Annotated in this window: 47 protein-coding genes and 3 pseudogenes (1 of these 50 running past the window's edge); 19 read left to right on the forward strand and 31 right to left on the reverse strand. The window is 71.1% G+C overall.

Annotated elements, in window-relative coordinates; translation table 11 throughout:
• Nucleotides 1-93 precede the first annotated feature (93 nt).
• Nucleotides 94-2,160, reverse strand: a complete 2,067-nt coding sequence (locus ACFYNU_RS19680; protein ID WP_356591510.1) for a neutral/alkaline ceramidase — start codon at nt 2,158-2,160, stop codon at nt 94-96.
• Nucleotides 2,161-2,321: 161 nt separating this feature from the next.
• Between ACFYNU_RS19680 and ACFYNU_RS19685 the strand changes: the two genes are divergently transcribed.
• Nucleotides 2,322-2,759: a glutaredoxin domain-containing protein gene (locus ACFYNU_RS19685; RefSeq protein WP_356591508.1), complete on the forward strand. Its 438-nt coding sequence runs from the start codon at nt 2,322-2,324 to the stop codon at nt 2,757-2,759.
• 69 nt (nt 2,760-2,828) lie between these two features.
• Here ACFYNU_RS19685 and ACFYNU_RS19690 read toward each other — a convergent pair whose 3' ends face one another.
• Entirely contained in the window at nt 2,829-3,647 is an 819-nt protein-coding gene (locus ACFYNU_RS19690) for an SAM-dependent methyltransferase (RefSeq protein ID WP_356591506.1), read from the reverse strand.
• 377 nt (nt 3,648-4,024) lie between these two features.
• Between ACFYNU_RS19690 and ACFYNU_RS19695 the strand changes: the two genes are divergently transcribed.
• Nucleotides 4,025-4,648 carry a sigma factor-like helix-turn-helix DNA-binding protein gene (locus ACFYNU_RS19695; protein ID WP_356591504.1) on the forward strand — a complete coding sequence of 208 codons (624 nt, stop codon included), beginning with the start codon at nt 4,025-4,027 and terminating at the stop codon, nt 4,646-4,648.
• A gap of 2 nt (nt 4,649-4,650) precedes the next feature.
• The gene (locus tag ACFYNU_RS19700; RefSeq protein ID WP_356591502.1) at nt 4,651-5,406 is read left to right on the forward strand and encodes a hypothetical protein; all 756 of its coding nucleotides are present in this window, start codon (nt 4,651-4,653) and stop codon (nt 5,404-5,406) included.
• Between the two features lie 50 nt (nt 5,407-5,456).
• Here the strand turns inward: ACFYNU_RS19700 and ACFYNU_RS19705 are convergent.
• From ACFYNU_RS19705 to ACFYNU_RS19715, 3 genes and pseudogenes are all read right to left on the reverse strand, one after another.
• Nucleotides 5,457-6,068, reverse strand: a pseudogene (locus ACFYNU_RS19705) (transposase); the annotation flags it as partial.
• A 41-nt stretch (nt 6,069-6,109) separates the two neighbouring features.
• Nucleotides 6,110-6,682 (reverse strand): hypothetical protein, encoded by a 573-nt coding sequence (locus tag ACFYNU_RS19710; protein ID WP_356591500.1) that lies wholly within the window; start codon nt 6,680-6,682, stop codon nt 6,110-6,112.
• Nucleotides 6,683-6,699: 17 nt separating this feature from the next.
• Nucleotides 6,700-7,320 (reverse strand): hypothetical protein, encoded by a 621-nt coding sequence (locus ACFYNU_RS19715; RefSeq protein WP_356591498.1) that lies wholly within the window; start codon nt 7,318-7,320, stop codon nt 6,700-6,702.
• A 189-nt stretch (nt 7,321-7,509) separates the two neighbouring features.
• Between ACFYNU_RS19715 and ACFYNU_RS19720 the strand changes: the two genes are divergently transcribed.
• From ACFYNU_RS19720 to ACFYNU_RS19730, 3 genes and pseudogenes are all read left to right on the forward strand, one after another.
• Nucleotides 7,510-8,127, forward strand: a complete 618-nt coding sequence (locus ACFYNU_RS19720) for a DUF6338 family protein (protein ID WP_356591496.1) — start codon at nt 7,510-7,512, stop codon at nt 8,125-8,127.
• Nucleotides 8,128-8,422: 295 nt separating this feature from the next.
• Complete coding sequence (locus ACFYNU_RS19725) at nt 8,423-9,454, forward strand: CHAT domain-containing protein (protein WP_356591494.1); 1,032 nt, start codon at nt 8,423-8,425, stop codon at nt 9,452-9,454.
• Nucleotides 9,455-9,554: 100 nt separating this feature from the next.
• A pseudogene (locus ACFYNU_RS19730) lies at nt 9,555-9,818 on the forward strand (transposase); the annotation flags it as partial.
• Between the two features lie 16 nt (nt 9,819-9,834).
• Here the strand turns inward: ACFYNU_RS19730 and ACFYNU_RS19735 are convergent.
• Complete coding sequence (locus ACFYNU_RS19735; protein ID WP_356591492.1) at nt 9,835-11,043, reverse strand: erythromycin esterase family protein; 1,209 nt, start codon at nt 11,041-11,043, stop codon at nt 9,835-9,837.
• An 89-nt stretch (nt 11,044-11,132) separates the two neighbouring features.
• Between ACFYNU_RS19735 and ACFYNU_RS19740 the strand changes: the two genes are divergently transcribed.
• Nucleotides 11,133-11,846, forward strand: coding sequence for a MerR family transcriptional regulator (locus ACFYNU_RS19740; protein WP_356591490.1), 714 nt, complete (start codon nt 11,133-11,135; stop codon nt 11,844-11,846).
• Nucleotides 11,847-11,869: 23 nt separating this feature from the next.
• On the opposite strand, the gene ACFYNU_RS19745 is transcribed toward ACFYNU_RS19740, so the two are convergent.
• The 10 genes from ACFYNU_RS19745 to ACFYNU_RS19790 form a co-directional block, all read right to left on the reverse strand.
• Entirely contained in the window at nt 11,870-12,877 is a 1,008-nt protein-coding gene (locus ACFYNU_RS19745; RefSeq protein WP_356591488.1) for an aldo/keto reductase, read from the reverse strand.
• Between the two features lie 111 nt (nt 12,878-12,988).
• Nucleotides 12,989-13,990 (reverse strand): proline racemase family protein, encoded by a 1,002-nt coding sequence (locus tag ACFYNU_RS19750; RefSeq protein ID WP_356591486.1) that lies wholly within the window; start codon nt 13,988-13,990, stop codon nt 12,989-12,991.
• The gene (locus tag ACFYNU_RS19755) at nt 13,990-14,931 is read right to left on the reverse strand and encodes a dihydrodipicolinate synthase family protein (RefSeq protein WP_356591484.1); all 942 of its coding nucleotides are present in this window, start codon (nt 14,929-14,931) and stop codon (nt 13,990-13,992) included. The genes ACFYNU_RS19750 and ACFYNU_RS19755 overlap by 1 nt, the downstream gene beginning before the upstream one ends.
• Nucleotides 14,931-16,427 (reverse strand): NAD(P)/FAD-dependent oxidoreductase, encoded by a 1,497-nt coding sequence (locus ACFYNU_RS19760; RefSeq protein ID WP_356591482.1) that lies wholly within the window; start codon nt 16,425-16,427, stop codon nt 14,931-14,933. The genes ACFYNU_RS19755 and ACFYNU_RS19760 overlap by 1 nt, the downstream gene beginning before the upstream one ends.
• Nucleotides 16,424-16,747, reverse strand: a complete 324-nt coding sequence (locus ACFYNU_RS19765) for a (2Fe-2S)-binding protein (protein WP_356591480.1) — start codon at nt 16,745-16,747, stop codon at nt 16,424-16,426. Before ACFYNU_RS19765 ends, ACFYNU_RS19760 begins: the two co-directional genes overlap by 4 nt.
• The gene (locus ACFYNU_RS19770) at nt 16,744-17,955 is read right to left on the reverse strand and encodes an FAD-binding oxidoreductase (RefSeq protein ID WP_356591478.1); all 1,212 of its coding nucleotides are present in this window, start codon (nt 17,953-17,955) and stop codon (nt 16,744-16,746) included. The genes ACFYNU_RS19765 and ACFYNU_RS19770 overlap by 4 nt, the downstream gene beginning before the upstream one ends.
• A 96-nt stretch (nt 17,956-18,051) precedes the next feature.
• Nucleotides 18,052-18,645, reverse strand: a complete 594-nt coding sequence (locus ACFYNU_RS19775) for a helix-turn-helix domain-containing protein (protein WP_356591476.1) — start codon at nt 18,643-18,645, stop codon at nt 18,052-18,054.
• Nucleotides 18,646-18,743: 98 nt separating this feature from the next.
• Entirely contained in the window at nt 18,744-19,679 is a 936-nt protein-coding gene (locus ACFYNU_RS19780) for a hypothetical protein (protein WP_356591474.1), read from the reverse strand.
• Nucleotides 19,679-19,873 (reverse strand): hypothetical protein, encoded by a 195-nt coding sequence (locus ACFYNU_RS19785; protein ID WP_356591472.1) that lies wholly within the window; start codon nt 19,871-19,873, stop codon nt 19,679-19,681. Before ACFYNU_RS19785 ends, ACFYNU_RS19780 begins: the two co-directional genes overlap by 1 nt.
• A 246-nt stretch (nt 19,874-20,119) precedes the next feature.
• The gene (locus ACFYNU_RS19790) at nt 20,120-21,373 is read right to left on the reverse strand and encodes a DUF1266 domain-containing protein (protein WP_356591470.1); all 1,254 of its coding nucleotides are present in this window, start codon (nt 21,371-21,373) and stop codon (nt 20,120-20,122) included.
• Nucleotides 21,374-21,725: 352 nt separating this feature from the next.
• Here ACFYNU_RS19790 and ACFYNU_RS19795 point away from each other — a divergent pair, with 352 nt between their 5' ends.
• Nucleotides 21,726-22,403, forward strand: a complete 678-nt coding sequence (locus ACFYNU_RS19795; protein ID WP_356591467.1) for a TMEM175 family protein — start codon at nt 21,726-21,728, stop codon at nt 22,401-22,403.
• A gap of 50 nt (nt 22,404-22,453) precedes the next feature.
• On the opposite strand, the gene ACFYNU_RS19800 is transcribed toward ACFYNU_RS19795, so the two are convergent.
• Together ACFYNU_RS19800 and ACFYNU_RS19805 are read right to left on the reverse strand one after the other, a co-directional pair.
• Nucleotides 22,454-23,434: an acetylxylan esterase gene (locus ACFYNU_RS19800; RefSeq protein WP_356591465.1), complete on the reverse strand. Its 981-nt coding sequence runs from the start codon at nt 23,432-23,434 to the stop codon at nt 22,454-22,456.
• A 43-nt stretch (nt 23,435-23,477) separates the two neighbouring features.
• Nucleotides 23,478-25,592, reverse strand: coding sequence for a glycogen debranching N-terminal domain-containing protein (locus ACFYNU_RS19805; protein ID WP_356591463.1), 2,115 nt, complete (start codon nt 25,590-25,592; stop codon nt 23,478-23,480).
• A 141-nt stretch (nt 25,593-25,733) separates the two neighbouring features.
• Here ACFYNU_RS19805 and ACFYNU_RS19810 point away from each other — a divergent pair, with 141 nt between their 5' ends.
• The 8 genes from ACFYNU_RS19810 to ACFYNU_RS19845 all read left to right on the forward strand — a co-directional run bounded on the left by ACFYNU_RS19810 (nt 25,734) and on the right by ACFYNU_RS19845 (nt 36,151).
• Nucleotides 25,734-26,783 (forward strand): LacI family DNA-binding transcriptional regulator, encoded by a 1,050-nt coding sequence (locus ACFYNU_RS19810; RefSeq protein WP_388766859.1) that lies wholly within the window; start codon nt 25,734-25,736, stop codon nt 26,781-26,783.
• Between the two features lie 104 nt (nt 26,784-26,887).
• Nucleotides 26,888-28,129 (forward strand): extracellular solute-binding protein, encoded by a 1,242-nt coding sequence (locus ACFYNU_RS19815; RefSeq protein WP_356591459.1) that lies wholly within the window; start codon nt 26,888-26,890, stop codon nt 28,127-28,129.
• Nucleotides 28,130-28,202: 73 nt separating this feature from the next.
• Nucleotides 28,203-29,348: a sugar ABC transporter permease gene (locus ACFYNU_RS19820; protein ID WP_356591457.1), complete on the forward strand. Its 1,146-nt coding sequence runs from the start codon at nt 28,203-28,205 to the stop codon at nt 29,346-29,348.
• Entirely contained in the window at nt 29,345-30,307 is a 963-nt protein-coding gene (locus tag ACFYNU_RS19825) for a carbohydrate ABC transporter permease (protein ID WP_356591455.1), read from the forward strand. Before ACFYNU_RS19820 ends, ACFYNU_RS19825 begins: the two co-directional genes overlap by 4 nt.
• Nucleotides 30,308-30,361: 54 nt before the next feature.
• Complete coding sequence (locus ACFYNU_RS19830; protein WP_356591454.1) at nt 30,362-32,989, forward strand: GTPase-associated protein 1-related protein; 2,628 nt, start codon at nt 30,362-30,364, stop codon at nt 32,987-32,989.
• A gap of 239 nt (nt 32,990-33,228) precedes the next feature.
• Nucleotides 33,229-33,885 (forward strand): tellurium resistance protein, encoded by a 657-nt coding sequence (locus tag ACFYNU_RS19835; RefSeq protein WP_031228810.1) that lies wholly within the window; start codon nt 33,229-33,231, stop codon nt 33,883-33,885.
• Nucleotides 33,882-34,784 carry a protein phosphatase 2C domain-containing protein gene (locus tag ACFYNU_RS19840; protein WP_356591453.1) on the forward strand — a complete coding sequence of 301 codons (903 nt, stop codon included), beginning with the start codon at nt 33,882-33,884 and terminating at the stop codon, nt 34,782-34,784. Before ACFYNU_RS19835 ends, ACFYNU_RS19840 begins: the two co-directional genes overlap by 4 nt.
• Before the next feature lie 17 nt (nt 34,785-34,801).
• Nucleotides 34,802-36,151, forward strand: a complete 1,350-nt coding sequence (locus ACFYNU_RS19845) for a serine/threonine-protein kinase (RefSeq protein WP_356591451.1) — start codon at nt 34,802-34,804, stop codon at nt 36,149-36,151.
• A gap of 23 nt (nt 36,152-36,174) precedes the next feature.
• Here the strand turns inward: ACFYNU_RS19845 and ACFYNU_RS19850 are convergent, their stop codons facing one another.
• The 6 genes and pseudogenes from ACFYNU_RS19850 to ACFYNU_RS19875 all read right to left on the reverse strand — a co-directional run bounded on the left by ACFYNU_RS19850 (nt 36,175) and on the right by ACFYNU_RS19875 (nt 43,230).
• The gene (locus tag ACFYNU_RS19850; protein ID WP_388766937.1) at nt 36,175-37,746 is read right to left on the reverse strand and encodes a PAS domain S-box protein; all 1,572 of its coding nucleotides are present in this window, start codon (nt 37,744-37,746) and stop codon (nt 36,175-36,177) included.
• Between the two features lie 30 nt (nt 37,747-37,776).
• A pseudogene (locus ACFYNU_RS19855) lies at nt 37,777-38,448 on the reverse strand (caspase domain-containing protein); the annotation flags it as partial.
• Entirely contained in the window at nt 38,449-38,814 is a 366-nt protein-coding gene (locus ACFYNU_RS19860) for a hypothetical protein (RefSeq protein WP_356591449.1), read from the reverse strand.
• A 101-nt stretch (nt 38,815-38,915) separates the two neighbouring features.
• Nucleotides 38,916-41,117, reverse strand: coding sequence for a hypothetical protein (locus ACFYNU_RS19865; RefSeq protein ID WP_356591447.1), 2,202 nt, complete (start codon nt 41,115-41,117; stop codon nt 38,916-38,918).
• Nucleotides 41,118-41,161: 44 nt separating this feature from the next.
• A complete protein-coding gene (locus ACFYNU_RS19870) occupies nt 41,162-41,686 on the reverse strand; it encodes a hypothetical protein (RefSeq protein ID WP_356591445.1) in 525 nt (174 codons plus the stop codon).
• Nucleotides 41,683-43,230, reverse strand: a complete 1,548-nt coding sequence (locus tag ACFYNU_RS19875) for a hypothetical protein (RefSeq protein WP_356591443.1) — start codon at nt 43,228-43,230, stop codon at nt 41,683-41,685. The genes ACFYNU_RS19870 and ACFYNU_RS19875 overlap by 4 nt, the downstream gene beginning before the upstream one ends.
• A 273-nt stretch (nt 43,231-43,503) precedes the next feature.
• On the opposite strand from ACFYNU_RS19875, the gene ACFYNU_RS19880 reads away from it, so the two are divergent.
• A complete protein-coding gene (locus tag ACFYNU_RS19880; RefSeq protein ID WP_388766869.1) occupies nt 43,504-44,265 on the forward strand; it encodes a cupin domain-containing protein in 762 nt (253 codons plus the stop codon).
• Nucleotides 44,266-44,329: 64 nt separating this feature from the next.
• Here ACFYNU_RS19880 and ACFYNU_RS19885 read toward each other — a convergent pair whose 3' ends face one another.
• The gene (locus ACFYNU_RS19885; RefSeq protein ID WP_356591441.1) at nt 44,330-46,708 is read right to left on the reverse strand and encodes a discoidin domain-containing protein; all 2,379 of its coding nucleotides are present in this window, start codon (nt 46,706-46,708) and stop codon (nt 44,330-44,332) included.
• A 396-nt stretch (nt 46,709-47,104) separates the two neighbouring features.
• Here ACFYNU_RS19885 and ACFYNU_RS19890 point away from each other — a divergent pair, with 396 nt between their 5' ends.
• Nucleotides 47,105-50,371, forward strand: a complete 3,267-nt coding sequence (locus ACFYNU_RS19890; RefSeq protein ID WP_356591439.1) for a family 78 glycoside hydrolase catalytic domain — start codon at nt 47,105-47,107, stop codon at nt 50,369-50,371.
• Between the two features lie 307 nt (nt 50,372-50,678).
• Here the strand turns inward: ACFYNU_RS19890 and ACFYNU_RS19895 are convergent, their stop codons facing one another.
• The 6 genes from ACFYNU_RS19895 to ACFYNU_RS19920 form a co-directional block, all read right to left on the reverse strand.
• Nucleotides 50,679-51,716 (reverse strand): LacI family DNA-binding transcriptional regulator, encoded by a 1,038-nt coding sequence (locus ACFYNU_RS19895; protein WP_356591437.1) that lies wholly within the window; start codon nt 51,714-51,716, stop codon nt 50,679-50,681.
• Nucleotides 51,716-51,913 (reverse strand): hypothetical protein, encoded by a 198-nt coding sequence (locus ACFYNU_RS19900; RefSeq protein ID WP_356591435.1) that lies wholly within the window; start codon nt 51,911-51,913, stop codon nt 51,716-51,718. Before ACFYNU_RS19900 ends, ACFYNU_RS19895 begins: the two co-directional genes overlap by 1 nt.
• Nucleotides 51,914-52,041: 128 nt before the next feature.
• Nucleotides 52,042-53,130: a rhamnose ABC transporter substrate-binding protein gene (gene rhaS, locus ACFYNU_RS19905; protein WP_356591433.1), complete on the reverse strand. Its 1,089-nt coding sequence runs from the start codon at nt 53,128-53,130 to the stop codon at nt 52,042-52,044.
• Nucleotides 53,131-53,166: 36 nt separating this feature from the next.
• A complete protein-coding gene (locus ACFYNU_RS19910) occupies nt 53,167-54,165 on the reverse strand; it encodes an ABC transporter permease (protein ID WP_356591524.1) in 999 nt (332 codons plus the stop codon).
• A gap of 59 nt (nt 54,166-54,224) precedes the next feature.
• Nucleotides 54,225-55,289, reverse strand: a complete 1,065-nt coding sequence (locus ACFYNU_RS19915) for an ABC transporter permease (RefSeq protein ID WP_356591431.1) — start codon at nt 55,287-55,289, stop codon at nt 54,225-54,227.
• Nucleotides 55,286-56,959, reverse strand: a complete 1,674-nt coding sequence (locus ACFYNU_RS19920) for a sugar ABC transporter ATP-binding protein (protein ID WP_356591429.1) — start codon at nt 56,957-56,959, stop codon at nt 55,286-55,288. Before ACFYNU_RS19920 ends, ACFYNU_RS19915 begins: the two co-directional genes overlap by 4 nt.
• A gap of 235 nt (nt 56,960-57,194) precedes the next feature.
• On the opposite strand from ACFYNU_RS19920, the gene rhaI reads away from it, so the two are divergent.
• Nucleotides 57,195-57,671 carry the start of an L-rhamnose isomerase gene (rhaI, locus tag ACFYNU_RS19925; protein ID WP_356591427.1) on the forward strand. It continues 696 nt past the right edge of the window, so the window shows 477 of its 1,173 coding nt (coding positions 1-477); the start codon lies at nt 57,195-57,197; its stop codon lies off the right edge, out of view.

The following is a 57,671-nucleotide window of genomic DNA, read 5'->3' on the forward strand; positions in this document are numbered from 1 at the left end:
GGGGGGGGGGGGGGGGGCGCCGGTGGGGGGCGCGCGGCCCGGGGGGCGGGGCGGGGGCCCCCCCCCCCCCCCCCCCCCGCCCGGCCGGAGTGCTCAGTTCACCGTGAACATGGGGGACGTCCCCGTGAACGGTGTGATCTTCCCGAGCAGGTTCTTCGAGTCGCCGTGGTGCACGATCCGGTAGGTGCCGGGAGCGGTGTCCGCCCCGATGTCCCACGTGACGGTGGCCTTCGACGTACCAGTCAGACCGTTGATACGCGTCCAGCGGTACTTCGTCCGCCAGTCACCGTCGTCCAGCACCCGCACCCACGCCCCGTCGACCAGCCGCTGCACCTCCAGGAAGGTGCCACCGCGGCGGAGGTTGTTCTTCGGGTGTCCGGTGGCGAACTCGACCGTCGCGGTACGGCCCCGGGCGTACGACGCATCCGGCGGGGTCAGCACATCCCCGAACGCGCTTCCCGGCGGCGGGTTGTCGTACACCACCCCGGTCTGGAAGTTGAACTGGCGGCCCGACTCGTCCGGCGGCGCCGTACCCCGGTCGAGCGCGCTCCCCTCGCGCAGAGACTTGGCGACCCGCGCGTACTCCTGCTGGTAGGCGGGCAGCGTGTACCGGCCGTAGAGCGTGGAGCCGCCCTCGTACTGCTGGGTGTCGTACTCCTCGGGTGTCGTCACGTACTGGCTGTAGGAGTTCGCGTACCCCTGGAGCAGCACCCGGTCGAGCGGGACACCGAGCTGCTCCGCGACGGTCCGGCGGACGCGGAGACCGGAGGTGATGGTGAACTCGCCCGGTCCCGCGACGAGATACAGCTCACCGATCTTCATGATCTGGAGGGGCAGGATCTTCGGGGTCACCGGATGGACGTTGCTCAGCAGGCCCGTGGGGACCAGGCTCGCCTTCGGGTACTGGCAGGTCGCCAGCCAGGCCGGGGTGTCGATCTGGAGCGCCTCGATGATGGAGGCGACCGGTGTGCGCATGCCCTCCTCGAAGCCGGGGATCGCCGGACCGTCCTCGACGCTGCCCGCGAGTGTGGACGCGCCCACCACGGCGGGACAGGTACGGTGCTCCTGCCCGTCCGGGGTGTAGGCCCCGTTCACCGTCACGTTCTCCATGTCGACGTACGCGAGCCGGGAGTCGACGCCGCCGCTGACGGGCTTCGCGCCCTCGTAGATCTCGCGGGCCTTGCCGAGCTGGCGCTCACCGAGGATGCGGGCGTTCTCGAACTCGTCCTCGGTGGGGCCCGATCCGGGTTTCAGATTGAGATTGGGGGACATGTCCCCGGCGTTGGTGTTGGGGAAGGCGGCGACGAACCCAGGGGTGTTGTCGAGATAGCGCACACCCTCCAGGTCGTGCTCCCACGCGTACGACGCGTAGCCCTTGTTGTCGGGGCTGATGAGTGTGTTCTTGTTGGTGATCGAGGTGTTGTGGGTGGCGAACCAGCTGATCGCGCCCGCGTCCTTGTCGCCCTGCCGGAACCGCAGCACGGTCATGGCCGGGTCGATGCCGCCGGGGAAGGCCGCCCGGTCGGCGGCCGGGTTGCGGTCGAAGGCGGTACGGGAGCGGTTGACACTGGCGTTGGTGAGTGTGCCGGTACCCAGGCTGATGGTGCCGGGCCGCAGATCGTCGTGGGCCTTGACGACGGACTCGACGATGCCGTCGACGATGGCCCGGTAGGTGGCGCTCTGGAAGCCGAGCACGGAGAGGTTGTACGCGACGTCGTGCGAGTAGCCGCCCGGCCCCGAGTGGGTGTGGGTGGCGGACAGCAGTACGTTCTCGTCGCCGTACAGGCTGCCGTAGCGCTCCTTGAGGCGCGCGACGACGCCCTGCTGTACGGACTGGAAGACCATCGCCAGGTCGGCGTTGACGTACACCACGCGCTTGCCGCTCGTCCGGTCGGCGACGACGAAGGCGCGTGAGCGCTGCCGTTGGTGGATGCCGGACGTCTTCTGGTCGAAGCTCGAGTAGCCCATCATCCCGGTCTCGGCGGCCTCGCCCGTGACGTCGGCGATGCCGCGCCCGACGAGGTAGCCCGCGTCGGCGGCGGCCCCGTCGGCGGAGGCGAGGGCCGGGGGAGGAGCGGTGAACGAGGCGGCCCCGAGGGCCGCGACGAGCGCCAGGACGGCGAGCCTGCTTCTGGAACGGCGAGCGGTGGGGGGTGACATGGGACCTCCTGGGCGGGGAGAGGCGCGGGACGGTGCCCCGACGGTAGAGAGGCGCACCCCGCCCCGCATAGATCTCTACCGGACAGTAAGCGGTGGATGCCGACGGGGAAGGGCTCGGCCCGGGGTCGGGCGTACGTCGGCGCGTCGGTAGCCTGCGCCTCATGACGCGCGCGTGGATTCTGCCGACGCTGTTCGTGCTCTGCGGCTCACTTGTCGCGGGCGCGCTGATCGTGGGAGGGGATCCCGGCGCGGCCGTCCTGCCCCTGCTCGCGTTCGTGGTGCTCGGGGTCCTGCACTCGCCGCTGGTCTTCCCGCGATCCATCGGGGCGCGGGAGGCGGAGCGCCGCAGCGCGCTCGACGGCCGGCCGGTCGTCTACTGGCGGCCGGGCTGCCGGTACTGTCTGCGGCTGCGCCGCCGACTGGGCCGTGGCGCCCGGCAGTTGCACTGGGTGGACATCTGGCGCGACCCGGCCGGGGCGGCGGCGGTGCGGGCCGTCAACGGCGGCGACGAGACCGTGCCGACCGTCTTCGTGGCGGGCAGGCCGTACGTCAACCCGGACCCGGGATGGGTACGCGACCAGCTTCCCCCACCCGTCTGACGCGAACGCCGCACGCCGCATGCCGCACGTTGTCCCGCCCCCCCCGTCAGCGTTCGCGTCCCGCCGGGGTCAGGGCTTGCGGGCGATCCCCGCGTAGCAGGCCGCTTCCGCGTCGGTGACGTTCTCGGCCTGGTCTTCGGGGGTGGGCCGCCACCGCTGGGTGGGGACGACGCCCGGGTCGAGCAGTTCCCAGCCGTCGAAGAGGCGGACGATGTCCGCGCGGGGGCGCGCCTGTCCGGGAGTGCCGGCGGCGCGGTACGCACCGGTGAGACGGGCGATTCCCTCGGGGTCGAAATCGGGGGTGACATGCGTGATGGTGAGGGTGCTCCCCGAGGGGAGCGCCGCTTTGAAATGTTCGACGATGCTGTGGGCGCCGCCGGCGACCCGGTCGTCGGTGATGAAGTGGAGCAGCGCGTTGAGGCTCAGCGCGATGGGCCGGGTGAAGTCGAGCGTGTCCGATATCTCCGCCGTGGCCAGGAGGTCGGCGGGGTCGGTGACATCGGCGTGCGCGTACGCGGTGCGGCCCTCCGCGTGGCTGTGGAGCAGCGCCCGCGCGTGGGCGAGGACGATCGGGTCGTTGTCGGTGTAGACGACGCGCGCCGAGGGGGTGACCTCCTGGGCGACCTCGTGGAGGTTGGGGGAGGTGGGGATCCCGGTGCCGATGTCGAAGAACTGGGTCATGCCCTGCTGTGCGAGGAACCGCGTGGAGCGTTGCAGGAAGCGGCGGTTGATACGCGCGGTGGCCAGGATGGAGGGGAAGGCGGCCAGCGCCTTGCCCGCGGCCTCCCGGTCGGCGGGGAAGTTCGTGGTGCCGCCGAGGTAGTAGTCGTACATCCGGGCCGAATGCGCCTGATCCAGCTTCAGGTCCACCGTGCCGTTGTCCGCCATGCCGCGCCCCCAGGTGCGTCGGTTCTCGATCGGGCCGGGTGTGCGCCGCGCCGACGCCCGCCTGTGCCACCGCAGTTCACTGCCCGCCGCCCACAAGGGGCAACCGCCGGAACTTGGCGCCAGGGTCACTCCCGACCACCGGAGTAGTCATACTATTGCTGGCAGTGAAGAAAGTTGGAGGATGGGCTGCGAAGAAAGCTCTTCCTCCGGTTGGCTGACGGGTAGAGACGCCAAGTTTCCGCCGATGTCCTCCGCCGTGGAGCGGCACGGTGATCAGTCACCCAAGGACACATGTGAATTTCGATCCGGAAGCCGTGGTGGTTCGGGGCACCGCCGTTCGGATCTTCGCGGGTCGACATAGGGACTTCTACGACGTGATGACTGCTCCTTCCCCCAAGGCACGCGGTGTCGATGCGAACGCTTCCCGGGACGACGCGCGGGAGGGACTGCTGGGTCTGACCTTCGATGCCTTCCACGACCACCACCGCCAACTGTGGATGCGTTACGCCCACACCCAGGTCGGCGGCCGGCCCGAGGCCGAGACCGTGGTGGACAACGCCTGCGCGCGCCTGAAAGGCGACTGGAAGCATGTACTGGCCCAGGAGTCGGTGCCCCGGTACGCGTGGTCGCTGCTGAAGGAAGAGGTCCACCACTGGCTGGACTCGCGCGGACTTCAACCGCTCCTGGTGGGCACCGCCGCCTTCCACGCGGCCGTCGGAAAGCTCCTCCGGCACGGGACACGGGACGGCACAGGGGACGGCGCCCGGGACGAGTTCGAGATCCTCGCGGGTGAACTCGGCCTCTACGGGGCCATCGCGGGGCTCCCCGAGCGGCAGTACGACGTCATCGTCCTGCGGTTCGTCCTGGGCATGGACGAGGAGCACGTCGCGGAGTATCTGGGCATCGAAGTCGCCACCGTACGATCCCATGTACGGCATGCCCGTCGACGTCTGGCGCGTGCGCTCGACGTGGACACGGACCCGACCGGGACGGAGGAGTAGACGTGCGTACCGACGACCCCGCCTCCATCAGAGACCTGCTGGACCAGGCAGAGGTACTCGCCGACACCTACGCCGACTACGACACCGAGGCCGCCCGTCGGCGCGTCAACGCCAAGGCCGGCCCGCCGAGTTCAGCCCCCGGTGCCGCCACTCCCGGCCCCGATCACGCCACTTCCGGTCCCGAGGTCCCGCGTCCCCCCGCCGCGCACGAGCAGGCCGCCCGCGATCTCGACCTCGCGGTCGCCCTCATCGTCGACACGCCCCAGGCGGCGACCGCCCTGGCACGGCTGGCCGACGACGACCGGCCGGACCCGGAGGGAGCGGTGGTCTTCGGCGCGCTGCTCCATCTGACCCGGGATTACGACGGGGCCCAGTTCTGGTGGCAGTTCGCCGCCGGCGGCGGCAACCGCACCGCCGCCTTCTGTCTCTCCCTCGCCCATGGGCGGCGTGCCGAGTTCAGCGACGCCAGACACTGGCGCGCACAGGCCCGCAGGCTGACCGGCCCGGACAGTGACGCACCGGCGGTGCCCGCCCGCCCGCTGCTGCCGGAGTGCATCCGCCACCAACTGCTCACCCAGTGCCGCTCAGGCAGCCGTCCCACGCTCCCGGCCCGGCTGGAGGCGGTCATCAACCGTCTCCCTGTCGACCCGGACCACGACTTCGGCACGATCCCCCGGCCGGTCCCCACCCTGACCCATGACCTCCCGCACAGTCACAGCCACGGCCACAGTCACGGCCACACCACCTCGCACCCGTGACACCCCCTAGGCGGTGTCTTGAAATGTCACGCCCACATCAGGAGTGATGGCTTGTAGATCTCACGGTCGAAGGCCGGCGGGCGGCCACCGCGGCTGCCTCGCCGGGCCCGGTTGCCGACCTGGTCGGCGCGCTCGGGAATCGTGTGCGGGATGCCACGGCGGCGGAGCCACGCGCGGATCGCCTTCGAGCTGTAGCCCTTGTCGCTCAGGATGCGATCGGGCCGGGTGTGGGGCCGTCCCGGCCCGGGGCACCTTGATCGCGTCCATCGCGATGGTGAACCGGGTGCGGTCGTTGGTGTTGCCGCCCGTGACGACGAAGGCGAGCGGACGGCCCCCGCCGCATGCTGGTGGGCCCGGACGATCGTGGAGTCGACGGACACCAGCCATTCGATGATGCCCGCCGCGTCCGTCTTCGCCTGAGCGGCCCGGATCGTCCGGTCGAAGTGCCGTCCGCCGCCCACCTGCGAAAACGCGTATGCAGCGTGGCCCATGGCCCGTAACGCCCGGGCACCTCCCGCCAGGCCGTCCCGGTCCGGAACTTCCACACGATCCCGTTCAGGACCCTGCGGTCATCCAGCCGCTTCCGCCCCCTCAACCGACTCGGGCAGCAACGGCCGGACGAACTCCCACTCAGCATCGGACAGTTCATGACGACGTACCACGACGCCATGATCCACCAACGATGATCATTTGAAGACACCGCCTAGTAGAGATCCTTACGGCGGATCTCGTGGAAGATCACCGGATCCGCCACCGGATGCCCGTTCCGGACCACGTAGTAGCCCTTCTCCGGGTTGTCACGGATCCAGCCGATCAGGTCCTCCAGCGCGTGCGCCCCGAACTTCTTCGCGCTCAGTCCGTACTGCACGGCCCAGGCCCCGTCCCATATCTGGTCGACCGTCTGATACGTGTGGTCGTCCATCTCCCCGGTGCCCAAGTCGCCCATGGCCATGCCCGACTGAACGTGCTTCTGCCGGATTGCCTTGACCATTTTCCCGAACCGGAGCGTGTACCGGAGCGTCTGCGCGAGATTCTCGATCCCGTGCACGGCGTGTCCGGCTCTGCCGGGATTCCAGACGAACTCCATCCGTCCGCCGTCGCTCAGGGCGAAGAAGTGACGGGCCACCGGATTGTGGAAATGGAGAAACGTGTCATGCGGCACGGCGAGGAACTGGATGTCCTCGACGACCAGTTTCCCTCTCCTGCCGCTCGCGAATTCCACGTCCGCCTGGTGGGGCAGGTGAGCTGTCAGTACCCCAGGGTGTTCGCCGGCCATACGTGATCCCCGATCTTTCAGGCCGCGTTGCGCTCGAATGAGACCGCCGCGACTTTCGAACCAACCGATTTCAGAGCGACGTGGTAAGTGACACCGAACATGTTCATGAAGTCGATCCTCCACGCGGACAGGGAAACGTCGTACTCGTCGCGGACGACGGTCAGACTCTCCGGATCGGCGATGCCGTAGTGCCGTGCGGCGCCTTTCCGCGCTACGGCGACCACGACTTTCAGCGGCGGAGCCTTCTCGCCCGGATCGGCGGAGTCGCCACGCCCGGGATCCGTCTCATCCACGGGAGAGACCGTGCCGGACCGGATCGAATTCCCCGGCGCCGCCGCGGGTGCGTTCTTCTTCTGCATGCGTTCCCACCGCTTCCGCCCTCCTTTCCACAGCGCGCGCCCCATGAGCACCGCCGACAGGCCACCTGCTCCGGCGGTGGCGAGGTCCAGCGCGTCATACTCGTCCCCGCCGGAGTCGTCTCCGCCGTCCGCGTCCGCCTGGGCGGCGGCCTCCAGCGCGGCCAGCACGGCGGGGTCTGCGTTGCGGAGCATGTCCTTCAAGAGTTCCGAGGCCAAACCGGTCTCCTTCAGACGAATCCACTGTCCGAGCCGGAACTTCCCCAGCCTCGCCGCTCCCACTCCTCCCGGAACGCCCCGATCGCTCCGCCGAAAGCGAAGTCGTCCCCTCCACCCGCCGTTGCATGCGCGCGCGCTCCGGCAACTGGCGTATGCCGGTCGGATCACCGCCGTCTCCTTCGGAATCTTCCTGTCCGGCGGGGGCATCTCTGTGACAATCGCTGGACTCTCGCTGTCGTTCCGGAGGTTCGTATGGGAGGGGCGCCGTCCACGGTCGCGCAGTTGGCGCTGCTGGTGATCGCGGTACTGCCGGGGGTCAGTTATCAGTTCGTACGGGAACGGCAGTTGGGCGCGGATCCCGGCGAACAGGATCTGACGGAACGGGTGCTGCGCGCCCTCACCTCCTCGGTGGCCCTGGATTCCCTGTACGCGGTGATCTTCGCGCCGTGGATCGTTCGCTGGGCAGACAACGGCCTGCGCGTTCCGAAGGATTCGGGCCAGTTGCGCTGGGCGGGCGCGGCGTGCCTGGTGTTCGTGTTTCTCGTGCCCGGGGCCTCCGCGTGGCTGGTCTGCGCGCTGCGTAAACGACGGCGGCAGAGCAGATATGTGGGAACGCCCAGCGCGTGGGACGAGGTGTTCCGGGACCTTCCGGCGTCGTTCGTCCGGGTGCGGATGAAGGACGGTACGTGGGCTGGGGGTTGGTACGGCCCGAGGTCGTTCGCCACGGCCTTCCCGCGCCCTCCGGAAATCTATCTGGAGCTGACGTGGGAGATGGGCGAGGACGGCGCGTTCGTCAGACAGGTCGAGCGGACGGACGGGATGCTGATCTCCGGCGCGGAGTTCGACCTGCTGGAAATTCTCAAGAACTAGACGGGGAAGAGGCCGGGGACCGTGACGAAGAAGCCCAGGAAGACGGAGAAGCCGGAGACGGGTACGGGTACGGCGGCGGGAGGGAAGAAGAGCTTCAAGGTGGACAAGTCCGTCGGCACCGACCAGCCGCGCGGGGGATACAAGCCGGCCAAGAGCGCCCGCCCGGGGACCGCGCCCTCCGGACGCGGAGGAGCGTCGTCGGGGGGCAACGGCGGCGCCGGGAACGGAAACACCGGAACCGGCACGACCGGCACCAACGGCGGTGCCGGAAGCCGGAGTTGAGGAGCGAGTCTCGATGTCCGTCGCCTCCCTCCGCGCCAGGCTGACCGGCCTCAAGGCAGAGGAAGCACGCATCCGCAAGGACCAGAGCCGGTACGAGGCAGCCGCCGCGCGGAGCAGGAAGCGGTCCGCGATCAACGGTGGAGCGGAAGCGGCCGACTTCGGAAGGAGAGCCGCGGACGCGGCCGCCCGCCTCGCCACCAACTTCCGCCGGCAGCAGCAGACCGCGGCGGAGCTCGGGCGGGCCGAGGAGAAGCTGCTGTCGGCCCGGGACAAGGCGGACCGCCGGAGACGTGAACTGGAGAAACGGCACGCGCGCGAGATCGCGACGATCTCGAAACCGGTGGTGCGGTACGTCCACGAGATCCGCCATGTCCCGGCCCCCGAGCCGGAGATGCTCCGGGTGCTCTATCTGACGGCCAATCCCACGGTCCTGGAGGAGATGGAGGACACCGACACGTACCGCGTCACCCGCATCCGGGTGGACAAGGAGGTACGGGACGTACGGGTCGAGATCGCCAGCGCGCTGCACCGGGACCGCATCGACATCGATCACTGGCCCGCCGCGACGCCGACGGACCTCCTGAACGGGCTGAACGAGCGAAGACCGCACGTCGTCCACTTCTCGGGCCACGGCGGCGACGGGGAGATCCAGTTCGACGACGGCACGCTGGCCGACCCCCAGAGCGTGCCCGTCTCCTACGACGCACTGGCCCGCGCCCTCGGCGCCACGACCACACCCCCGCTGGTCGTGGTGCTCAACGCCTGCGACACGCTGGACGGCGCCGAGGTGCTCCTCGCCACCGTGCCCGTCGTCATCGCGACGACGGGCGAGATCAGCGGGCTGGCGTCCCACCTGTTCGCCACCTGCTTCTACCGCGCAGTCGCCTCGGGCCAGAGCGTCCGCGCCGCGATCGACCAGGCGGTGTTCGCGATCGACACGCTGGCGGGCGGCAAGGGAGAGGTGATCGCCTCGCTCACGCGCGAGGGGGTGGACCTGGAGACGCTGATCCTCGTGGAACTCACGGAGAACGAGGACACGCCGTAGGCCCGCAGCACGGCCGCCCGCACCCCCGCCACCCGCTGCGCGGGGCTTCCCCCCCCACCCCGCCCCTTCCCGAAACCGGGGCTCCGCCCCCGAGCCCCCGCGCCTCAGACGCCGGCGGGGCTGGGGGTGGGGCATCCCGTACACGATTCCCGAGCGCGCCGACCAGGTCGGCAACCGGGCCCGGCGAGGCAGCCGCGGTGGCCGCCCGCCGGCCTTCGACCGTGAGATCTACAAGCACCGCGACGTCGTGGAACGGTGCTTCAACTGCCTCAAGCAGTGGCGCGGCATCGCTACCCACTACGACAAGACCGCCCAGTCCTACGAAGCGGCCGTCACTCTCGCATCACTCCTGATGTGGGCGTGACATCTGAAGACACCGCCTAGGGCACGTGGGGCAGGAACAGGACCGCGTCGAAGTCGCTGAGCGTGGCCGGGTCGAGCGGGAAGTAGCCGCGGTTGCCGGTGGTACGCCGGGTCAAGTCAGGCGCCGCCGCGACCAGTTGGGCCAGTTCGGCGAGAGGGACCAGCCGGGGCGTCGATGTCGTCGCGGCCAGCAGGCCCTCCACGGTGTTCGCCGGCGGTTCGCCGATGTCCCGGTGCGGCGCCGAACCGATCGCGGTGGCGACGGCGACATAGTCCGGGCCGAGCACACGCGACAGATGCGCACCGGCCGGGCTCCAGCCGGCACCGCGTGACGCATTGCGCCGCAGATGCTCGTTGTGGGCGAACGTCAGAACGGGACCGTGGCCCTGATCGTGCGCGCGGGTGGCGAGAGCGAGGAGATTGGCGGCCATCATCGCGTCGCGGATCCCCATGCAACTCTCCATCCGCTCCTGGGGATCGGTCCGGGCCAGCACCGCGTGGTAGGCGAGCAGACCGGTGGCGGTACGGGCCGCGAGTTCGGCGTCCCGCAGCGCCTCCGCCGAGTCGTCCTCCGCGAACCGGGGCGCCCGGGAGGCGAGCAGCCGGCCGAGATCGTCCGCGATCAGGCGCAGTTCGCGTACCTCGGCCGTGGCGCCGATGGACTGCGCGGGGTCCATCGTGGCGGCGGGGTTGGTCCACCGGGCCTCGTCACCGAGCAGATCCTCGATGCGGCCCCAGGTGTGCGGCAACGTGTGCGGTTCGGTCGCGCTGTTGGCCGTGAGGAAGGTGTGCAGCATGTCGAGGGCCGCACGCGGGCTGTGCGCCCCGCTCTCCGCGCTGTTCTCCATCGGCGCGTCGAACCCGGCGAAACGCACCTGGTCCGCCGGCGGCCGAGTCCGGTTGTGCTCGGCGAGCCAGGTCACCAGCGCGCGGTTGGCCGGCGAGGCCCCGAACCCGTGGCTGATGCCGTCGGCCATCACCTGGTCGAGGTGCCAGGAGCCGCCGCGTACATGGTCGTCGACCAGGCGACCGGCGAGACAGTCCGACTCCAGCGCCACACAGCGGCACCGGTCGCGGTCCACCAGTACCCGCAGCAGTTCGTTGCGCAGCCGGGGGAAGGTCTCCTCGCCGTGGAACGGCTCGCCCAGGGCCAGCAGACGGGAGTGCCGGGCGCGTTCGTTGAGGGACCACTCGATGGTTGTGTGCATCGATTCGTCAATTGCCATGGATTCGATGGTATCTTTGATGTTGCGGTTTAAACTTTACGGCGTTCAATGCCGGTCTCAGGGGCGACAACCTTAAAACGGAGTGGAACATGAGGCCGGTGGATCTCGCCCGCCCCCACGGGCTGTCCGGTCAGGCCGTACGCAACTACGAAGCCGCCGGCATCCTGCCCGCCGCCGGGCGCACCGACTCCGGATACCGGCACTACACGAGCGTGCACGTCGCCGCTCTGCGGACGTTTCTCGCCCTGGTCCCCGCCCACGGCCACGCCGCAGCCCGCTCGGTCATGACGCTGCTCAACACCGGCCGGACCGAGGAGGCACTCACCGTCATCGACCGCGGCCACGCCCAACTGCTCGCCGACCGGGGGACCCTCGACGCGGTCGAGCGCGCGCTGACGGAGCTGACCCACGCGCCCGAGGAGCGCCCCTCGCAGCGCGGCAACACCATCGGCGCCCTCGCCCACCGGCTCGGCCTCCGCCCGGCCACCCTGCGAAGCTGGGAGCGGGCCGGCCTGCTGCACCCGCACCGGGATCCCGCCACCGGGTACCGGACCTACACGCCCGGCGACGTACGCGACGCCGACATCGTCCACCAACTGCGCCGCGGCGGATATGTGCTCGCCCAGATCGCACCGCTTCTCGGCGAACTGCGCGACGTCACGTCCCCCGCGTCGGCCGCGTCCGCGATCGCCGAGCGCCGCCACCGTCTGCACACCCGCGCCCTCGCGATGCTCCGCGCGTCCGCCGAGACCGGTGAGTATCTCCACGAGCGGGACCGGCACCCGGACCACGGCCCGCACTGACGCCGGGTCTCCCCGGCCGCGCGTCAGCCGTGCCAGCCGGCGATCCGATCGATCATCTGGTAGGGGTAGTTCGGCGTCGGCGGCGCGCTGATCCCGGTAAGCCGGACGGTCGCCTTCTCGTCGAGACGCAGGGCCGCCGCGCCCAGCGACTCGCGCAACTGCGCGACCGTACGCGCACCGACGATCGGCGCGGTGACGCCCGGACGGTCGGCGACCCATGCCAGTGCCGCCTGACCGGGCGTCACTCCGTGCGCTTCCGCGACTTCGCGGACCGCGTCCACAACCGACCAGACCTCGTCGGTGTTCCGCCGGTGCCACGCCTCACTCGTCTGCTCCCCGGCCTGGGCGACCCGGGTGCCGGCCGGCGGAAGCCGGTCGCGCCGGTACTTCCCGGTGAGCCACCCCTGGGCCAGCGGCCCGTACAGCAGTGTGCCGACCCCGGCGTCCGCCCCGGCCGGCAGGACCTCCCACTCGACCGCCCGCGCGAGCAGGTTGTACTGGATCTGCTGGGAGACCAGCGGCGGCCCGCCCCGCTCGGCCAGCAGCCGCGCGAGTTTGGCGACCTGCCACCCGGCGAAGTTGCTGACGCCGACATGACGGGCCCTGCCCGAGGCGACGGTCTCGGCGAGGAACTCGACGATCTCGTCCACCCGGTGCTCGTCGTCCGGTCCGTGCAACTGGTAGAGATCGACCTGCTCCACGCCGAGCCGGGCGAGGCTGGCCTCGATCGCGCCGCGCAGATACGCCGGTGTCAGACTGGCGCCCGGATAGCCGAAGCGGCCCTTGGTCGCGACCAGGACCCGCTCGCGTACCCCCGGCCGGGCCTTCAGCCACCGGCCGACGATCCGTTCCGAGGTACCGCTTCCGTAGTTGTCGGCCGTGTCGATCAGGGTGCCGCCCGCCTCGGCGTACACATCCAGCATCTCGTGGGCCGTCGCCTCGTCCGTGTCACCGCCGAATGTCATCGCTCCGAACGCGAACCGGGACACGATCGGCCCCGAACTGCCCAACTGGCGTGACTCCACAGGCACTTCCCTCCGTCGACGCCCGATACTGGCAGTTGGAGCGCGCTCGAAGTCAAGAGGGGCCGGTCCTCGCGCACTCCGCCGGGGGAGCACCTCCGGAGAACGAAGCCGGTCCCCCTAGAGGACGAAGCCGTGCGGGAACGGATCAGCCGGATCCAGCAGGTAGTTGGCCGTCCCCGTGATCCACGCGCGGCCCGAGAACTCCGGCACCACCGCCGGTACGCCCGCCACCTCGCTCGTGCCCACCAGCCGCCCCGTGAACCGCGTGCCGATGAACGACTCGTTGACGAACTCCGTGTCCAGGGGCAGCTCTCCCCGGGCGTGGAGCTGCGCCATCCGGGCGCACGTACCCGTGCCGCACGGGGACCGGTCGAACCAGCCCGGCTGAATCGCCATGGCGTTACGGGAGTGCCGGGCGTCCGAGCCCGGCGCGAGGAACTGGACATGCTTGCAGCCGCGGATCAGCGGGTCCGCCGGATGCACCGGAGGGTTGTCCGCGTCGATGGCCGCCGAGATCGCGAGCCCCGCCGCGAGGATGTCGTCCTTGCGCGCACGGTCGAAGGGCAGCCCGAGGGACGCCAGATCCACGACCGCGTAGAAGTTGCCCCCGTACGCCATGTCGTACCGGACCTCACCGAGCCCCGGCACCCGCACCGTCGCGTCGAGTTCCAGCGCGAACGCGTCGACATTGCGCAGCGTGACCTTCTCCGCGACCCCGTCGCGAACCGTCACCCGGGCCTCGACCAGGCCGGCCGGGGTGTCCAGACGTACCAGCGTCTCGGGCTCGGTGACCGGCACCATCCCCGTCTCCACCAGGACCGTCGCCACCCCGATCGTCCCGTGCCCGCACATCGGCAGGAAGCCGCTGACCTCGATGTAGAGCACTCCCCAGTCCGCGTCCTGACGGGTCGGCGGCTGGAGGATCGCGCCGCTCATCGCCGGATGGCCGCGCGGCTCGTCGACCAGGAAACGGCGCAGCGGATCCAGGTGCTCCATGGCGTGACGGCGCCGCTCGGCCATCGTGGCGCCGGGGACGGGGCCCACACCGCCGGTGACCACACGTGTCGGCATGCCCTCCGTGTGGGAGTCGACCGCGCTGATCGTCCGTACGCTGCGCATCAGACCCGCCCGCCGGACTCCGTGGCGAGGAAGTCGATCGCCTGCCGCATCTCGGCGGTGATCTGCTCCCGGTGCGCGGGGATCAGCGGGCCGCGCGGCGGGCGGCAGGGGCCGCCGTAGCGGCCGACCAGTTCCATGCCGAGCTTGATCGCCTGCACGAACTCGGTACGCGAGTCCCACCGGAAGGCGGCGACCAACGGCCGGTACAGCGCCCGCGCCTCCTCCAGCCGCCCCTGCGTGGCGAGTCGGAACAGCCGCGCGGACTCGGCGGGAAAGACGTTGGGGAAGCCGGCGAACCACCCGGTGGCGCCCATCAGCAGACTCTCCAGCGCCACGTCGTCGGCGCCGCTGATCACATCGAGGTCCGGCGCCCGCTCCTTGATCTCCAGCACGCGCCGCACATCGCCGGAGAACTCCTTGACCGCGAGCACGTTGTCGATCCCGGCTATCTCCGCGAGGAGTCCGGGCGTCAGGTCGACCTTCGTGTCCACCGGGTTGTTGTAGACCATGACCGGCAGCCCGACGGCGGCCACGGCCTCGAAGTGCGCCACGACCTCCGACGGGTTCGCCCGGTACATCGTCGGGGGCAGACAGAGCACCCCGTCGGCACCGTCCTCCGCCGCGGCCTCCGCCCAGCGCACGGCCTGGTGCGAACCGGGCCCGTGCACACCGACGACGACCTTGCCCCGGCCGCGTACCGCCTCGACGGCCGTACGGGCGACGGCGCGCCGTTCCTCGTCGGTGAGCGACGAGTACTCGCCCAGCGACCCGTTGGGGCCCACTCCGTCGCAGCCGTTGTCGACGAGCCAGCGGCAGTGCTCCGCGTACGCGTCGAGGTCGACGGCCAGACCGGCCGGGGCCGCGGGGTCCGGCCGGTACGGCAGCGCGGTCGCGACGACGACGCCGGTCAGCGGATTGGGCTCGTTGCCGGTGGTGTTCATCAAGTGCCCTCCTGTGCGGGGGAGTTGGGGAACGCGAGAGGTGTCTCGGGCGGGCGGGCGAGTTCGCCGAGCCTGATCGGCTCGGCGACGGGACGGTGGTGGGGGCCGGGGCCGCTGTCCGTACCACGGCCGCCGGGGCCGGTGTCCGTACCGCGGCGCAGCTCGGCGACGGTCGGCCCGCAGATCCGGGCCTGGCACGGCCCCAGGCCGGCCCGCGTCGCCAGCTTCGCCACCTGGGGCTCCGTCCGCGTCGGATCGGCGGCGGACCGGCACACCTGCGCGTACGTCGTCTCCTCGCAGCGGCAGATCACGGTGTCCGGGCGCAGCCAGCCCGGCCACGCCCGGCCGACGGGGTGGGCGAGCGCCAGCCGGGCGGCGAACGCCCTGCCCTGGTCACGGCTGCGCCGAAGGGCGGCCAGAGCCCGCGAGGCGGGGTCGCCGCCCGCCGCGATCCAGCCCGCCACGGCGCCCTCGGCATCGGCGGCGGGGGCACCGGCGATTCCGGTGATCTCGCCCGCCGCGTACACGCCTGGCCGGCTCGTACGCTGCTCGTCGTCCACAAGTACTTCCGCGGGGGACCCGTTCGGCGCCGGACGCAGCGCGCACCCGGCCGCGACCGGCAGCTCCAACCTGGGCGAGAAACCGTGCCCCACACATACGGCGTCCACGGCGACGACACGTTCGCTGCCGGGCACCACCGACCAGTCCGCCCGGACCCGGGCGCTGACGATCTCCTCCACCCGGCCGTCCCCACGCGCCTCGACGACCGCTCTGCCCCACTGGTAGGGGACCCGGTGACGCCCCAACGCCGCGCCGTACGCCAGGAGTTCACCGGACTTCCCGAGCTGCGCCGCGAGTTCCCACGGGCGGCGCAGCCAGCCACGCGCCACGGCCCCCGGCCGGCCCGCCTCCAGGACCGCGAGCACCCGCGACCCGGCCTCCAGCAGCGACGTCGCCACCGGCAGCAGGAACGGCCCCGTGCCGGCGACCACCACCCGGTCCCCGACGACCACGCGCTCACCCTTGGCCAGCGCCTGGGCCGCGCCCGCCGTGTAGACACCGGGCAGATCCCAGCCGGGGAAGGGAAGCACCCGGTCATGGGCGCCTGGGGCGAGCACCAGGGCGTCGGGCGCCAGCACATGGCGGCGCCGGGGCGTACCGCTCAGGACATGTACGAGCGGCGGCCGGTCCGCGTGGACGCCGGGGCCGGGGCCGGGGTCCTGGCGCTCCAGTGCCCAGACGGAACTCTCGGCCCACCAAGAGCAGCGCGGATGCCCGAGCACGCGTCGGCTGCGCCGGTCGAACGAGCCGTAGCCGTGCTGGAGCGCCCCCGGGTCGGCCGCCTCGTAGGCGGCGGGCAGCATGCGGTGGTACTGGCCGCCGGGCTGTTCGGCACTGTCGATCAGCGTCACGTCCGCGCCCGCCGCCAGGGCGGCGTCGGCGGCGGCGAGACCGGCGGGTCCGGCACCCACGACGACGACATGACGGCCCGTCACCGGGACCGCCGCCCGTCCTCGGTGGCCCGTGACCGCGTGATGACCGCGTCACCGTCCCGGGCGCGGCGGCGGCACGCCCGTACGTCGCTCTCGTCGTTCACCGTCACCAGACAGTCGAAGCAGACACCGATCCCGCAGAACACGCCGCGCGGCGCACCCGAGGGCGCCTGCCGCCAGGCCGTCCGGCCGGCGGCCAGCAGCACTCCGGCGAGCGTCTGGCCCGCGACGCCGGTGAGCGGTTCGCCGTCCACCGTGATGGTGAGCGGCCGGTCGCGGCGTCCGGCCGGATCGGACCCGGCGGGTACGAGCCGTGGGCTCATGAGTCCTCCTCGCTCACGTCCGGGGCGCCGGTGCCGAGCACCGCCGGCCGGTCCACCCGGAACGGGCCTGCGTCCACTGATGTTTGACGGCCCGTCAGCAACTCGTGTACGAGCCGCGCGGTACCGACCGACAGCCCGATCCCCGCGCCCTCGTGGCCGGTCGCGTGCCAGAGACCGGGCAGCCGGGGGTCGGCGCCGATGACCGGCAGATGATCGGGGACGTACGGGCGGAAGCCCCCGTAAGCCCGCATCACATGAACGCCCGCGAGTGACGGGAAGAGTCTGAGCGCCTTGGCGGCGATCGCCGACAGCACCTCGGGCCGCAGCCGGTCGTCGAAGCCCACGCGCCGCCGCGACGACCCCAGCAGGACGCTGCCCGCCCGGGTCGACTCGACCACGGCCGATGTCTGGAGATCACCCGCCGCGCTGCCGACCGCGCCCACGTAGTCGGCGTCGTACACCTTGTGGAACACCGTCGGCGGCAGGGGAGTGGTCACCAGGACCTCACCCCGGCGCGGGCGGATGTCCAGCGGGACGCCGAGCCGCCGGGCGACCTCGCCGGACCACGGCCCGGCGGCGTTGACGAAGACATCGGCCTCGACCGGGCCGTCCGCCGTACGTACCGCCGTGAGCCGTCCGCCGCGCACGACGGCGCCGCGCACCTCGCGTCCGGTACGCAGCCGGGCGCCGGCCCGGAGCGCGTCGGCGAGCAGGGCCGTGGCCGCGCCGGCCGGCTGCACCTGCGCGTCGTCGGGGTAGTGCACGGCGGCGGTACGCCGCTCGGTGAGGAAGGGTTCGGCGGCGGTCAGGGCGCCCGCGTCCATGGCCTCGGCCCGTACCCCGGCGGCGCGCTGGGTCTCGGCGAACCGCCGCAGCCCTTCGGCGCCCTCGGGGGTGGTGGCCACCACGATGCCGCCCTTGGGGTCCCACTCGACCCCGGCCACGTCGTCCGCCGGCTCGGCAGAGGTCCGCCCGGCGATGTCCGCCAGTATCTCGGGCCACAACTGCCGTGACAGCTGGGCGAGTCGCAGCTCCGGGCCGGGGCCCTTGTCGGAGACCAGGACGTTTCCCTCGCCGTGCGAGGTGGTCGCGGCGGCGGCGCCGGCGCGGTCCAGTACGAGCACGTCGAATCCGGCGACGGCGAGTTCGCGGGCGCAGGCGGCGCCGATGATCCCGGCGCCGATGACGACGACTCGTGTTCGGTTCACCAGTCCTCCGCGTTCTGTTTAACGAACGAAAGTGAGGCTATGGCCGCACTCCGGAGGTGTCAACGGCACCCGCTCGCGCGCCCTGCGGCGCCGCCGTCAGTGCGGCGTGCCCGGCGCCTCGGGCGGAGCGCCGCCGCCCGACCGGTAGTGCAGCAGCAGCACCGAACGCACCGGCCCGTCGTTCGCCGCGTACCGGTGCGGCAGCGCGGCGTCGAACGACACGTAGTCGCCGGGCCCCAGCTCCACCTGATGGCCGTCGACCTCGACCGACAGCGTGCCGCTCTGCACCACGGTGTGCTCGGTGCCGGCGTGCCCGAGCGACGGCTGCTGCGAATCGGCGCGTACCCGCTGGTCGTACACCTCCATGATGACGCCGTCCGCCTCGATCCGCCGGAGCGGGCGCAGGTCCACGCCCTCGCCGCTCAGCACCTCGACCTCGGCGGCCCGCACCACGGTCACGGCCTCCCGGTGTCCGGTGTCCAGCAGGTCCGAGATGGGCACCCCGAGGGCGCGGGAGAGGCTGAAGACCGTCTCGATGGTCGGGTTCCCGGTGGCCGACTCCAGCTGCGACAGGGTCGCCTTGCCGATCTTGGACAGCCGCGACAGCTCGGAGAGCGACAGCCCACGACGGCCGCGCTCCCGCCGGAGGTTGGCGGCCAGAGTGCTGCGGACCGGACTGCTGGGGGACATCGGGCGATCTCCTTCGACCGTCAGGTCTGTTCGCTTCGGTGAGCGGGAAAGGGGCGGGTGCGTTCGGTATCACGAACGGACGGTCGATGGTATCGCCGTCAGCGGGTCGTGGGTTCCAGACCGGCGATGATTCTGTCCAGCTCCGGCCCGGCGTGGTAGCGGTACTCGCCCGACCAGCGCTCCCAGGGATCCTCCTCGGGCGACTTGGGTACGGCGACTCCGAAGACGGGGTCCGCCAGTCTGACCGCCAGACCGACCGGCACCAGATCGGGCAGCCACTCGGCGTAGGTGAGCGGCGCCGGCCCGTGCCGCCCCGTCCAGGTGGTGATCCACCGGAGCGCGTCGCCGCCGGCGAAGAGCGCCGCGCGCCGCAGCAACTGGCTTCCCACCGGCGCGGCTTCGGGATACTCCATCTGGAAGTCGCGGCACGCCCAACGCGGGTTGAGCGCCAGCGAGAACACCCCGCTCGGATGGATCGCCCGTTCCTCGATCGTATGACGACGACTACGAGCGCGACTGCGAGTGCGACCGTGACTGCCGCGGCTGCCACTGTGACCGCGACCGGAGTCCTGGGGCGACCGCACCCGTACGACCACGCGCGCGACCGACCGCGTCGGATCGTCGGCCCGGTCGTCCCGGTCGCCACGGTTGACCCGCTCGTACCGGTCGACCAGCTCGTAGCTGTCGCCGGTCGGCAGGTCCCCCTTGATGAAACCCGCCTCGGCGAGGCGGGTGGTGAACCTTGGTGAGACGACCAGTTCGAGCCCGGTCGCGGTGGGACGCGCCTTCTCGACACCGAGAGGCGGCGGGCGGTCGTACGGATGGCTGGACGGCATCCAGGTCCTCGGCGGCGCCGTGCCGTACGTGCTGGTCAGGGTGATCATGATCTGTGACTCCAGCCCCCGCTGGCGGTCGTCCGCCGCCTCGGGCAGCGGGACCGGGCACGCGCGCAGAGCCTCGTACGCCTCCTGATAGCTCTCGCCCGTGTACGCCGTACGCTGCCGGGCCAGATGCTTGCGGGCCGTGTGCGGCATCAGGAGGCCGCCTCGCCAGAGCCGCGGCGGATCTCCCGGCTCCAGCCGCGCACCTCACCCAGCAGGGTGTGGAAGTGCCCGTACCGCGAGGGGCGGCACACCGCGGTCACGCCGAAGAGAAGCAGCAGGAGGGACGCGCCCAGCAGCGGCAGATGGACGAGCACCGAGTTCAGCGCTCGCGAGCTCCGAGGCACCGGAAGGAGTGGCCACATGACTCAACCTGTTCTCACCAACCCGGCTTGGCGATCACTGGTCAGGAGTCGGGAACCGACCGTGCGCCGTCATGGAATCCAGGGGGCCCGAGACCCTTCGGCCGTCTCCTCGGGAAGATCCGGGCTCCCGAACGGCCTGGCTTCTGTGTCGCCAGGATTCGGACGCTAGCACGAACACCGTTGGCACGGCACGGAGTTCGGGCGGACACGCCCCCGTGGTGGCCGATGTCACGCGCCGAACGGCACCGTCCGCCACGGGCTGTCCGGCGCCGTCGCCAGCGCCCGGTGGGCGTCGAGCACCGTCGTGTACCAGGGGCCGAACTCCTCCTCGTCGAAGTGAAGACACCGCCCCAGCACATAGCCCGCGGAGAACTCCTCCCACGAGTCGTACGCCGACCGCGCGGCGGCCGAGGCGCGTTCGAGCGCGGCCAGCATCTCCGCCTCGGTGGCGTACCGGGCGCCCCGGCCCCACCGCGCCATCTTGGAGCCGCGGCCGATGTCCCACGCGGCGACCGTCCGGACGTAACCGTCGGGCGGCAGCAGACCGTCGGCGCGGAAGCGGGACTCGTACCGCAGCAACTTGCCCACCAGCGCCCGCAGATGGGCCACGAACTCCTCGAAATCGGCGTCGTCGGCGGACGCCCCCGCCCGGAGGGCGGCCTGGTCGCGCAGCGTCGCCTCCACACAGTCGCGCCACTGCTCGGCGTCGACCCGACCACCCCGCGCCGCGCTCAGCGCCGTACGGGCCCCAAGGACGAAGTCCCAGTACCACGGGCTGACTTCGCGCTCCAGCAGCCGTTCCTCCATCGCGAGCCAGTCCTCACGGCCATGGACGCTCCACGACTCCGCGACACGCTCCCGCTCGCCCCGGTAACCCATGCCGTGCCAGTGCGCCGTGTTCCACGCGTCGCCGTTGGTGAAGCACAGATGCGCCCCGCAGGCCAGACCGTGCAGCAGGGCTCCCGTCGGCAGGACGCCGGTGCGCCGTGTCACCAGACGGTCCATCAACTCGTCGGAGGAGAACAGCTCGTGATGCAGATCCAGCCAGGCGTCACGCTCATCGTCGTCCGTGTGGAAGTACTGCTCGCAGGGCGTGGCGGGATTGACCGCGAGCATCCGCACATCGTCGGGGAGTATCCGCGAGAGCGCGCCCAACGTCGCGTACTCGAAGACGAGATGGGGGTGCGGGCGGGGCAGCAGCCCGGCCGTGTAGACGTGCGCCACCCTGCGGCCGTCGGGCGTCTCGATGGTCAGCATCGGGTACGAGCCGTCCTCGGCCGCCTGTATCCGGTCGAGCGCGACCGGGTAATACACGCCTTCGATCGCCAGCGCCCGCAGATAGCCGTACGCGCTGTCGGCGCGGGCCAGCTTGTACAGATACTGCTCCAGATCGGCGGGCGCCGACCAGTGGCCGCCGTCCTCCGGGGCGGGGACGAGCGGAAAGTACTCGTCGTGGATCTCGTCCTCGGCCACCGTGTGCATGAGTGCCTCCCCCGTACCGGTTCAACCTCGCTCGGCTGCAAGATCGTCTCTACGTTACCGGTGGCCACGAGTGCTCCCGTACATCTTCCGTACCGTCAACTAGGCCTGAGAAGTGGCGAGATGACCACCTCCGCCGCCGTGCCGGGTGACGGGCCGGCTTCTCCCGGACCGCGCTGCGGTCGGGCGGCGGCGTCCCGGCGAGCTGGGCCATCCGGCCGGGCTCCGCCGACCGGGCGCACCGGACGTCCGTGATTCTCCGTGTGTCTGGATATGCTCGGCCCAAAAGCGCACAAATGGCACCCTGACCTCCATCGGGAGACGGATGCACCTCCCACGACACCCACGACGCCCGGTGCCGACCGTTACGCCGGAGCGGCTCCTGGCCTTCGGCGACGCCGTGTTCGCCATCGCCATCACGCTGCTGGCGCTGGACATCGACGTGCCGAACGGTCTGCCCGAGGGACGGCTCAGCGACGCTCTGCGGGACGTGATGCCCGACGTGGGCGCGTACCTGCTGAGTTTCAGTGTCATCGGGCTGCTGTGGCTCGCCCATCACCGTATGTTCGCGCTGGTCGGCCGTATCGACCGGTTGCTGCTGTACCTGTACTTCGCGCTCCTGGCGGTCGTCGCCGCGCTGCCGTTCCCCACCCGGCTCGTCAGCGAGTACGGGCAGACGGCCCTCGCCACCGGCGTGTACGGCTGTGTGATCGGCCTCGCGTCGCTGCTGACGACGGCCATGGCGTACCGCCTGCTGCGCCGCCCGGACCTGCGGAAACCGGGCATCGCGCCGGCGCGTGTGCGCCGGACGGTGCATCAAGGGGCGGTCGTCGTACTCGTGTTCGTGACGTCGGTGCCGATGACGCTGGTGTCCCCGGACGCGGCGAAGTACTGGTGGGCGCTCATCATTCCGCTACGCCTCCTGCTCGGCTGGGGTACGGACCCGGAACAGGACGGCGGCCGGGGCCACAAGGGTGGCGAAGGTGGCGACAGGGGCTCCGCCGGGGCCACGGGCGCGGCCCCACCCGCGTGAACCGCGCCGCCGCGCGGCCCGGTCAGCCGCCCGGCCCCGGGAGCCCGGGCTCAGCCGGTGGCGAGACCCGGCAGTTCCCGCAGGAAGCGCAGCTGCTCCAGGTCCTGGAAGTAGCCGCCGCCCTCGTGGCGGTTCCACGGCCAGACCCGGATGTCCTTCGGACCCGACCAGTGGTTGTACGCCGCGAACACCGTGGACGGCGGGCAGATGTCGTCCATCAGCGCCGCCGAGAACAGCGCCGGGGCGTGTGCGCGGGCCGCGAAGTTGACCCCGTCGAAGTAGGACAGCGTCCTGAACACCCGTTCCGCCGACTCCCGGTGGGTGCGCAGATACGTCCAGATCTCGCGGTACGCGTTGCCCTCCACCACCTGGAGCGCACGCCGGTAGTGGCACAGCGACGGCTGGTTGACCAGGGCGGCGGTCACATCGTCGCTCAGCGCCGACGCGGCCAGGGCGATACCTCCGCCCTGGCTGCCGCCGGCGATGACGATACGCGTCGGGTCGACCGACGGATGGGTCCGGGCGGCGTCCACCGCCCGGACCGCGTCCGTGAAGACCCGGCGGTAGTAGTAGTCCGCCGGGTCCTCGATGCCCCGGGTGACCATCCCCGGCGACGACGAACCGCCGCTGCCGTGCGGGTCGCCCGTCGCGCCCGGCTGGAGCGAGCCGCCCTGGCCGCGCGTGTCCATCAGCAGATGCGCGTATCCGGCCGAGGGCCAGGTCAGCCACTCGTAAGGGAAGCCGCGCCCGCCGCCGTACCCGAGAAAGCCCACCACGCACGGCACCGGTCCGGTCGCCGAGGCCGGCACCAGCAGCCAGCCGGCCACCGGGTCACCGCCGAAGCCCGGGAAACTCACGTCGTACACGTCCACCTCGGTCAGACAGGCGTCGTACGGCGTGAACACGGGCGCGCGGTCATGGCCCCGCGCCTCTTCGAGCGTGTCCGCCCAGAAGGCGTCGAAGTCCGACGGCTCCTCCCGGTCGGGGAGGTAGCCACGCAGCTCCTCCAGGGGCAGATCCATCAACGGCATGGCGGCGGTTCCTTCTCGGCGGCGGCAGGTACGACGGGCTGTTTCAGGCGCGGTCGGCGCCGTGCACGGTGAGCGTGTCCGGGGCGGTCACCCGCACCTGGCCCGTCGCGTCGAGAGTGATGTCCAGGGGCGCGCCCGCCACCCGCAGACCGGTCAGCCGCAGCGGGCCGACGGAGTCGGCGGCGCGCGGCGAGAAGCGCAGCGTGCCTCCCGGCACATCGGCCTCCAGACCCAGCGCGGCCGTGAGCAGCGCGACGGCGGACGCCGCCGACCAGGCCTGCGGGCGGCACGAGGCCGGATACGGGGCGGGCACACTGTCGACGGCCGAGCCATGACCGGCGAACAGCTCCGGCAGCCGGCCATCGAACGCCGCCGCCGCGGCGACCAGGCCATCGGCCAGCGACGCGGCCTCCGCCGGGAAGCCCGCCCGGACCAGTCCGTGCACGGCGATGGCGGTGTCATGCGGCCAGATCGACCCGATGTGGTACCCGAACGGGTTGAAACCGGTTGATTCTGTGCTCAACGTGCGCAGTCCGAAGCCCGAGTTCAGCTCCGGACCGGCCAGCCGGGCGGCGAGCAGCGCGCTCTCCTCCTCGTCCAGCAGACCCGTGCCCAGCAGATGCCCGAACCCCGAAGTGACCGAGTCCACCGGGCGTTTGGCGGCGTCGAGCGCCACGGCCGGATAGCGGCCCGTCTCGTCCTCGACCCAGAAGCTCTCCCGGAACCGGCGCTTGAGCCGGTCCGCCCACTTCTCCCAGCGCTCCGCGCCGGGCCGGCCGAAGGCACGCAGCAGCGCCGCGCCGCCCATGGCCGCCTCGTACCCGTACGCCTGGACCTCGCACAGCGCGATGGGCGCCTCCGCGTGTGTGCCGTCGCGCCAGCGGATGGCGTCGCCGGAGTCCTTCCAGCCCTGGTTGGCCAGCCCGAGACCCGAGACGTCGATGTATTCGAGGAGGCCGTCGCCGTCCGCGTCGCCGTACGTGGCCAGCCACTCCAGGGCTGCCTCGGCGTGCGGCAGCAGGTCACGTACCTGCTCGGGGTCCATGCCCCAGCGCCACGCGTCGTGCAGCAGGATCACCCAGAGCGGGGTGGCGTCCACCGTGCCGTAGTAGACCGGCGGCAGGGAAGCCCCTTCGTTGAGCTGCCGCGCCTCGCGGCGTACCTCGTGCAGGATCTTGCCGGGCTGCTCATCGGTGCGCGCGTCGGTGGTGGTGCCCTGGCGGCGGGCAAGCGTGCGGAGGGTGCCCGCCGCCAGGTCGCTGCCGAGCGGCAGCAGCATGCGCGCCGCCCACAGCGAGTCTCGGCCGAACAAGGTGAGGAACCAGGGCGATCCGGCCGCCAGGAACTGGTCCTCGGGGTGCTCGGCATCGGACAGCAGCAGCCGCTCCAGGTCGCCGACCGACCGGGCGAAGTACTGGTCCATGCGGTGATCGGCGCTGCGCAGCCCGGTCGTCGACCACGGCACCGCGTCGCGCGCCACCGGCGCGAAGCGCAGCGGCTCGTCGCCGGTGACGGTGCATTCCAGGGTCGTACGCCATGACGTACGCGCCGCCAGCGCCACCTCGAACCGCAACTCGCCCGCGCCGGCGTCGATCCGGGGGGAACCGGCGGAGGCGCTCAGCCGCACACCGATCTCGTCCCTGCGCCAGACCAGCGCGCCGTCCTCCACCTCGGCGGTCAGCGCGGCGGCCGGGCGGCCGGACTTGACGTCGTTCATGCTCGCCAGGTCGCTGCCCGCGCCGACGACGACCTCCACCCGTATGTCCCGCACGCCCGCGTTGGCGATCTCCAACTCCTCGCGCAGCACGCCCGGCTCCAGCGTGCGCACGCGGTGGAGCGTGACGGCGGGGTCGGCGGTGTGCTCGCCGACCCCGCGCAGCACGGCGCGGAACGCCGTCCGGTCGGCGGCGGCGAGGGTGTGACTCACAGGGAGGACGGGCACGCCCTCGACCCGGACCGAGAGCGTGGAGAGCAGCCGGCGATCACCGTGGAAGAACCCGTCGGCCCCGCCGGCGATGTCGCCGGCCGGCCGGGACAGCACCAGACTGGGCGCGTAGAGCGTGGTGCAGACGTCGTGCAGAAAGGGCTGAAGGCCCTCGGTGACGACGTCCGCGGGCGGCTGGTGACCGGTGGGGTTTCCGTGGACGACCGTGTTCACTGTGTGGCGCCTCTCATCATTTGGATCGATCAAAATTCACCTTAACCCTTGCCAACCTGCCATGGGGAAGAGTTTTATCGATCCATTGCAGATGCGGCGCCGCATTTCGAGCGGCAGCCGTGCGTGGATCGGAGGCCGTTGGTGGCACGTACGACGTCGGCAGGCGGGCGCAGGTCAGGGCCGGTGACCCTGGCTCTCGTGGCGCAACGGGCCGGGGTGTCCACACAGACGGTGTCCAACGCGCTCAACTCGCCCGAACTCCTCGCGCCCGCCACCCTGAAGCGGGTACGCGCGGCGCTCGACGAGCTGGACTACCGTCCCCACCAGGCCGCCCGCTCGCTGCGCACCCGCTCCAGCAGACTGATCGGATACGGCGTACAGCCCACGCCGCCCGGACTTTCGACGCCCGTGTCCGACCACTTCCTGCACGCGCTGTCGGACTCGGCGGACCAGGCCGGTTACCGGATACTGCTCTTCGCCGCGCTCCTCGGCGCCGACGACGAGGCCGAACGCTACGACGAGTTGCTGCGCGAGCACTCGGTCGACGGGTTCGTCCTCAACAACACCTACCGCGGTGACAAGCGGCCGGCCTGGCTGCACAAGAAAGGGGTGCCGTTCGTCGCGTTCGGCCGGTGGTCGGCCAAGGACACCGGCGACTGGGTGGACGTCGACGGTGCGCACGGCACCGCCGCCGCCGTCGACCAGTTGGTGGCGGCCGGGCACCGGAAGATCGCCTTCCTGGGCTGGCCGCGCGGCTCGGGCGTCGGTGACGACCGGGCCGGCGGCTGGCGCGAGGCGATGCGCCGGCACGACCTGCCCGTCCGTGACCTGCGGGTGTCCTCGGTGGACGAGGTGGACGCCGCCCGCACCGCGGTCGCCCGCGTCGTCGGCCGCGCCACCGCCGTGGTGGCGGCCAGCGACACCCTGGCGCTCGGCTGTTACCGCGCGCTGCGGGACGCCGGGCTCAGCCCGGGGCGTGACGTGGCGGTCGTCGGTTTCGACGACTCGCCCGCCGCGAGCCTTCTCTCACCGAGTCTCAGCAGCGTCCGGCAGCCCCTCGACGAGGTCGGCCGGGCCTGCACCCGGATCCTCATGTCCCGCATCAAGGACCCCGACGCCGCGCCCGAGCGCGTGCTGCTGGCGCCCGAACTGATCATCAGGGAGAGCTCGTCGCCCGAGCCCCACCCCTGATCCCCCTCGTACCTCCGCCGCGACCCCGGCCGTCCCCCGGCCTCCCCGGCCACCGAGTCCCCCGACAGCAAGTCCCCTACAGCGACAGCTGGAGAGAGAAGCAGATGAAAAAGAACAGAGCCGCGACCGCTGCCGCGATATGCGGCGCGCTCCTGATAACCGGGTGTTCGTCCGACTTCGGCAGCGACAGCAGCGCCGAGCAGAAGAGCTCCGGCAAGCAGAAGCTGACCGTGATGATCGGCTCGTCCGGCGACGCCGAGACGAACGCCGTCAAGGCCGCGGCCGACGCCTGGGCGAAGAAGACCGGCAACACCGTCACGGTCACACCCGCCCAGAACCTGGACCAGCAACTCGGCCAGGCGCTGGCGGGAGGCAAGCCGCCGGACGTCTTCTACGTCGGCTCGTCCGTCTTCGCCAACTACGCCAAGGGCAACTCCCTGTACGCGTACGGCGACAAGCTCAAGGACAAGGACGACTTCTCCGCCACGCTGCGCAGCTCCTTCAGCTACGAGGACAAGTTCGTCTGCGCCCCGAAGGACAGCTCCACCCTCTCTCTCGCGATCAACACCAAGATGTGGGAGGCGGCCGGGCTGACCGAGGCCGACTACCCCAAGACCTGGGACGATCTGACGAAGATCGCCAAGAAGCTGACCACCGGCAAGGTCCACGGCCTGGTCGCCAACGCCAGCTACAACCAGCTCGGTCCCTTCATGAAGCAGGCCGGCGGCTGGATCACCAACGCCGACCAGACCGAGATCACGGCCGACAGCCCCGAGAACGTCGAGGCGCTGACGTATGTGAAGAAGCTGCTGAACGACAAGGTGTTCGCCTTCCCCCAGCAGGTCGACGCGGGCTGGGGCGGTGAGGCGTTCGGTACGCAGAAGGCGGCCATGACCATCGAGGGCAACTGGCTCACCGGTGCCATGACCAACGACTACCCGGACGTCGACTACAAGACCGTCCCGCTGCCCGAGGGCCCCAAGGGCCAGGGCACGCTCTCCTTCAGCACCTGCTGGGGCATCGCCAACAAGAGCGCGCACCACGATGCCGCGGTCTCGCTCGTCGAGGCGTTCACCACCGCCGAGCAGCAGACGAAGTTCGCCGACGCGTACGGCGTGATGCCCTCGCGCACCAGCGCACTGGCGACGTACGAGAAGCAGCACCCGCAGGACAAGGCGTTCGTGGACGGTTCCGCCTACGCGCAGGGTCCGGTCACACTCCCCGGCTTCACCAAGGTCCTCCAGCAGTTCGACACGGACCTGGCCGAGTTGGCGACCGCCGACCCCAAGAAGATCCTCGGTGATCTTCAGACCAACGGTGAGCAGATCCTGAAGAGCAACGGCTGACGGCCTGCCCCACCGTGTACGACACCCGCCGGGGCGCACGGCCCCGGCGGGTGCGGGAGAAGAGAGAAAGACAATGAGTCAGTACGGCAGCGGCACTGTCGCGCCGCCCGCCGCGACCGGCGGCGAGAAGCGGCCCCGCCGCGGGTCGTCGTCCGGCATCAAGGGGCGGCAGGGGATGTGGGGTTGGCTCTTCGTCAGCCCGATGGTGCTGGTCCTCGGGCTGTTCCTGCTGCTGCCCATCGGGATGGCCCTGTGGGTCAGCCTGCTGAACTGGGACGGGCAGTCCAACCCCTTCACCGGCGCCGCCGACTTCGTCGGGCTCGACAACTACTCCGGAGTCCTGAGCGAGGACGGCCTCGACCGCACGCTGTTCATGACCTCGGTACGCAACAACCTCTACTTCGTCCTGCTGGTCGTACCGCTCCAGACGATCCTCGCCCTCGCGCTCGCCGTGGCCGTCAACAGCCGCCGCATCAAGGGCAAGAGCCTCTTCCGGACGATCTTCTACTTCCCCTCGGTGACCAGCTCCATCGCCATCTCCACCGTCTTCCTCTTCCTCTTCCAGGGCAGCGGCGCCGTCAACGCGCTGCTGAAGTGGGTCGGCATCACCGGGCCGAAGTGGTTCACCGACGCCGACGGACTGGTCTGGACGGTCCTCGGCGGCCTCGGCATCGTCGACCCCGACAAGCCGGCGGCGGCGCTCGCGTCCAACGGCTTTCTCGGACTGTCCTGGTGGGACTGGCTGTCCGGCCCCTCCATCGCGATGTGCACCATCATCGCGCTGATCGTATGGACGTCGTCCGGCACCTACATGCTGATCTTCCTCGCCGCGCTCCAGGACGTGCCCGCCGAATTGGAGGAGGCCGCGCTCCTGGACGGCGCCAACCGCTGGCAGTCGTTCCGCAACGTCACCATCCCCGCGCTCCGCCCGGTGATCTTCCTGGTGGTCACGCTCGGACTGATCGGCAGCTGGCAGATCTTCGACGCCGTGTACGTGATGAGCCAGGGCGCCCCCGGCAACACCACCCTCACCCCCGCCTTCCTCTCCTACACCGCGGGATTCCAGGACTCCGAATACGGCCGCGCCGCGGCCATCGCCTTCATCCTGCTGGCGATCATCATGGTGATGACCCTGATCCAGCGCGTACTGCTGCGCGACCGCGACAAGCCGGTCCGTACGGGCAGGCGCTTCGGGGCCATTCGCCGGAGGGCTTCATGAGTACGGCACCCACGACCCCACCGGCGCGGAAGACCTCGGCGGCCTGGCAGCCACGCACCCCCGCGCACACCCCCAAGAGCACTCCCGCGGGTCCGCGCGCCCCGGGCGGCGCCGGCCGACGGGTCCTGCTCGTCGTCCTGTATCTGCTGCTCACGGCGATCGGGCTGGTGTATCTGCTGCCGTTCGCCATCCAGATCGTGACGTCGTTCAAGACCGATCCCGACGCGGCGGCGAACCCGCTGTCCCTGATCCCGGACCCGTTCTCGCTGGACTCCTACCGGCGGCTCTTCGGACTCGGCGGCGCCGGGGACGCGGTGCCGTTCAGCACCTGGCTGGGCAACTCCGTCCTCGTCACCCTGTTCATCACCGCCGGACGGGTCTTCTTCGACTCGCTGGCCGGCTACGCGCTGGCCCGGCTCGACTTCCGCGGGCGCAACCTGCTCTTCAGCGGGCTGCTGACCGTGATGTCGGTGCCCGGTGTGGTGCTGCTGATCCCGAAGTTCCTCGTCCTCAACCAACTGGGCATCTTCGACACGTACGCCGCCATGATCGTCCCCCTGCTGGTCGACGCGGCCGGCGTGTTCATCATGCGGCAGTTCTTCCTCTCCGTCCCCAAGGAGGTGGAAGAGGCGGCCAGGATCGACGGCGCCAGTGTCTTCCGCACCTTCTGGTCGGTGGTGCTGCCGATGGCCAAGCCCGCCCTGATCACCCTCACCATCCTGTCCTTCCAGGGATCGTGGAACGAGTTCACGCACTTCCTGGTCGCGACCCAGTCGCCGCAGTACCAGACCCTGACGACGGGCCTCGCGTCCTTCGTCTCCGGAAGCCTGAGCAGCGGGACGCAGTATCCGCTCAAGCTGACGGCGGCCCTGCTGGCGACCCTCCCCGTGGCGGTGCTCTTCTTCGTCTTCCAGCGCCACTTCGTACGGAGCGCGAACTCCGGCGCGGTCAAGGAATAGGTCAAACTTCCACGACCGCCTGCGGCCGGGTGAGACGGCTGGTCAGAATGTGGCATGGTCATCCGCCGTCTCAGCTACCTGCTCGACCGGGAGCCGGACACCGACAGCGTCCGCCTTCAGCCGCTCCGGCCGCCGGGGCGGACACCGTCGGAGAGTTCACACGGTGCGGGCGAGGTCTCGTACGACCTGCTCGCCCAGGTCGAGCAGGTCATCGCCCTCACCCACCGGTGGACACCGCACGGCGTTCTCAGTTGCAGCCGCCTCCCGGCCGGCGGCAGCCTCCTCTGCAACGGCCGCGCCGACCATGAACACCCCGACGCGCCACGGCAGTTCATCGACGTCGTCCATCTCCCCGCGGGCGCGGGCGGGTTCGACCGGGTGTGGCCCATCGACACCTGGCGCTCCCGGTCCTGGGGCGCCCCCGCTCCGGCCGACGGAGACGAACTGCCCGCACCGGAAGGGCATTTCGACCGCCCGCTGCTCGTACGGTTCGCCCGGGAGCAGGCCACGCGGGTCGCGCCGTTCCTCGCCGACGTACGCCGGCTGTGGGCCGACCCCGCCGGCCGGCAGATCGTCATCGCCGAACAGGACCCGGAGACGGTCGCCCACTGGATCGCCCTCGCCTGCGCGTCGCTCCCCGAACACCTCGCCAGGCAGCTGACGTTCGTCACCCGCGCCGACGAACCGCACGAGGCGCCGCAGCAGATCATCGGGATCGGCCCCGACTCCGCCTTCGACCGGCGCGATCCGCTGCTCGTCCAGCATCTGTACCGCGTCCACGACGCGCTCGGCGGGCCGGGCAGCCCCGCCCTCCCCGATCCCTGGGCCGAGTTGACCGCCGCGCTGTGGCAGGCGGGCACCCCACCGGTCCCTCTCGCCTCCGCCGTCCCCTCGTCCGGTACGACGGAGGCCGCCGACCCGTTCGACCTCGCCGCGCTCGTCCCCCCGCTCCTGCGGCTGGGAACGGAGCCGGGGGAGCGGCTGACCACACTCCACAGCGACTCCCTGCGCACCGTCGTCGCCACGCTCGCGTCGGCAGCCCAGGACCAGACCCAGGGCGCCCCGGCCATCGAGGAGTTGACCCGCGTCTGCCAGGAGCTGGCCAAGCACTGCTCGGAGCACGTCACCGACCCGCTGGCACTGGTCCTCGCCAGACGGCGGCTCGCCGCCGCGCTCGACCACGACACCAAGCTCAAGCAGGACCCCCTCGTCGGCCTGCCTCTCGGCGAGGCGGCCCAGCGCTCACTGCGCGCCGAGTTCGGCTCCCGCTTCGACGAGGGGCTCGGGCGCCGGCTGCGCGGCCCCGTCGCCAACTGGGCCGGACCCCTGCATCTCGCACTCGTCCTGCACGGCCACCAGGGCGCCGGAGTCCAGGACGCGGTCGACAAGCTGGTCCGGGCCCTGCTCCACCCGTACGGCTCCGAGTGCGCCGACGCCGTCGCCGTGCTGAACGGCGTCGGCCACCAAGGGCTGAACCGGCTCGTCCTGGAGAAGCTCGCCGCCAGGACCGCGGGCCGGCGGAGCGATCTCCTGAAGGACCTGCTGATGTCGCCCCAGGGCGACTGGGTACGGTCCCACCTCAAGGCCGCTCCGCCCTCCGTGGCACTGGTCGACCTGGCCGTACGGTGGGGCGGACCGCCCCACCATCTGCGCGGAATCGACCTGTTCACGAAACTCGCCGAACCGGCCCCCGGCGCGGCCTCCTCGGGCGTCGGCGACCCGCCGACACTGGAGACCCTGTGGTGGCTCGTCTGGGGGTCCGGCCAGCCGGAGCGGGCGCACTTTCCCCGTATCGTCCGCCTCTGCGGCGCTGAGGCGATTCTCGCCGCCGGTCTCGGCACCCGGTTCCTGCCCTGGCTCACCTCGCCCGGACGGTTCGACCGTGAGCTGGTCGACTTCGCCCACGCGGTCCACCGCCGGGCGGGGCTGGTCGGACGGGAGCGCGCCACGGCCCAACTCCTCGTCCTGGCCGACGACTTCGCACGGACGAGCGGCGCGCCCAGGGATGTCGTGGACCGCGTCGGCGAGCTGCGCCGCGCGGCGAGGCCCGCGGACGAGGTGTGGGACCGCGTCCAGTACATGCTCGCCCGCGGCTTCGCCGGCCTCACACCGCTCGACCTCTACCAGTCGGGCGCGCTGTCGTATCTCGCCAACGCCGAACCGGCGTTGCAGCGGCACTACCGCGCCGCCGTCCAGGCCGAGTACGCCGACGACGCCCACGTCGGCCGGATGGCCGCCCGGCCGGACACCGTCGCCGACCTCTTCTTCGTCTGGCGCAGGGAACTGACCACGTCGTCCCGCGAATGGCACGCCACCGTCGAGGAGTTGCTGCGCGGGACGCTGGGTGTGGTGCTGCGCCGGATGAACGGCGAACAGCGTGAGGCCGTCGCCAACCGACTGCTGGGACGGTCGCAGAGCTGGCTCCAGACCTGGCTGCGCTGGGCGAACGACACGGCGGCCGGCAGCGGCGGCCGGGACACTCAGATCCCCGGCGCCCCCGCCACGTACCCCGCGGGACACGGGCAGCCGGCCCCCGCCCCACACGCGCCCGGTCAGCCGGCCCCCGCCCCGCACGTGCCCGGTCAGCCACCGCCGCCGAAACCCGGCGAGTTGCCCGCGATCCCCGAGCGCTACCCGCCCGGATACTCGCCGTCGCACCCGCCGCCGCATTCGAAGCACTGACCGAAGCACTGACCGAAGCACTGACCGGGGCACTGAAGGACACCGCGTGAGGCGCTGACCGAACGGATGGATATATCCCTGCCCGACCCACTTGACCGACGGGTACCAACTAGGCTTCCGACCACCGCTTTTCAGCAGCACCGCACCGCATCACACAGGCAGAACCAGGCGTGCGCGAACGGGACGCCTCGGGGGAGAGGACCAGCGTGACCATCATTCTCGACGTGCCCGGCGGCAGTATGGCCAGCCGCCCGGCCCACTTCATCTGGATGCTCGACTGCTCGGGCTCCATGGGAGTGAACGGCAAGATCGGCGAGTTGAACTTCGCCATCCGCGAGGCCATTCCGGAGATGCAGCAGGCCGCCCAGTCCAACCCGGCCGCCTCCCTGCTCGTCCGCGCCATCTCCTTCGCGAGCGGCGCGAGTTGGCACATCCAGGAGCCCACCCCGGTGGACCGCTTCACCTGGGACGACGTACACACCTACGGCGCCACCGACATGGGCGCCGCCTTCCGGATGGCCGCCGCCGCGCTCCAGACCCCGCCGATGCCGCAGCGCGCCCTGCCGCCCGTCCTGGCCCTGGTCTCCGACGGCCAGCCGACCGACGACTGGCGCTCCGGACTGCGCGCCATCGACGACACGCCGTGGGGCAAGCGCGCGGTGCGGGTCGCCGTCGCGATCGGCGACGACGCGGACAAGAGCATGCTCAAGGAGTTCCTCGGCAACCCCGAACTCGAACCGCTGCTCGCCAAGAACCCCCGCCAACTGGCCGCCGCGATCCGCTGGATGTCCACCGCAGTGGTGAAGGAGGCGTCGGCGCCGAAGATCGAGGACGCCACACCCGCGAACGTCTCGCCCGTCGTGCCGCTGACCAAGGACGAGACCGACATCTGGTGAACGCCACCGGGACATCCACCGTGGCGTGGGAACTCCTCGACGGAGGAGTCAAAGGGGTCGCCAAGAAGTACAGCCAGGACCGGGGCAAGGCGCTCACCACGGCGGACGGACGCGCCGTCGTGCTGGCCGTCGCCGACGGGCACGGGTCGCGCGCCCACTTCCGCAGCGACCTCGGTGCGCGCTGGGCCGTGGAGGCGTTCACCTCCTGCGCCCGGGGATACGCGCACGAGGTCGTACGACGCGGGGACGACGCGGCGAACTGGCCCCGGCTGCTCGCCGAGGCCCGCACACTGCCGCAACAGGTCGTGCACGCCTGGCGCCGCCGCGTCCTGATGCAGGAGGCCAACTCCCCGGCGCACGGCACGAACCCCGCCCCGACCGGCACGACCGGCCCCGCCGGCACTCCCGCGCTCGCGCCCGAGGCCGACCTCGCCGTCTACGGCAGCACACTGATCGGCGCCGTCCTCACCGAACGACTGCTGATCTGCTGGCAGTTGGGAGACGGCGACCTCGTCCTCGTCGACGCGGACGGCACGACCCGCATGCCGTTCTACACCGGCCCCGACATGGGCGACGAGACGGAATCGCTCTGCGAGCCCGAGGCCTGGCGCAAGGCACGGCTGCACTGGCAGCCACTCACCGGCGGCCCGCCACCGGGCGTGCTCCTGTCCACCGACGGACTCTCCAAGAGCTTCGCCGACCATGAAGGGTTCCTGGCCTTCGCCACCGGGGTGCGCTCACGCGCCGTGTCGCACGGCGTCGCGGCCGTCCAGGCTCAGCTCCCCGACTGGCTGGGACACGCGGCCAAATACTCCGGGGACGACGCGACGCTGGCGGGCGCCTTCCCGGCGCTCGGCCCCGGCGCCGCCCACCCCCACCCCCACACCGACACGCACTGAGGCAAGAGAGGTACGGCATGGCGAACGGCATGCTTCTGGCCGGACAGACCCTGCTCACCGAGTCAGGCGACCGGGTCACGGTCGCCGAGCTGTTCGGCTCGGGCGGCCAGGGCGAGGTCTACCGGGTGCGGACACCGCACGGCGACCGGGCCGTGAAGTGGTACTACCCCCAACTGGCCGACGCCCGGCAGCGGCAGATCCTCGAAGGGCTCATTCACCACAACTGGGGCGACGACCGGTTCCTGTGGCCGCAGACGGTCGTGATGGACCCGGACGCCTCGTATCCGGGCTTCGGCTATCTGATGGACGTACGGCCCCAGCGCTTCCACGACCTGCCGGCGCTGTTCCGCCGTGACCCGTCGGTGGCGGCCACCACGCTCCGTACGCTCGTCGCCGCCGCGCTGCACACCGTCGAGGCGTACTTCACCCTGCACTCCAAGGGCATCGCCTACCGCGACATCAACTGGGGCAACATCTTCTTCGACCCGGCCACCGGCGATGTGCTGGTGTGCGACAACGACAACGCCGTGGTGGAGGGCGAGGCCGCCGCCGTCGCCGGGACGATGGACTTCATGGCCCCCGAGCTGGTGCGCGGCGACAAGGGCGCGAAGCCCGGCATCCAGACCGACCTGCATTCCCTCGCCGTCCTGCTCTTCCTGCTCCTGATGAACCATCACCCGCTCGACGGGGCGCAGGCGTTGCAGATCCGCTGCATGGACGAGGCGGCCAAGCGCAAGATGTACGGCACCCACCCGCTGTTCATCTACGACCCCGCCGACCCCGCCAACAGGCCGGTGCCCGGCGAGCACCCGACCGTCATCGCGACCTGGGGCGCGCTGCCGAAGATCCTGCGGGACCTCTTCGTCAAGACCTTCACCCAGGGACTCGACACACCGTCGGCGCGGGTCCGCGAGTCGCAGTGGCGGGACGCCCTGAGCCGGGTGCTCGACGCGATCACGGTCTGCGCATCCTGCGGCCGGCAGAACATGACCCAGCCCGACGGCCCCGCGCCCGACTGCTGGAAATGCGGCACCACCGTACAACTGCCCCCGAAGCTCGAAGTCGTCACGGGCCGGGGCGCCCTGCGCACCCGCCGCGGCATCCGACTCGACCCGAAGGCCCGCGTGTACGCGCACCACCTGGTCGACGACCCGGAGCGGCACGACTTCACCGCCGTGGTGGGCGAGATGACCGAACACCCGCAGCAGCGCGGCCGGTTCGGCCTCACCAACCGCACGTCCCTCGACTGGACGGTCCGCCGCGACGACGGCACGGTCCAGGAGGTCGGCCCCGGCCGCACCGTGGCGCTACGCCCCGGACTGCTGCTGGAGTTCGGCGGCGGCACGGAGGCGGAGGTGCACGCGTAGGCACGGCGGGCGGAGCCGCGACGTCAGAGCGACAGTCCCTCCCGGACGGATCGCAGCAGCTCCGCCCCCTCCGTGCCGCATTCGACCCATCCCACTCCCCACCGAGCGGTGACGGGACGGTGCCACAGCGCATCGGGCGGTGGGTCACCGACGGCCGCTCTTATCTGATCCACCAGCATCTTCAGTCCCTCGGGGTCGATGTCCGGGGCAAGGATCAGGAACTCGTCGATATCGGACCGGTAGACGGCTCCGGCGGGACCCAACGACGCCGCCCCGGCCGCCGCCGACAGTCGACGTGTGGTCTCGATCAGGACGGTGTCCGCGTCGTCACGTGACCGGCGGCGGATGTTGTTCCAGTCCGTCAGCTGGCAGATCAGTATCGCGTGACCCCGCTTCGGCCAGGTGGAGGACGCCGGTGGGCGCCTGAGGTGCTGGTGGTCGTAGTCGGCGTACGACGGCTGGTAGGTATTGCCCGGCGCCCACATGTCCTCCTGAGCGTCCGGATCGGTGTCCTCGCACACCAACGACGCCAGGTGGGCGAGGAGTTCGGCGCTGTTGGGCAGGCCGGTCAGGGTGTCGTGCGAGGCGCGGTGGGCGAGCTGGAGTTCGTTGCGCTTGCGCTCCTCGATGTCCTCGACATGGGTGAGGAGGAAGCGGGGGCCGTCGGTGGCGTCGGCGACGACGGAGTTGCGCAGCGACACCCACACGTAGCTGTTGTCCCGTCGCGCCAGGCGCAGTTCGGCGCGTCCGCCCTCGGCGGAGGTACGCAGCAGGGTGCCGATGTCCTCGGGGTGCACGAGGTCGGAGAAGGAGTAGCGGCGGATCGCGGAGGCGGACCGGTCGAGCAGCCGGCACAGCGCGTCGTTCGTCCGTACCAGCCTGCCGTGCTGGTCCCCGCCCATCTCGGCGATGGCCATCCCGCTGGGCGCGTACTCGAACGCCTGCCGGAAGGACTCCTCGCTCGCCCGCAGCGCCTGCTGCTCACGCTCCAGCCGGACCAGCGCGCGCCGACTGTTCGCCCATAGACGGGCGTTGGCGATGGCGACCGCCGCGTGAGCGGCGTAGGCCGCGAGATTGCCGCGCTGCTCCGGGTCCGGCCGGCGCCCGTCGCGGGGCCAGTCGACGGAGATGACCCCGAGTAGGTCACGGTCCCCGCCGGGGCTGTACATGGGCGCGTAGAGGCGGTCCCGCGGGTGCCACTCGTCCTCGAAGCGTGGCTCGGGCCCCTCGGTGTGCCACTGCGGGACGTCGTCCTCCAGCAGGACCACACCCTCGTGGTGGGGGATGAAGCGCAGCTCACCCCACCGCTCGCCCATGCTGAGCCGGCGTTCCCAGGAGGCGCGCCCGCCGATGCGGCCGGTGATCAGCGCCTCGGCGGCGGGGTTGCCCGAGAAGGCGGCGACGACGAGGTCGCCGTCGGGCTGTACGAGATTGACGCAGGCCAGCTTGTAGCCCAGTCCCGTGACGACTCCGTCGGCGGCGGTCTGGAGTGTGTCGGCCAGGCTGCCGGCCGCGTGCAGATTCTGAATGGTCGACTGGAGATCGGCCTGTGCGCCGTGCGTATGCGCGTACGACGGATTTCGGGTGAACGGCAGGTTGCCCACCTGGTTGCGGCACGAACTCTGCGGATCCGGCCGTCTCGCCTGCGTGAGGACGGACCGTACGCTCCGGAAGACGTCGTTGAGACTCAGTAACTGTTTCTCGTCCGCCACCCCGTCCGTGAGAACCCGGACCAGCGCGCCGCTGAAGGCTGTATAGGTCTCACCCGGCGGGGCCACCGCGACGGCGGTCTCGGCCGCCGCGGCCAGCAGATAGGTGCCGTCCACGTCCGCCAGGTCCACCATCCTCTCGGACTGCGAACCCATGGCGCGGGCGCTGTAGCAGCAGTCCAGAACGACTATTCGCCGTTTCGCGCGACTCGACTCCATCGCGCGGCGAATCCACTGGTAGGGCAGCGCCGTGTCGTAGACGGAGTCCGGATCGCTGTCCGGCATCGCGAGATGCAGGTATCCCTTGTCGTCGAGCAGGCCGTGGCCGGCGTAGTAGATCAGCAGTGCGTCCGTCGCCGTGGCGCACACGTTCCGTACGGCCTCCGACACCTGCCGCGTCGAGGTGGGATTCAGCAGCTCCGTGCAGCCGGCGCTCGGCAGATTCCATACCTCGCCGCGGAAGAGGTCACGCAGCGTCATGAGGTTGTTGGCCACGGCGGGAAGGTCGTCCAGACGTTCGAACGTGCCCGAACCCACGAACAGCGCACGGGAGTTGTGGGGAACCGGCAGGCCCCGGGCGATCTCCACCTACTCGTCCGCCTCTTCCTCACCGAGCAGCGGACGGAGCATTTCCCTTGCCTCGTCCGCCGACGCGCCGGAGATCGTGATCCGTCTGCCGTCCGGGCTCTCCACCGTGACCGACGGGGCCTGGGGGCGGGCCGCCCGCCAGGCGGCGATGGCGATGCCGAGGGATCCGGCGCTCAACCCCGCCTGTACGACGAGCGAGACGACATCGATGACGGTCCCCTGCGCCCCCGGGACCGGGGGCCGCGACGAGGTCAGTCCGACCGTCGCGTTCTGCCGGACATTCCGGTCCATCAGCAGCCAGTCGTGCAGCGAGCGCACGGACCCTTCGGTGTCCGGCCCGTCGGCGAGCTGAATCATCAGCCGCATGGTCGTACTCCCCCTCGTATGACGATCCGTCGAGCCGCCAGCATAGGAGCCGCGTGGCGGGCCGGTGCGGGTTCCACGCGGACCGCGTGTCCCGCTGTTTCCTAGCCGCCGGAACGGGGACGCAGACGGCGCCACCACGGGCGCCCGCGCGGCGCGTTGCCGCTGCCCCAGGGTGTCCACGGGAGCGACAACAGCGCCAGCGCGCGACTGCCGCGCGGTGGCTGGGGCGGCGGTTCGGGGACATGGGGGAGGGATGTCGTCGCCGGGAACGCGGGGATCGACACCGCGTCCGGACGGGGTACCGCGGTCACCTCTATCCGGCACGGGCGGCCGGACAGTGGGATCTCGACGCGCCCCTCGGCCAGATAGCGGCTGCGCGCCACCCGGCGCTCCCACCGCCGGCCCTCCTGCTCCCACACCACCAGCACCAGGACCGCGGGCTCGGGCCAGCGGAACCGTACCTCCGCCGTGCCGGGGCCGGTGCGCTGCGCCGTCAAGTCCTCGACCGTGCCCGGCCGTTCGACCAGCACGCTCGCCCCGGCCACCGCCCGGTCGCCGAGCACGCTGACCGCCGTCATCCGGACCCGCGACCGCACCTCGGGCGCCACGCTCACCGGACTCCCGCCCGTCGCCGACCGCGCCGCCGGCGTATCCGACACATCGTCACCCGCCCTCATGGGCAGGCCGGGCCACTCCACCAGACGGCCGTTCCCGCGCACCGGCGGACGCCAGTCGATCGCCACCGTGCCGTCGTCGAGCCGCCGCACACTCACGTCCTCCACCGGCGACGGCCACTCGACGGACGTCGCCGCGACCCGCAGACCCGGCGACCACACCAACTCCCCGCCGTCGCCCGGCAGATCAGGCACCGCCGGATAGCCGCAGGACACCTCGTACAGATACGTTCCCGGCCGCAGCGGGCGGTCCACGAACCCCTTCCGCCCGGCGGGCACCAGAAGCCCGTCCACCGGCACACCGTCCGTCGGCGGCTCCGCCACCACCCGGCGCGCCGTCGAGCGCACCGCCCGGAAACCCGTGGCCGCCGGGTGCGCCCGCCACTCCAGCCGTACGCCGTCGGGCACCGGCACGGCGCGGACCTCCTCCACGTCCGGCACCAGCAGCACCGCGCCCGTGACACGCGGCACGCCCGCCAACTGCCCCCGGCGCAGCGGCAGTACGGCGTACCGCACCCGCCTGCCGATCGGGGCGCCCAGGTCGAGCAGCGACAGCGAGCCGTCCGGGTGCGGCACCTCCACGGCCCGCTCCGGCGCGCCGTCCACGAAGCGCAGCACCCGGTACGTCACCGGGCCCCCGAGCCTCGACGTGTCACGCGGCAGCCGGGCCGCCGTCCACGCCAGGGTGACGGCCCGCTGCTCGACGCCCACCCGCACCGTCGAGTCCGTCGGCGACGGCGCGCCGGGGGAGTGCGCCGCGTCGGCGAGCAGCGTGGCGGCGCCCAGCAGGCCCGCCATCGCCTCCTCGTCGTCGGCCGCCCGCCGTACGGCCGCCAGCCAGGAGACGGACGCGGCACGCAGCTCACCGAGCGTCCCGAGCCGCCGTGCCTCGGCCATCAGCCGGTCCACGGCCGCCGCCCGGTCGTGCAGCCGGGCCAGGAAATTGGCGAGGACATGGTCGGTGGGGCGCGACGGCAGGGCATCGGCGATCCGCAGCGCCTCGCGCAGCCGCTCACCGGGCCAGATCTCGTTCACCGACTCGGCCGCGTCACGGGCCGGGCCCCTGCCGGGAAAGCCCGCCGCGACGGCGGACGCCAGCGGCGCGGCGTCCGCGCTGTGCACACCGAGGGCCTCCGCCGCCTCGGCGGTCGGTCCCCCGGCCCGGTCCTTGAGCGCACGGCACACCTGCCACAGCACGATGCGGCGCGGACCCATCGGATCGTCGCGCACGACGGTCTCCATGGTGTCCATCAGCGCCGCCGCCGTACCGGCACGCGGATCGGTGGAGGTGCGCCACCGCTCGGCGGTCTCCCGGATGTGGCGCAGGTCCACCCGTGTCCACGCCCGCCCCCGGGCGGGGAACCACAGCCCGTCCAGGATCCGGAACCCGTCGTCCGTCGTCGCCTTCGGCAGCGTCGCGAACACACTCGTCCCGGCCTCGACGGCCGGCCCCCGCAGCAGATCGGCGGCATGCCGGAACCCCAACCGGCCGATCACCGCGTCCAGTTCGGCGAAGCCGCGCATCCCCGGGAACTGCGGCAGCACGGGCAGCGGCAGCCCCTGCCGCGGCCCGTTGGTGCCGTCGTCGTCCGCGCCTTCCGCCCGTACGCCGGGCCGCCACCGCTCCACGCCGTGGGTCCTCTCGTTCGTCGCCCGATCGCGGGCGGCCCGGTTCAGCGGGGCGAGGTGTAGAAGTAGATCCGGATGATCGCCGAGTTCGCCGGCTCACCGAGATCGTGGAAGTCGTCCGTCGCCGTCTTCTTGGAGAACATCCCCGGACGGGCCTCGTTGAGCAGCGAGTTGACGCGGTGCGCGTACTCCGTACCACCCTGGCTGCCGCCGAAGGTCAGGACCAGCGCTGCCGTGCGGCCCGGCCACTTCTTCGTGCCCTTGTTGATCTGGGCGACGATGTCCTTGGTGTCGCCGCCCTTCACCTTGATCTGCTGCGGCTTCAGCTCCACCGACCTCGGCCCCGCGGGGGACGGCGTCGGCGAGGGCGACGGGGAAGGCGAGCTGGACGGTGACGGCTTGGCGGCGGGGCGGGCGGCCAGTGGATCCGGCCGGTCCGCCATCGACACCAGGGCGAGCACCAGCACCAGGTCGGCGAAGAGCCAGCCGGCCAGCATCACGACGCCCGGCCGCCCGCCGCGCCGTTCCCGCCCTGCCAGTTGGCCCACCCGGCGTACGGGACGGCTCACGGGCCCACCTCGTCCTGCGGCGGGTACGGCGGACGTGCCGGCCCCTGCTCGGGAACGCCCGGCGAGGACGGCGCACCCGGCGAGGACGGCGCGTCAGCTCCGCCGCGCGCCCCGCCGTTCACCCGGGCCGGAGACAGCCGCTCGGTGGGGGTGTCGTACCCGAAACCCGCCCCCGTCGCCCGCCCGCCCGCGAGCGTCGGAGCGGACGACGTGTCGAGCGCCGGGGCCGGGTCGGGGTTCTGGGCCGGGTGCGGAACCGAGCCGAACACCGGATCCGGCAACGCGCCCAATCCGTTCCGGGACGCCGTCAGCCCGCTGAGCCCCGTCTCCAGCCGGGCCGCCGCGTCCTGCCAGTGCGCCGCCGCCGCGTCCCAGCGCTCCGTGGCCTCCCGCATCCCGTCGACGGCGTCGTTCGTCCGCCCGGTGCTGTCCACCAGCGCCTTCGACGCGCGCTCCGTGGCCTGCGCCACCGTCTCCGACTTCGTCGCCAGCGTCTGCTGCGCGGCGGCGAGCGCCTTCAGCGACGCCTCCACCGTGTCGCCCGCCGACTTCACACGATCGGCGATCCGGCCCGCCGCGGCCTGGTTCTCGGTGCCCGCCTTCGCCATCGCCGTCTGCCCGTCGCGTACGGCGGCCTCGATCCGGTCCGCCGCCGTTCCGAGCTTCGGCAGCTCACCGGTCAGCGCGAGTGCGGCCCTCTCCAGCGAGGTCGTCGCGTCCTCCAGCGCCTTCGCCGAGTTGACCAGCGAGTTGTGGCTGCGGTCGGCGCGGGACGCCAACGACTCCATCCGGGTGGCGGCCTTGCTCAGACCGGCCGTGAACTGCTGCGGGGACGCGGCGCGATGAGGTACGAGCGACAGCTGGACCCGGGTCAGCAGGGACGCCAGCCGGCCGAGCAGATACTCCTGCTCCCCGTTCAGCTTGGCCTCCGTACGGTCGGACCGTGAGCGGGCGCGCGCGTGCCACACCGAGAGCACCACCAGCAGGCTGATCAGCACGACCGCCATCAGCGCCACGTTCTCGAACCGGCCCGATGACGAGAGATGACCGCCGAATCCCGTCTGCCACAGCTGGAGGAACGGCCGGGTCGCCTCCTTGGGATTCTCCTGGCTCAACTCCCCGTACGCGCGCACCGCTTCCCGCAGTCCGAACCAGGTGATGAGCAGCGGCACGAACACCAGCACACCCAGCGCGGCCTCCAGGAAGCCCTCCCGGACGGGCCGTTGGCGCAGCTCGTCACGGACCGTGCGGACGAGCGCCCCGGCACCCGCCTTGGCCGCCACCGCCACCCGCAACTGCCGGTGGAGCGGCGCGCGCCGGGCCGGTGGCGGCTGGGCCAGACTCTCCGGGCGTACGAACGCCTGCACCAGATCCACGTCGGCCCATCGGTCGAGACGTGTCCGCTGCTCCAGATCATGGGCGAGGTCGATGAATTCCGCACTGCGCAGTTCGAAGGCGGGCTCGGCGGCGAGAATCCTCAACTCCGCCGCCAGCTTCTTCTGTTGCAGGTCCGCCTGTGCCGTGCCGGATGCTGCCTGTGCCAACCCTGTTTCCCCCTGAATCGGGTGTTCCCCGTGACCGTGCGCCGCGCGGCGGCCGTGGTCGTGGTCGCCTGCCGCACCGCAACCGCACTGGGGGGACGCCCCCGGGATCGCTGTGGTTCCAGGCCGAGTTGAGGATCCCACAGACGGCGCCTTCGTCCTGCCCGGATTCCGGATACCGGCCGTTGACAGGGGCGCGGAGGCGGATCTACGTTCTGACAGAAAGCGCTTACTCGACTGGTAACCGGCAATTGGCAACTCGCTCGAAGGGGAGTGTTGACGACGTCCCGCACCGGAACCACCGCCCTGGACGCCACCGGCCCGGCCACCGGCTTCGCCGGTCTCCCCGGCGCCGTCGCCGTCTCGCATCTGACCGTCTACGACTGGGAGGCCGCCGACGGCCTGCGCGGCGGTACCCCGCATCTGCATCTGACCTGCGCCGAGGGGTACGTCGTGACCGCCGGGCGCGGCGCCGTACAGACCCTCACCGCCGACGGATTCGCGAGCACCGCGCTGACCCCCGGCGCCCTGGTGTGGTTCACCCCCGGCACCATCCACCGCCTCGTCAACGAGGACGGTCTGCGGATCGTCGTACTGATGCAGAACAACGGCCTGCCCGAGGCCGGTGACGCCGTACTCACCCTGCCGCCGGAACATCTGACCGACCCCGAGACATACGGCCGTGTCGTACGCGTCCCCGAGGGCACCGAGGCCGAGCAGGCGGCATTCGCCCGGCAGCGGCGCGATCTGGCGGTCGAGGGGTTCGCGGCACTGCGCGCGGCGTGGGACGCCGGGGACGAGAAGCCCCTGCTGGACTTCCACCGGGCGGCGGGGGCGCTGGTCCGGCCGAGACTGGCGGACTGGCGGGCCCGCTGGGAGGCCGGCGCGGCCCGCGCCGCGCGGGAGACCGGAGTTCAGCTCGACCGCCTCACCGAGGGGGACACGACGCATCTCGCCGACCCGCGGGTGCACGCCCGACTGCCGGAGACCCACGGGAAGTTCGGAATGTGCGGCCGACTCGACACCTACGCGGTGTGAGCCGGGCCGGTCGAGCACGGGGGAGCGGTACGCCGGCCGGACCGGCGCACCGCCCCGCGTCGGATCAGTCGGCGTAGACCTCCAGTTCGGAGAGCTGCGCGGCCGGCCAGCCGGTGTTGGCCGTGACGGTCACCCGTACGTAACGGGTCGCCGTCCCCGGCAGGGTGACCGTGGCGGTGTTGGCGCTCGACGGGTTGAAGGTGACACCCGCCGAGGCCTTCAGCGAGGTGTACGTCGAGTTGTCGGTGCTGCCCGAGACGGCGAGGGTCTGCGTACGGGTCTGCCACGCCGCGGCCGGCGGAAGATTCAGCACCAGCCGGTCGACGTTCTTCGCCGCGCCGAGATCCACGGTGATGGACTGCGGGAAGGCGTTGTTGGTGCTTTCCCAGTACGTGCCGGCGTTGCCGTCGACGGCGTTGCCCGGCCCGTACGACTGCGCCTGGCCGCTCGCGGTGACCGGACGGCCCTGGGCGAGGTTGCCCTCGTCCGGCGGATCGGTCGGATCGGTCGGATCCGTCGGGTCGGTCGGGTCGGTGGGGTCGATCGGACCGCCGGGCACACCGCCGTTGGTCCACTGCGGCGCGGGCCACACCCCGGTGCAGGCGGGCGGGTTGGAGTACCAGCCGGAGTTTCCGCTGCCGACCTGGGTGATCTGGAATCCGGCGCCCACACAGTTGTGGATCTTGTTGGACTGGGCGATGTTGGTGGCCTTGACGTTCTCGAAGGTGGCCTTGCCCGGTGCCTGGATCTGGAGCGCGTAGGTACCCGCGCCGTCGATCTTGATGTTCTTGAAGTTCAGCCCGTTCGTCGCGCCCTCGATGAGATGGATCGCCGCGTAGGAGCTGTCGAGGATCTCGGTGTCGGTGATGTTGATCGTGGCGTTGTTGATGGGTTCGTTGAGCCCGCTGAACCACACCGCGCCGACACCGAACTGCCAGTTGAAGTCGTTGTTCCCGGCCCGGATCAGGGTGTTGCGCGCGGCGGTGTGGGTGCCCGAGACGGCCGTGCCCTGGCCGGAGTTGACGCCCGGATAGCGGTTGGCGATATGCAGGCCGCCGCCGTTGGTGATGGTGTCCGACATGACGTTGTCGGAGATGGTGATGTCCTTGCCGCCGTACGTGACGATGTTGTTCGCCAGGATCGGCAGGATCACCGTGTTGAAGGTGAACTTGTTGTTGACGTTCGGGATGTTCTCCGCCCACATGGCCAGACCGTCGTCACCGGTGTTGCGGACGAAGGTGTTGGTCACGGTGGAGTTGGTGACGCCGTAGTGGAAGTTCACCCCGTCGGCCGTCTGGTCCAGGATGCGGCTGTTCTTGATGGTGAGGTTGTTCATCGGACCGTCCACCCAGACACCGCACTTGGTGTGCTGCATCCAGATGTTGTCGATGACGGAGTTCGACAGGGCGCCACCGATCGCGTTGACCTGGTCGTTGTCGACCCGCTCACGGATGTCGCCGATGATCGCGAAGTCCTTGAGGGTGACATTGCTGCTGCCGCCCTGGTTGGCGTACTTGCCGTAGACGCCGACCGCCTTGCTGCGGTCGGTGGGGTGGCGGCCCTTCAGGACGCTGTACCAGGGTCCGGCCCCGGCGAGTGTCACTTTGTCGACCACGATGTGGTCGCGGATCTCGAAGTTGCCCTGCGGGATGTAGACGGTTCTGTTCTGCGCCTGCCCGGCCGCCACCGCCGCCTGGAACTTGGCGGTCGAGTCGGCGGCGCCCGTCGGGTCGGCGCCGAAGTCGGCCACGACGTCGAGCGCGCCCGAGGGCTTGCCGATCGGCGCGGCCACCTGTTCGAAGTCGGCCAGGTCGATGGTGAAGGTGGGTGACTGCGCGGTCGACGAGACCTGGAGACGGACCTTGGTACCGGTCGCCAGGGTCGAGCCGAACATGGTGCGCGTCTCGTCGTAGAAGTGATGGGGGTTGGTGTCGCCGGGGTTGTTGTTGAACGGGTAACCGCCGTAGTACCAGCCGTACTTGGAGGTCACCGGCACGTTCTTGAGCTGACTGCCGTTGACCCGCACGTCGATCCCGGCGTCCCGGCCGGTCCCCGCGGAGTTGTCGGGCAGCGAGTAGCGGAAGGTCATGGCGTTGGCCGGCTTGGTGAGGGTGAACTCCACGTACTCACCGACCGCGTCGAGTGTCACGGCCTGCCGTCCGGAGGCTTCCGAGGGAAGCGATCCGTACAGCCGGTTGGGGCCGATCAGGGTGCCGTTGGTGGCGGCGTACTCGGCCTCGTGCTCCACGAAGGGCACTGTGGCGCCACGGCCGGGGATGCCGACGGGTGAGGGGGCGGGGACTCCGGCGGCCATGGCCGCCGGGGCGGCGGACATGACGACGACGGCGGCCGTCCCGGCCACCACCGTCGCGAGAGCCAGAGAGGCGGAGAGGGATGCGGACACGCCACGGCGGAACAGGCGGCGTCTTGGGGGAGGTGTCACAGACTTACGTCCTTGCGGCTCGTAGGGACTCTGCGGACGCGAAAAGGCTAGAAGTGGTTCCGCAGGAAGTCTATGAATCTGCGCAAGAAATGAATGCTCAGTCAGAACTGGTAGGCGTCGCGCACCGTCGTATTTCCCCCAATGGTGGGCAAGTTGGTCGCGCCGATGATCGCGCGTCGGCCCAACTCCGTTGATCGCGCCGGGACTTCGCCGGACGGCCCGGCGTCATCCGGCCGCAAATCTCTTCCTGATCAAAGCAAGAAGTGATGTTGCGTAAGGCGTCCATCGGGGCGTCGGCGGCAGCCCCGTGCGCACCTCTTGTGAGCCCTCCGGGATCGCCTCTACGATTCTTGACACGGGACATGAAACGATTCAATCAAAGGGGCGGGCATGGGCATGGGCTGGACACGCAGAGGTCTCCTGGGCACTTCCGTGGGCGCGGGCGCCGGAATCGTCTCGCTCGCCGCGGGCCCGGCGGCCTCGGCCGCCACACCCGGAAAGGGGGACGGGCCCGGCCGGGCAAGCGGCGCGCTGCGTGTCGTCGCCGCGAAGGTGGAGTACGCCGAACACGTCCTCGGCACCGACAACCCCACGCCTCTCCTCTCCTGGGAACTCACGGCCGACGGCCACGGCGCCGCGCAGCGCGCGTACCAGATCAGGGCCGCCACCGACCCGCGCGACCTCACCAAGGGTCGGAAACTCCTCTGGGACACCGGCAAGGTGACCTCCTCCCGCACCGTCGCCGTCCCCTACGCCGGCCCCGCGCTGCCGCCCCGCACCCGCTGTCACTGGCAGGTCCGCGTCTGGGACGGTGACGGCGACGTCTCGGGCTGGAGCGCGGCCGGCTGGTGGGAGACCGCGCTCGGCGACGAGAAGTGGGGCGCCGACTGGATCGGCGCTGACGCCGGCCCCGCACCCCTCGGCCTCGAAGGCGCCTCCTGGATCTGGACCGAGGGCGCGACCACCGGCGACGCCCCCGCCGGACCACGGTGGTTCCGCGCCGCCCTCGACCTCCCCGCGGGCGCCGGCATCGACAGCGCCACCTTCGTCGCCACCGCCGACGACGATTTCACCCTGCACCTCGACGGCGCCCAGGTCGCACACGCGCCCGAGCAGCAGGACGGCTGGCGCACCGGCAGGACCGCCGATGTCACCGAGGCCGTCCGGGCGGCGGGGCGGCGTGTCGTCCTCGCCGCCGTCGCCACCAACCGGGGCGGCGCCTCCGTCAATCCGGGCGGATTCATCGCCCGCCTCGTCGTGAGGACCACCGACGGGCAGACCCGGGAACTCGTCACCGCCGACAACTGGCTGACCCACGAGACCGAACAACAGGGCTGGCAGCGGCCGGACTTCGACGACAGCGGCTGGACCGCAGCCACCGTCCTCGCCCCCTACGGCGAAGGCCCCTGGGGCGACGACGTGTCCGTCGCCGTCCCCGAGGCGCCCGCACCGCTGCTGCGCCGCGAGTTCACCGTACGGAAGCCGGTCACCCGCGCCCGCCTCTACATCAGCGGACTCGCCTACTACGTCGCCGAGTTGAACGGCAGGCCCGTCGGCGAGCAGGTGCTCGACCCCGGCTTCACCGACTACGACGAGACCGTCCTGTACGCCGTGCACGACGTGACAGCCCTCCTGCGCCGGGGCGACAACGCCATCGGCGTCACCCTCGGCCGCGGCTTCTACGGCATGACCACCCCCAACGTCTGGAACTGGCACCAACCGCCGTGGCACGGCGAGCCCCGGCTGCTGTGCCGACTGGAGGCCGAACACCCGGACGGCACCCGCACCACCGTCGTCTCGGACACCGACTGGCGTATGACCGAGGGACCCACCCTCACCAACTCCCTCTACGCCGGGGAGACTTACGACGCCCGCCTGCTGCCCGAGGCCTGGACCCGCCCCGGCTTCGACGACAGCGGCTGGCGCGCCCCGGGCGCCCAGCAGGCACCGAAGGGCGCCCTGCGCGCCCAGCCGCACGACCCCATCGAGATCATCGACACCGTCACACCCACGGGGATCAGCGAACTGCGCCCCGGTGTGTACGTCGTCGACATGGGCCGGACCACCGCCGGCTGGACCCGGCTGACCGTCAAGGCGCCCGCCGGCACGCTCATCTCACTCACCCACGGCGAGAAGCTGAAGCCCGACGGCAGCGTCCACGCCGAGACCGGCCACGTCCCCGGCCGCTTCCAGCGCGACGAGTACATCTGCGCGGGCGGCGGGAAGCCCGAGGTGTGGGAGCCGTCGTTCTCGTACAAGGGCTTCCGCTACGTACAGATCGAGGGCCTGCCCGCCCGCCCCGAGCCGTCCGACGTGCTCGGCCGCACCGTCCACACCAAGGTCGACGAGGTCAGCGCGTTCTCCTGCTCCGAGCCGTTCTACGAGACGCTCGACAAGGCGATGCGCCGCACCCTCCTGAACAATCTGCACGGCATCCCGACCGACACCCCCATGTACGAGAAGAACGGCTGGACCGGCGACGCCCAACTCGGCGCCCCCACCCTCGCGTACGCCTTCGGTGTCCACCGCTTCCTCGGCAAGTGGCTGGACGACCTGACGGACAGTCAGAACGCCGACGGACAGCTGCCGGTGATCGTCCCGAGCGGCGGCTGGGGTTACGGAGACCTCGGCCCGTCACCCGAGTGGACCACCGTCTATCCGTTCCTGGTGCGCGAGATGTACCGGGTGTACGGGGACGACCGGATCGCCCGGCAGCACTGGCCCGTCCTCACCCGCTATCTGGACTGGGAGCTGGACCGCCTCGTGGACGGTCTCGCCGTCACCGCCCTCGGCGACTATCTGCCGCCCGGCTACGGCGGCAACCCGCCCGAGGACACCCGGCTCACGGCCACCGCCTATCTGCACCGGGCGCTGACACACACCGCCGAGATGGGCGAACTGCTGGGCCACGACGACGTGGCGAAGCGCTACCGCACGGCGGCGGCCGGGCTCAAGGACGCCCTGAACGCCGAATTCCTGAACGACACCGGGCACTACAGCACCGCGAAGGACCCCGACTACCGGCAGACGTCCAACGCGATCCCCCTCGCCTTCGGCCTGGTACCCGCCGGCGCCCGTGCCTCCGTCGTGGACAGCCTCGTCGCCGACATCACCGAGCGCGGCAACCACCTCAACACCGGCGCGCTCGGCACCAGCGTGCTGCTGCGCGTCCTGTGCGCGCACGGCCACCCGGACGTCGCCCACGCCATCGCCACCCAGCGGAGCTACCCGAGTTGGGGCTACTGGTTCGACAACGGCGCCGACACCATGTGGGAGATGTGGCACCTCGACTCCCGCTCCCGCGACCACTACTTCCAGGGCACCGTCACCCAATGGCTGTACGAGAACGTGGCCGGCCTGCGCCCCGGCGACGACGGCTACCGCACCTTCACCGTCCGCCCGGACGCCCGCACCGGGGTCAGCTGGGCGCGTACCTCGATCCGTACGGTACGCGGACCGGCCTCCGTCGCCTGGTCCAAGGTCGGCCGTGACCTGCGGCTGACGGTCAGGGTGCCGGTCGGGTCGACCGCGGAGGTCCAGGTGCCGGCCGAGCGGCGGGACAAGGTGACGGCACCGAAGGGCGCGACGTTCGTACGCACGGAGCCGGGCTTCCAGATCTACCGCGCCCCCCACGGCTCATGGGACTTCGTGGCCCGCGGCTGACCACGGCACAAGCCGCCGCCCCCGTCGCCGGCCGGGCCGTCGAGCCCGCCCGGCGACGAGGGCGGCACGCGCGGCCTGCCCGGTGACGGGGCGGAACAGCCGGCCGTCGGCGACGAGGGCGGTACGCGCGGCCGTCGGCGACGAGAGCCGTACACGCGGCCGTCAGCGACGGAGGGGGGAACTCGCGACCCGTCGGCGAGAGCGCGCGGAGTGCCCTGCCCGCCCGGTGGCGGCAGGCGCCGGCCCAACGCCCCCGTCCGCGCGGCCTGGGAGACCGCCCCCGCAGATCAGGGTTGGTGACGGAGCCTCAGTTCCGGTGCCCGCCGCCGGCGCGCGGCATCGAGGACTCCCGTACCACCAACTCCGGTTGCAGCACGATCCGTTGGTGCCGGTGCTCGGCCGCCGACTCGCCCGTCTCCTCGATCAGCAGCTCCGCCGCGAGCCGCCCCATCTGCGAGGCGGGCTGCCGCACCGATGTGAGCGGTACGGCCGCGGCCGACGCGAACTCGATGTCGTCGTAGCCCACGAGCGCCATCTCGTCGGGGACCGCCACCCCCGCCCCGTACATCGACTGAAGCACCCCCAGGGCCAGCAGGTCGTTCGCGCAGAACACCGCGCTCGGCCTGTTGTGCAGCCCCAGCAGCCGCGCCCCGGAGTCACGCCCCGCGGACACGTCCAGCCGCTCCGCCTCCACCACCCGCAGCCGGTCGGCCGGCAGCCCGGCCTCCTCCAGCGCCAGCAGCGCGCCCGCCCGCCGGTCACGGCACTGCGCGAGATGCAGCGGCCCCGACACGTACGCGATGTCCGTGTGCCCCTGGGCGAGGAGGTGCCGCATCGCCAGTGCCCCGCCGGTGACATCGTCCACGGACACCGAACAGCCCTCGGTGCTCGGCACCACCCGGTCCACGAACACGTACGGGATGTCCTGCCGCCGGAAGCTCTCCAGATTCCGGCCCGTCTCGTCCGTCGGTGTGATCAGCACGCCGCGCACCCGCTGCTCGCTGAACAGCCCCAGATACTCGGCCTCCTCGCTGCTGCTCTGCGCGCTGTTGCAGAGCATCACGCCGAGTCCGGACTGGCGGGCCGCCCGCTCCGCGCCGGTGGCCACATCCACGAAGAACGGGTTCGCCATGTCGAGGACCAGCAGCGCGATGATGCGGCTGCGGCCCGCGCGCAGATGGCGGGCCGACTCGCTGCGTACGTAGCCAAGACGCTCGATGGTGGACAGCACCCTCGCCCGGGTCTCCTCGGCCACGGAGTCCGGCCGGTTGATCACGTTCGACACCGTGCCGACGGAGACGCCCGCCACCCGGGCGACGTCCTTGATACCCACCGATTGCGCCATCAGTCAGTGACCTCCACCCGCTCCAGACCGCTCAGACCGGCCGACGCGCGCGGCTCCGGAATGATGTCGCCGGGGGCGAGCGCCCACTGGTGTCCCACTCCGCTCGTACTCCACGCGTCGGTGCGCCCACCCGGGTCGCGGGCGAGGTCGACACGCGAGGTGGTGTTGTCGATCTCCAGCAGCGGGCCTTCGCCCACTTTACCCACCGTGGCGACCGATCCGTGGCGACTGTCCCCGCACCGGCCCGGTGCCGCGAGGGTCACCGGCCCCCGCCGTGCGCGGTACCCGGCACGGCGGGGGGTGGCTGCCGCGTTCATCGGGCCGCTCAGAAGTCGAAGTCGCCGATGTTCTTGGCGTCGAAGACCGTCGGCGGGCCGAGGATGATCTCACCGTCCTTGCCGATCGTGTACTCGCCCAGGTCGCCCGCCTTGAACTTCTCGCCCTCGGCCCCGGTGATCTGCCCGGACGCGAGTGCCGCCGCCGCGTACGTACCGAGGTAGCCGAGCTTCTTCGGGTCCCACAGGGAGAACTGTTCGAGCGTGCCGTTCTCGATGTACTTGCGCATCTGGTTGGGCGTGCCGAGGCCGTTCAGGACGACTTTCCCCTTGTACGAGGAGTCGCCGATGTAGCGGGCCGCCGCCGCGATGCCCACCGTCGTCGGCGAGATGATCCCCTTGAGGTTCGGATACGCCTTGAGCAGCCCCTGGGTCTCCTGGAAGGACTTCTGGTCCTGGTCGTCCCCGTACGCGACCTTCACCAGCTTCATGTCCTTGTACTCGGGCTTCGTCAGCTCGTCCTTCATGAACTCGATCCAGGTGTTCTGGTTCGTCGCGTTCTGCGTCGCCGACAGGATCGCGATCTCGCCCTTGTTGCCGAGCTGCTTCGCGATGTTGCGGACCTGGCTGCGGCCGATCTCTTCGGAGCTGGCCTGGTTGATGAAGAGCTGGCGGCAGTCCTTGGCGGTGTCGGAGTCGTACGCCACCACCTTGATGTCCTGCTTCATCGCCTGCTTGAGCGGGCCGCAGACCGCGTTCGGGTCGTTCGCCGCGATGAGGATCGCGTCCTGCCTCTGCTGGATGAGGGTGTTGATGTACGACACCTGCGACGACGCCTTCGCGTTGGAGGGCCCGACCTCCTTGCCGGTGGCGCCGATCTCCCCGGCCGCCGCGATCCCCGCGTCGTCGACGATCTTCTCGTACGGGTTGTTGATCTGTTTGGGCAGGAAGGCGATCTTCAGCCCCTTCTTCAGCGGGGCGTCCGGATTCGCCTCGGTGTCGCCCGCCTTCGCCGGGGCGTCGTCCTTGACGGAGTCCTTCGTCGTGCCCGAGCAGCCGGACACGGCGAGTGTCAGGGCACAGAGCGCGGCGGATGCGGTGACGACGGCGCGGCGTCGTGAGCGGGCCTGCGACAGCATGGTGGGTGCCTTTCGGGAGGGTGGGGAACGGAGAAGTCAGGGCGCGGCGGAGACCGGAACGGATTCCTCGGCCGCCGTACGCCGATGCCGGCGCTCGGCGAGCACGGCGACGACCCGGGGAGTCAGCACGGAGGCGACGAGCAGCAGTCCGGTGACGATCACCTGGATCTCGTTGGAGATGTCGTTCAGGGTCAGCAGATTCGTCAGGAGCCCGATCAGCAGCACTCCCGCGACGGCGCCGCCGAGCGTGCCCTTGCCGCCGTCGAAGTCGACGCCGCCGAGCAACACCGAGGCGATGACGACCAGTTCGAGACCGAGCCCGTTGTCGGCGCGGGCGCTGCCGTAGCGCAGGGTGTAGACGATCCCGGCGAACGACGCGACGAGACCGGACACCACGAACAGCACCAGCTTGAGCCGCTTGACCCGGATGCCCGCGAACCACGCGGCGTCCTCCTGCGCGCCGATCGCGAACAGCGAACGGCCGAATCCCGTGCAGTGCAGGGCGATAGCCGTAATCACCGCGAGCACCGCGAACAGCGCCACCGGATACGGGACGAAGGTGCCGGGCACCGTCTGGGTGTACGCCGCGTACTGGGCGTACGTCTCGGGGAAGTCCGCCACCGCCTCGTCGCCGAGGATGACCGACGCCAGCCCCCGGTAGAGCGTGAGCGTGCCGATGGTGACGGCCAGCGAGGGCAGCCCGACGCGGGTGACCAGCCAGCCGTTCAGCAGCCCGCCGACCGCGCCCGCCAACAGGCAGAGCGGCACGATCAGTTCGAAGGCGAAACCCGCCTGCCAGAGCGAACCGGCGAGCGCGCTGGAGAGCCCCAGCATCGACGCGACGGAGAGATCCACCTGTCCGGCGACCACCAGCAGTGTCATCGGCAGCGCGATGAGCGCGATCTCGGAGACGTCGCCGAGCGCGGCCGAGAGATTGTCGGTGTTGGCGAAGCCGTCCGTGGTGCCGGTCCCGGCGAGGAACACCGCGATCAGCAGGATGCCGACGGCCGTGTCCCAGCGCAGATACCTCGCCATCGCCGTCTTCGCCGTCCTGGTCGTCTTCGTTGTTCGCGCCGTCGTCGCTGTTTTCGCCGTCATCGTCGGCTCCTCTTCCTGAGCGCGCTGGTCGTACGCACCTGCACCACGCGGTCGGTGGTGATGGCCGCGAGCAACAGCACGCCGGTGATGGCCTGTTGCCAGAAGGAATCGACCTTGAGGACGACCAGTGCGCTGCCGATGGTGGTGAGCAGCAGCGCGCCGAGCGCCGCGCCCCAGACACTCCCCGTACCGCCCGTGATGGCGACCCCGCCGACGACGACGGCGCTGACGACGGTCAGCTCCCAGCCGTTGGCGGCGTCCGCGACGACCGTGCCGAAGCGGGCGAGCCACAGCGCGCCGGCGAAGCCCGCGATGGCGCCGGAGAAGGCGTACGCGGCGAGGATCCGGCGCCGGACGGGAATCCCCGCCAGCCGCGCGGCCTCGGGGCTGGATCCGATCGCGTACAGCTCACGTCCACTGCGGTACGTGCGCAGGAAGTAGCCGGTCGCGGCGAGTACGGCGGCGGAGATCAGCGGCAGATACGGAATGCCCAGGACGCTGCCCGAGCCGAGGGAGAGCACCCCGTCGGGCACGTTGACGGCGTTGATCTGCTCGCCGTGCGCCCAGGCGTGGTCGATGCCCTGGATGATGTAGAGCATCCCGAGCGTCACCACGAGCGCGGGCACCCGGCCGAAGCTGACGAGCGCGCCGCTGACCAGCCCGCAGACGGTGCCGAGGGCGATCCCGAGCAGGACGACGGTGAGCGCGCTGTGGTCGGTGCCGGAGACGAAGTGGCCGCAGGCGAACGCCGTGAGACCCACGACCGAGCCGACCGACAGGTCGATGTTGCGCGTCATCACGACGACGGACTGACCGACGGCGAGCAGGACGAGGATCGAGGAGTTGAGGAGCAGATCCTTGACGCCCTGGTCGTCGAGGAAGCCGGGGTTGGCGAGCCAGGTACCGAGGATCAGCAGTGCGAGGGCGCCGCCGATCGCGATCTCACGGGCCCGGAAGACGGCGTCGACCAGCGACCGGGCCGACCGGCCCTCATCGGCGGGCGCCCGCGGGGTGGGCTCGGGGCCGGAATCGGGGGTGGGCTTGTCGAGAGTGGTGGTCATGACGTCGGCTCCTTCTCCGCCGTACGCCCGGTGCCGGTGCCGGTGCCGGTTCCGCCGGTGTCGACTGTGCCCGTGCCTGTGCCGTCTTCGCCGGTGCCGGACGCGCCCGCGTCCGTCCCGCCGGCGGAACCGTCCCCGGCACCGTTCCCGGAACCGTCCCCAGGCGTACGCCCGGTGGCCGCGGCCATCACCGCCTCCTCCGTCGCCCGCTCGCGCGGTATCTCGGCGGCGAGCCGCCCCTCGTGCATCACCAGGATCCGGTCCGCCATCCGCAGCACCTCGGGAAGATCGGACGACACCATCAGCACGGCGAGTCCGTCGGCGGCCAGTGCCGAGAGCAGCCGGTGGACCTCGGCCTTAGTACCGACGTCGATGCCGCGCGTCGGCTCGTCCACGATCAGCACGGCCGGGTCGGTGGCCAGCCACTTCGCGAGGACGACCTTCTGCTGATTGCCCCCGGACAGGACGGACACCGGATCGGCGAGCTTGTTGTACTTGAGCTGGAGCCTCACCGCCCAGTCGGCGGCGCGCCCGTGTTCCAACGTCCGGCTGACCAGTCCACGCCTGCGTACGCCGCGCAGTCCCGTCAGCCCGATGTTCCGCTCGATGGACATCTCCATCACCAGACCGCGCTGCCGCCGGTCCTCCGGAACGAGCGCGAGCCCCGCGTCCATCGCCGCCGTGGGCGAACCGGCGGGCAGCACCCGGCCGTCGACCCGCACCTCGCCCGCGTCGGCGCGATCCACCCCGAAGACGGCCTGCGCGACCTCGCTGCGCCCCGCGCCCACCAGCCCGGCCAGCGCGACGATCTCACCTCGCCGCACCTCGAACGACACGTCCCCGAAGACCCCTTCACGGGTCAGCCGGCGCACGGAGAGCACCGTCGAGCCCGGCTCGGCCGCCGCCTTGGGATACAGGTCGTCCAGATCGCGGCCGACCATCCGGCGTACCAGATCGTCCTCGGTGAGCCCGTCGAGCGACTCGGAGGCGATGTGCCGGCCGTCGCGCAGGGTGGTGACGTGCGAGCAGAGCCCGAAGATCTCCTCCAGCCGGTGCGAGATGAACAGAACCGCCGCGCCTTCCGCGCGCAGCGTCCGTACCACCGCGAACAGCCGGGCGGTCTCACTGCCGGTGAGCGCGGCCGTCGGCTCGTCCATGATCAGGACGCGCGCGTCGAAGGAGAGCGCCTTGGCGATCTCCACGATCTGCTGGTCGGCGATGGACAGTCCGCGCGCGGGCCGCTGCGGATCGAGCGCGACGCCGAGCCTGCTCATCAGACCGGCCGTCGCGCGGTGGACGGCCTTGCGGTCGATACGACCGGCGGAGCGCCGGGGCTGACGGCCCATGAAGATGTTCTCGGCGATGGAGAGATCGGGGAAGAGCGTCGGTTCCTGGTAGATGACGGCGATCCCGGCGTCCCTGGCGTCGGCGGGGCCGTGGAAGACGACGGATTCGCCGGCGAGGAGGAGATCTCCCTCGTCGGGGCGGTGGACTCCGGCGAGCGTCTTGATCAGAGTTGACTTGCCCGCACCGTTCTCGCCGGCCAGGGCGTGGATCTCACCGGACCGCAGCTCCAGGGAGACGTCGTGCAGGGCCCGTACGGCTCCGAAGGATTTGGAGACTCCTCTCAGCGCCAGGACAGGGGCCGGGCCCTTGTCGGGCTTTTCCATGGCGGGCTCCTCGACGGGGCTGATGTGGTCAGTCGTGAAAGGATTCAACTTTTCCGGAAGCTAGACGGGCCGAGCGCTTCGCGTCAATGGGCGTGCAGCGGAAAGCCTCGTCTCTTCCGTGCGGTCCATCGGTCGGTCCGGTGCCGGTGAGTGAGGGCCTTGACACGTCGGTTGGCCCGGCTCATCATCGCCCATGATGAATCGATTCATGGTCTGCTGAATGGAGCGTTGAGAGATGACGAGCCGCCAATCCGACATCTCCGCCGTGAAGGCGGCCCTCGCGGCTCAGGCCGTCGAGACGCCGTCCTGGGCGTACGGCAACAGCGGGACCCGGTTCAAGGTCTTCGCCCGGCCAGGAGTCCCCCGTACCCCCGAGGAGAAGCTGGACGACGCGGCCCGCGTGCACGCCCACACCGGTGTCGCGCCCACCGTCGCGCTCCACATCCCCTGGGACAAGGTCGACGACTACGGCGCACTGGCTGCGTACGCCGCCGAGCGCGGGGTCCGGCTCGGCACCGTCAACGCCAACGTCTTCCAGGACGACGACTACAAGCTCGGCAGCGTCTGCCACCCGGACGCGGCGGTGCGCCGCAAGGCGCTCGGGCATCTCATGGAGTGCGTCGACATCATGGACGCGACGGGCTCACGCGACCTGAAGCTCTGGTTCTCCGACGGCACCAACTACCCCGGCCAGGACGACATCCGCGCCCGC

Origin of the sequence: Streptomyces sp. NPDC006643 (genome assembly GCF_042870175.1) — a bacterium.
Lineage (GTDB): Bacteria > Actinomycetota > Actinomycetes > Streptomycetales > Streptomycetaceae > Streptomyces.

Excerpts from the sequence above, each read along its gene's own strand:
- ACFYNU_RS19680 (WP_356591510.1), bottom strand. The coding sequence starts at position 2,160 with ATGTCACCCCCCACCGCTCGCCGTTCCAGAAGCAGGCTCGCCGTCCTG.
- ACFYNU_RS19685 (WP_356591508.1), top strand. The coding sequence starts at position 2,322 with ATGACGCGCGCGTGGATTCTGCCGACGCTGTTCGTGCTCTGCGGCTCA.
- ACFYNU_RS19690 (WP_356591506.1), bottom strand. The coding sequence starts at position 3,647 with ATGGCGGACAACGGCACGGTGGACCTGAAGCTGGATCAGGCGCATTCG.
- ACFYNU_RS19695 (WP_356591504.1), top strand. The coding sequence starts at position 4,025 with ATGACTGCTCCTTCCCCCAAGGCACGCGGTGTCGATGCGAACGCTTCC.
- ACFYNU_RS19710 (WP_356591500.1), bottom strand. The coding sequence starts at position 6,682 with ATGGCCGGCGAACACCCTGGGGTACTGACAGCTCACCTGCCCCACCAG.
- ACFYNU_RS19720 (WP_356591496.1), top strand. The coding sequence starts at position 7,510 with ATGGGAGGGGCGCCGTCCACGGTCGCGCAGTTGGCGCTGCTGGTGATC.
- ACFYNU_RS19725 (WP_356591494.1), top strand. The coding sequence starts at position 8,423 with ATGTCCGTCGCCTCCCTCCGCGCCAGGCTGACCGGCCTCAAGGCAGAG.
- ACFYNU_RS19735 (WP_356591492.1), bottom strand. The coding sequence starts at position 11,043 with ATGGCAATTGACGAATCGATGCACACAACCATCGAGTGGTCCCTCAAC.
- ACFYNU_RS19740 (WP_356591490.1), top strand. The coding sequence starts at position 11,133 with ATGAGGCCGGTGGATCTCGCCCGCCCCCACGGGCTGTCCGGTCAGGCC.
- ACFYNU_RS19750 (WP_356591486.1), bottom strand. The coding sequence starts at position 13,990 with ATGCGCAGCGTACGGACGATCAGCGCGGTCGACTCCCACACGGAGGGC.
- ACFYNU_RS19755 (WP_356591484.1), bottom strand. The coding sequence starts at position 14,931 with ATGAACACCACCGGCAACGAGCCCAATCCGCTGACCGGCGTCGTCGTC.
- ACFYNU_RS19765 (WP_356591480.1), bottom strand. The coding sequence starts at position 16,747 with ATGAGCCCACGGCTCGTACCCGCCGGGTCCGATCCGGCCGGACGCCGC.
- ACFYNU_RS19775 (WP_356591476.1), bottom strand. The coding sequence starts at position 18,645 with ATGTCCCCCAGCAGTCCGGTCCGCAGCACTCTGGCCGCCAACCTCCGG.
- ACFYNU_RS19780 (WP_356591474.1), bottom strand. The coding sequence starts at position 19,679 with ATGCCGCACACGGCCCGCAAGCATCTGGCCCGGCAGCGTACGGCGTAC.
- ACFYNU_RS19790 (WP_356591470.1), bottom strand. The coding sequence starts at position 21,373 with ATGCACACGGTGGCCGAGGACGAGATCCACGACGAGTACTTTCCGCTC.
- ACFYNU_RS19800 (WP_356591465.1), bottom strand. The coding sequence starts at position 23,434 with ATGCCGTTGATGGATCTGCCCCTGGAGGAGCTGCGTGGCTACCTCCCC.
- ACFYNU_RS19815 (WP_356591459.1), top strand. The coding sequence starts at position 26,888 with ATGAAAAAGAACAGAGCCGCGACCGCTGCCGCGATATGCGGCGCGCTC.
- ACFYNU_RS19820 (WP_356591457.1), top strand. The coding sequence starts at position 28,203 with ATGAGTCAGTACGGCAGCGGCACTGTCGCGCCGCCCGCCGCGACCGGC.
- ACFYNU_RS19825 (WP_356591455.1), top strand. The coding sequence starts at position 29,345 with ATGAGTACGGCACCCACGACCCCACCGGCGCGGAAGACCTCGGCGGCC.
- ACFYNU_RS19830 (WP_356591454.1), top strand. The coding sequence starts at position 30,362 with ATGGTCATCCGCCGTCTCAGCTACCTGCTCGACCGGGAGCCGGACACC.
- ACFYNU_RS19835 (WP_031228810.1), top strand. The coding sequence starts at position 33,229 with ATGGCCAGCCGCCCGGCCCACTTCATCTGGATGCTCGACTGCTCGGGC.
- ACFYNU_RS19845 (WP_356591451.1), top strand. The coding sequence starts at position 34,802 with ATGGCGAACGGCATGCTTCTGGCCGGACAGACCCTGCTCACCGAGTCA.
- ACFYNU_RS19860 (WP_356591449.1), bottom strand. The coding sequence starts at position 38,814 with ATGCGGCTGATGATTCAGCTCGCCGACGGGCCGGACACCGAAGGGTCC.
- ACFYNU_RS19890 (WP_356591439.1), top strand. The coding sequence starts at position 47,105 with ATGGGCTGGACACGCAGAGGTCTCCTGGGCACTTCCGTGGGCGCGGGC.
- ACFYNU_RS19895 (WP_356591437.1), bottom strand. The coding sequence starts at position 51,716 with ATGGCGCAATCGGTGGGTATCAAGGACGTCGCCCGGGTGGCGGGCGTC.
- rhaS (WP_356591433.1), bottom strand. The coding sequence starts at position 53,130 with ATGCTGTCGCAGGCCCGCTCACGACGCCGCGCCGTCGTCACCGCATCC.
- ACFYNU_RS19910 (WP_356591524.1), bottom strand. The coding sequence starts at position 54,165 with ATGGCGAGGTATCTGCGCTGGGACACGGCCGTCGGCATCCTGCTGATC.
- ACFYNU_RS19915 (WP_356591431.1), bottom strand. The coding sequence starts at position 55,289 with ATGACCACCACTCTCGACAAGCCCACCCCCGATTCCGGCCCCGAGCCC.
- ACFYNU_RS19920 (WP_356591429.1), bottom strand. The coding sequence starts at position 56,959 with ATGGAAAAGCCCGACAAGGGCCCGGCCCCTGTCCTGGCGCTGAGAGGA.